Origin of the sequence: Streptomyces sp. NPDC058198 (genome assembly GCF_042882605.1) — a bacterium.
GTDB lineage: Bacteria > Actinomycetota > Actinomycetes > Streptomycetales > Streptomycetaceae > Streptomyces.
In genome coordinates this window covers 1,348,493-1,406,163 of the sequence record NZ_JBHVVP010000001.1, presented here as the reverse complement: position 1 = coordinate 1,406,163, position 57,671 = coordinate 1,348,493, and the positions used below count along the sequence as shown (strand labels likewise).

The 57,671-nt window shown below is 71.3% G+C and carries 42 protein-coding genes and 1 pseudogene (1 of these 43 cut by a window edge); 30 read left to right on the top strand and 13 right to left on the bottom strand.

From position 1 onward, the window contains the following. Positions 1-147, top strand: the 3' portion of a protein-coding gene (locus ACFVWW_RS06235; RefSeq protein ID WP_386876222.1) for a hypothetical protein. 432 nt of this gene lie to the left of the window's left edge; 147 of the gene's 579 nt are visible here — the last part of the coding sequence; the start codon falls outside the window, past its left edge; it ends in the stop codon at positions 145-147. A gap of 16 nt (positions 148-163) precedes the next feature. Here ACFVWW_RS06235 and ACFVWW_RS06230 read toward each other — a convergent pair whose 3' ends face one another. Further along, complete coding sequence (locus tag ACFVWW_RS06230) at positions 164-1,111, bottom strand: methionyl-tRNA formyltransferase (protein ID WP_386876220.1); 948 nt, start codon at positions 1,109-1,111, stop codon at positions 164-166. Between the two features lie 249 nt (positions 1,112-1,360). Between ACFVWW_RS06230 and ACFVWW_RS06225 the strand changes: the two genes are divergently transcribed. From ACFVWW_RS06225 to ACFVWW_RS06210, 4 genes are all read left to right on the top strand, one after another. Then, complete coding sequence (locus tag ACFVWW_RS06225) at positions 1,361-2,713, top strand: lysine N(6)-hydroxylase/L-ornithine N(5)-oxygenase family protein (protein WP_386876218.1); 1,353 nt, start codon at positions 1,361-1,363, stop codon at positions 2,711-2,713. A 122-nt stretch (positions 2,714-2,835) separates the two neighbouring features. Continuing rightward, the gene (locus ACFVWW_RS06220; protein ID WP_386876216.1) at positions 2,836-3,879 is read left to right on the top strand and encodes an iron-siderophore ABC transporter substrate-binding protein; all 1,044 of its coding nucleotides are present in this window, start codon (positions 2,836-2,838) and stop codon (positions 3,877-3,879) included. A 214-nt stretch (positions 3,880-4,093) separates the two neighbouring features. After that, positions 4,094-18,325, top strand: coding sequence for an amino acid adenylation domain-containing protein (locus tag ACFVWW_RS06215; RefSeq protein WP_386876214.1), 14,232 nt, complete (start codon positions 4,094-4,096; stop codon positions 18,323-18,325). After that, positions 18,322-18,531 carry an MbtH family protein gene (locus ACFVWW_RS06210; protein WP_386876212.1) on the top strand — a complete coding sequence of 70 codons (210 nt, stop codon included), beginning with the start codon at positions 18,322-18,324 and terminating at the stop codon, positions 18,529-18,531. Before ACFVWW_RS06215 ends, ACFVWW_RS06210 begins: the two co-directional genes overlap by 4 nt. 153 nt (positions 18,532-18,684) lie before the next feature. On the opposite strand, the gene ACFVWW_RS06205 is transcribed toward ACFVWW_RS06210, so the two are convergent. After that, entirely contained in the window at positions 18,685-20,535 is a 1,851-nt protein-coding gene (locus tag ACFVWW_RS06205; RefSeq protein WP_384337419.1) for an ABC transporter ATP-binding protein, read from the bottom strand. Then, positions 20,532-22,229, bottom strand: a complete 1,698-nt coding sequence (locus ACFVWW_RS06200) for an ABC transporter ATP-binding protein (protein ID WP_384190967.1) — start codon at positions 22,227-22,229, stop codon at positions 20,532-20,534. The genes ACFVWW_RS06205 and ACFVWW_RS06200 overlap by 4 nt, the downstream gene beginning before the upstream one ends. 265 nt (positions 22,230-22,494) lie before the next feature. Here ACFVWW_RS06200 and ACFVWW_RS06195 point away from each other — a divergent pair, with 265 nt between their 5' ends. The 4 genes from ACFVWW_RS06195 (at position 22,495) to ACFVWW_RS06180 (ending at position 26,218) form a co-directional block, all read left to right on the top strand. Beyond that, complete coding sequence (locus ACFVWW_RS06195; protein WP_386876210.1) at positions 22,495-23,562, top strand: FecCD family ABC transporter permease; 1,068 nt, start codon at positions 22,495-22,497, stop codon at positions 23,560-23,562. Next, a complete protein-coding gene (locus tag ACFVWW_RS06190; protein ID WP_386876208.1) occupies positions 23,559-24,662 on the top strand; it encodes a FecCD family ABC transporter permease in 1,104 nt (367 codons plus the stop codon). Before ACFVWW_RS06195 ends, ACFVWW_RS06190 begins: the two co-directional genes overlap by 4 nt. Continuing rightward, positions 24,659-25,537 (top strand): ABC transporter ATP-binding protein, encoded by an 879-nt coding sequence (locus tag ACFVWW_RS06185; protein WP_384190959.1) that lies wholly within the window; start codon positions 24,659-24,661, stop codon positions 25,535-25,537. Before ACFVWW_RS06190 ends, ACFVWW_RS06185 begins: the two co-directional genes overlap by 4 nt. A 225-nt stretch (positions 25,538-25,762) precedes the next feature. Continuing rightward, positions 25,763-26,218, top strand: a complete 456-nt coding sequence (locus tag ACFVWW_RS06180; RefSeq protein ID WP_389679259.1) for a GNAT family N-acetyltransferase — start codon at positions 25,763-25,765, stop codon at positions 26,216-26,218. Positions 26,219-26,305: 87 nt separating this feature from the next. Here ACFVWW_RS06180 and ACFVWW_RS06175 read toward each other — a convergent pair whose 3' ends face one another. The 5 genes from ACFVWW_RS06175 to ACFVWW_RS06155 all read right to left on the bottom strand — a co-directional run bounded on the left by ACFVWW_RS06175 (position 26,306) and on the right by ACFVWW_RS06155 (position 30,191). Further along, a complete protein-coding gene (locus ACFVWW_RS06175; RefSeq protein WP_384335351.1) occupies positions 26,306-26,572 on the bottom strand; it encodes a hypothetical protein in 267 nt (88 codons plus the stop codon). Further along, entirely contained in the window at positions 26,569-27,504 is a 936-nt protein-coding gene (argB, locus tag ACFVWW_RS06170) for an acetylglutamate kinase (RefSeq protein ID WP_386876204.1), read from the bottom strand. The genes ACFVWW_RS06175 and argB overlap by 4 nt, the downstream gene beginning before the upstream one ends. A 26-nt stretch (positions 27,505-27,530) precedes the next feature. Next, positions 27,531-28,706, bottom strand: coding sequence for a bifunctional glutamate N-acetyltransferase/amino-acid acetyltransferase ArgJ (gene argJ / locus ACFVWW_RS06165; protein ID WP_386876203.1), 1,176 nt, complete (start codon positions 28,704-28,706; stop codon positions 27,531-27,533). Then, positions 28,703-29,737: an N-acetyl-gamma-glutamyl-phosphate reductase gene (argC, locus tag ACFVWW_RS06160; protein ID WP_386876201.1), complete on the bottom strand. Its 1,035-nt coding sequence runs from the start codon at positions 29,735-29,737 to the stop codon at positions 28,703-28,705. Before argC ends, argJ begins: the two co-directional genes overlap by 4 nt. A gap of 61 nt (positions 29,738-29,798) precedes the next feature. After that, entirely contained in the window at positions 29,799-30,191 is a 393-nt protein-coding gene (locus tag ACFVWW_RS06155) for a hypothetical protein (protein WP_386876199.1), read from the bottom strand. A gap of 336 nt (positions 30,192-30,527) precedes the next feature. On the opposite strand from ACFVWW_RS06155, the gene ACFVWW_RS06150 reads away from it, so the two are divergent. Next, positions 30,528-30,881: a VOC family protein gene (locus ACFVWW_RS06150; protein WP_384181216.1), complete on the top strand. Its 354-nt coding sequence runs from the start codon at positions 30,528-30,530 to the stop codon at positions 30,879-30,881. Positions 30,882-30,904: 23 nt separating this feature from the next. Here ACFVWW_RS06150 and ACFVWW_RS06145 read toward each other — a convergent pair. Together ACFVWW_RS06145 and ACFVWW_RS06140 are read right to left on the bottom strand one after the other, a co-directional pair. After that, positions 30,905-31,126 (bottom strand): annotated as a pseudogene (locus ACFVWW_RS06145) (ATP-binding protein); the annotation flags it as partial. 180 nt (positions 31,127-31,306) lie between these two features. Then, a complete protein-coding gene (locus ACFVWW_RS06140) occupies positions 31,307-32,461 on the bottom strand; it encodes a helix-turn-helix domain-containing protein (RefSeq protein ID WP_384335336.1) in 1,155 nt (384 codons plus the stop codon). A gap of 324 nt (positions 32,462-32,785) precedes the next feature. Between ACFVWW_RS06140 and ACFVWW_RS06135 the strand changes: the two genes are divergently transcribed. From ACFVWW_RS06135 to ACFVWW_RS06085, 11 genes are all read left to right on the top strand, one after another. Further along, positions 32,786-33,310 (top strand): GNAT family N-acetyltransferase, encoded by a 525-nt coding sequence (locus ACFVWW_RS06135; protein WP_386876774.1) that lies wholly within the window; start codon positions 32,786-32,788, stop codon positions 33,308-33,310. Between the two features lie 30 nt (positions 33,311-33,340). Further along, a complete protein-coding gene (locus ACFVWW_RS06130) occupies positions 33,341-33,607 on the top strand; it encodes an acyl carrier protein (protein WP_386876772.1) in 267 nt (88 codons plus the stop codon). Then, positions 33,604-34,812 carry an enoyl-[acyl-carrier-protein] reductase FabV gene (gene fabV / locus ACFVWW_RS06125; protein WP_386876197.1) on the top strand — a complete coding sequence of 403 codons (1,209 nt, stop codon included), beginning with the start codon at positions 33,604-33,606 and terminating at the stop codon, positions 34,810-34,812. The genes ACFVWW_RS06130 and fabV overlap by 4 nt, the downstream gene beginning before the upstream one ends. Before the next feature lie 89 nt (positions 34,813-34,901). Then, positions 34,902-36,194, top strand: a complete 1,293-nt coding sequence (pcaC, locus tag ACFVWW_RS06120; RefSeq protein ID WP_384181224.1) for a 4-carboxymuconolactone decarboxylase — start codon at positions 34,902-34,904, stop codon at positions 36,192-36,194. Positions 36,195-36,251: 57 nt separating this feature from the next. Beyond that, entirely contained in the window at positions 36,252-36,884 is a 633-nt protein-coding gene (locus ACFVWW_RS06115; protein WP_384181226.1) for an MBL fold metallo-hydrolase, read from the top strand. A 156-nt stretch (positions 36,885-37,040) separates the two neighbouring features. After that, the gene (locus ACFVWW_RS06110) at positions 37,041-37,820 is read left to right on the top strand and encodes an exodeoxyribonuclease III (RefSeq protein ID WP_384335330.1); all 780 of its coding nucleotides are present in this window, start codon (positions 37,041-37,043) and stop codon (positions 37,818-37,820) included. Positions 37,821-37,914: 94 nt separating this feature from the next. Then, a complete protein-coding gene (locus ACFVWW_RS06105) occupies positions 37,915-38,355 on the top strand; it encodes a DUF6278 family protein (RefSeq protein ID WP_384181230.1) in 441 nt (146 codons plus the stop codon). A 200-nt stretch (positions 38,356-38,555) separates the two neighbouring features. Further along, a complete protein-coding gene (locus ACFVWW_RS06100; RefSeq protein ID WP_384181232.1) occupies positions 38,556-39,299 on the top strand; it encodes an amino acid ABC transporter ATP-binding protein in 744 nt (247 codons plus the stop codon). A 13-nt stretch (positions 39,300-39,312) separates the two neighbouring features. Next, on the top strand, positions 39,313-40,245 hold the full coding sequence (locus tag ACFVWW_RS06095; RefSeq protein WP_386876194.1) for a glutamate ABC transporter substrate-binding protein: 933 nt from the start codon (positions 39,313-39,315) through the stop codon (positions 40,243-40,245). A gap of 10 nt (positions 40,246-40,255) precedes the next feature. After that, complete coding sequence (locus ACFVWW_RS06090) at positions 40,256-40,900, top strand: amino acid ABC transporter permease (RefSeq protein WP_384181235.1); 645 nt, start codon at positions 40,256-40,258, stop codon at positions 40,898-40,900. Next, positions 40,897-41,754 (top strand): amino acid ABC transporter permease, encoded by an 858-nt coding sequence (locus ACFVWW_RS06085; protein ID WP_384335327.1) that lies wholly within the window; start codon positions 40,897-40,899, stop codon positions 41,752-41,754. The genes ACFVWW_RS06090 and ACFVWW_RS06085 overlap by 4 nt, the downstream gene beginning before the upstream one ends. Before the next feature lie 155 nt (positions 41,755-41,909). Here the strand turns inward: ACFVWW_RS06085 and ACFVWW_RS06080 are convergent, their stop codons facing one another. Next, the gene (locus ACFVWW_RS06080) at positions 41,910-42,647 is read right to left on the bottom strand and encodes a hypothetical protein (protein ID WP_384181240.1); all 738 of its coding nucleotides are present in this window, start codon (positions 42,645-42,647) and stop codon (positions 41,910-41,912) included. A 145-nt stretch (positions 42,648-42,792) separates the two neighbouring features. Here ACFVWW_RS06080 and ggt point away from each other — a divergent pair, with 145 nt between their 5' ends. The 9 genes from ggt to ACFVWW_RS06035 all read left to right on the top strand — a co-directional run bounded on the left by ggt (position 42,793) and on the right by ACFVWW_RS06035 (position 55,189). Beyond that, entirely contained in the window at positions 42,793-44,610 is a 1,818-nt protein-coding gene (ggt, locus tag ACFVWW_RS06075) for a gamma-glutamyltransferase (RefSeq protein ID WP_386876191.1), read from the top strand. 223 nt (positions 44,611-44,833) lie between these two features. Continuing rightward, positions 44,834-45,217 carry a PPOX class F420-dependent oxidoreductase gene (locus ACFVWW_RS06070; protein WP_384181244.1) on the top strand — a complete coding sequence of 128 codons (384 nt, stop codon included), beginning with the start codon at positions 44,834-44,836 and terminating at the stop codon, positions 45,215-45,217. Positions 45,218-45,345: 128 nt separating this feature from the next. After that, positions 45,346-46,893 carry a hypothetical protein gene (locus ACFVWW_RS06065; protein WP_386876189.1) on the top strand — a complete coding sequence of 516 codons (1,548 nt, stop codon included), beginning with the start codon at positions 45,346-45,348 and terminating at the stop codon, positions 46,891-46,893. A 187-nt stretch (positions 46,894-47,080) separates the two neighbouring features. Then, the gene (locus ACFVWW_RS06060; RefSeq protein WP_384181248.1) at positions 47,081-47,923 is read left to right on the top strand and encodes a nitrilase-related carbon-nitrogen hydrolase; all 843 of its coding nucleotides are present in this window, start codon (positions 47,081-47,083) and stop codon (positions 47,921-47,923) included. Between the two features lie 5 nt (positions 47,924-47,928). Further along, positions 47,929-49,215 carry an aspartate aminotransferase family protein gene (locus tag ACFVWW_RS06055; protein ID WP_384181478.1) on the top strand — a complete coding sequence of 429 codons (1,287 nt, stop codon included), beginning with the start codon at positions 47,929-47,931 and terminating at the stop codon, positions 49,213-49,215. Positions 49,216-49,462: 247 nt separating this feature from the next. Beyond that, on the top strand, positions 49,463-50,866 hold the full coding sequence (hydA, locus tag ACFVWW_RS06050) for a dihydropyrimidinase (protein WP_384181250.1): 1,404 nt from the start codon (positions 49,463-49,465) through the stop codon (positions 50,864-50,866). Positions 50,867-50,886: 20 nt separating this feature from the next. Next, a complete protein-coding gene (locus tag ACFVWW_RS06045) occupies positions 50,887-51,888 on the top strand; it encodes a TIGR03842 family LLM class F420-dependent oxidoreductase (RefSeq protein WP_384181252.1) in 1,002 nt (333 codons plus the stop codon). Positions 51,889-52,046: 158 nt separating this feature from the next. Further along, positions 52,047-53,594, top strand: a complete 1,548-nt coding sequence (locus ACFVWW_RS06040; protein ID WP_384181254.1) for an NCS1 family nucleobase:cation symporter-1 — start codon at positions 52,047-52,049, stop codon at positions 53,592-53,594. A gap of 428 nt (positions 53,595-54,022) precedes the next feature. Further along, positions 54,023-55,189 carry a Cmx/CmrA family chloramphenicol efflux MFS transporter gene (locus ACFVWW_RS06035; protein ID WP_384335312.1) on the top strand — a complete coding sequence of 389 codons (1,167 nt, stop codon included), beginning with the start codon at positions 54,023-54,025 and terminating at the stop codon, positions 55,187-55,189. On the opposite strand, the gene ACFVWW_RS06030 is transcribed toward ACFVWW_RS06035, so the two are convergent. Continuing rightward, the gene (locus tag ACFVWW_RS06030; protein ID WP_384335309.1) at positions 55,165-56,202 is read right to left on the bottom strand and encodes a cytochrome D1 domain-containing protein; all 1,038 of its coding nucleotides are present in this window, start codon (positions 56,200-56,202) and stop codon (positions 55,165-55,167) included. The two genes, ACFVWW_RS06035 and ACFVWW_RS06030, sit on opposite strands and share 25 nt — an antisense overlap. A gap of 65 nt (positions 56,203-56,267) precedes the next feature. After that, the gene (locus ACFVWW_RS06025; RefSeq protein ID WP_384181260.1) at positions 56,268-57,575 is read right to left on the bottom strand and encodes a Dyp-type peroxidase; all 1,308 of its coding nucleotides are present in this window, start codon (positions 57,573-57,575) and stop codon (positions 56,268-56,270) included. Between the last annotated feature and the right edge of the window lie 96 nt (positions 57,576-57,671).

Genomic DNA, 57,671 nt, shown 5'->3' with positions numbered 1-57,671 from the left:
GTCGGCTGGAACTTCGGCATCCCGGGCCACGACTGGGCCGGCACCAGCCACCGGCAGCAGGACCCCCGGCCCAGCCAGGACGTCGTCGTCGACCTCACCGAGCCCGGATTCCCCCGGGTGTACGTCGTCTCCACCACGACCCCGTGAGTGAACGGACCGGTCGTCAGGGACGGCTGGTGAGGTAGCCGCCCATCGAGGTGAAGTACTCGGTCGCGGGCAGCTCGTGGCCGTCCTCCGTCCGTACGCGGGTGATGGCCAGGCCGTGGTTGCGGCCGGTGCGGGCGTCAGCGCCGGCGACGATCACCACGCCGTCGCCCTCGCGGTAGAAGACGCGGCCGGGAGTGCCTCCGTAGCGACCCTCCGAAACGACCGCGGCCAGGACCTCCAGGCGCTTGCCCTTGTGGAAGGTGAAGGCGCTCGGATACGGCGCGGACTGAGCACGGATCAGGCGCTCCAGGACATCGGCCGGCCAGTCCCAGTTGATCCGGATGTCCGCCTCGGACCGCTTGTGGAAGAAGCTGGCCCGGGAACGGTCCTGCTTGGTGAACTCGGTCTGTCCGGAGGCGATCAGGTCCAGGGCGCCGACCGTCACGGGGGCGATGAGGTCGACGGTCTTGTGGAACAGGTCGGTCGCGGTGTCCGTGGGCTCCACCGCCACCGCGCGCTGGTCCACGATGTCGCCCGCGTCGAGCACCTCGTCCATCATGTGGGCCGTGACGCCGACTTCCCGCTCTCCGTTGATGAGGGCCCAGATCAGCGGCGAGAAGCCGGCGTACTTCGGCAGCAGCGAGTCGTGGATGTTCAGCGTGCCGAAACGAGGAAGGCCGTAGATGTGCGGCGGGATCCACGTGCGCCAGTTGTTGGCCACGATGATGTCCGGGCCGGCTTCCTTGAGCCGCTGGAACAGCTCCTCGTCGTCCGGCCTGTTGCGGATGACGACGGGGACGCCGTGCTCTTCGGCCAGGTCGGCGACCGAGTCGCTCCAGATCTTCTCGTAGGCGTGCTCGCTCTTGGGGTGCGTCACGACCATCACCACGTCGTGCTCGGAGTCCAGGAGTGCTTGCAGGGTGCGATGTCCCCAGGTCTGGTAACCGAACATGACGACCCGCATGGGGTTCCTCCTCAGAAGAGCGAATGATCGTAACAAGTAAAGCAAGGCTTACCTAAGGATGCAACGGGCCCCGATTTCAGGCCCGTTCGGCACCAAGCCTTGCCACTCGCCCGATTCGTCCCGTCGACAGGCCGACCCAGGTCAGGTTAGCTTTACCTAAGTTCGGCTCCGGCGTTCACGGCGGGCTCGGCGTCTCGTTTCTTTTCATCCACGCCTGACAGGCGGCTGTCCCGCACGAATGGGAGTGACATGTCACAGGTTCTTCCTGGCGACGCACCTCTGATCCACGACCTCATAGGAATCGGCTTCGGACCGTCCAATGTGGCCATGGCCATCGCGCTCAGCGAGTACAACGCGGGCGTCGGGAGGCAGGAGGCGGTGACTGCTCACTTCTTCGAGTGCCAGCCGAGCTTCGGCTGGCACCGGGGCATGCTGATCGACGACGCGACGATGCAGGTGTCCTTCCTCAAGGACCTGGTGACGCTCCGCAATCCGTCCAGTGAGTACACGTTCCTGCGGTACCTGCAGAGCAAGGGCCGGCTGATCGACTTCGTCAACCACAAGAACCTTTTCCCGCTCCGCGTCGAGTTCCACGACTACTTCGAGTGGGCCGCGGAGAAGGTCGACGACATGGTCTCGTACGGCCATGAGGTCATCGCCGTCGCCCCCGTCGTACGCGACGGAGTGGTGGAGTACCTCGACGTGACGGCCCGTTCGGGGGCGGAGACGGTGGTCCACCGTGCCCGAAACCTCGTCATCGGCACGGGTCTGCGCCCCCTCGTGCCGGAGGGGGTCGAGCGGACCGACCGTGTCTGGCACAACTCCGACCTGCTCGCGAAGGTGGCCAGCCTGGAGGGCGCCGACCCCACCCGCTTCATCGTGGTCGGCGCCGGCCAGAGCGCGGCCGAGAACGTGGCGTACCTGCACCGCCGCTTCCCGGGGGCCGAGGTCTGCGCCGTCTTCTCCCGTTACGGCTACAGCCCCGCCGACGACAGCAGCTTCGCCAACCGCATCTTCGATCCCGAGGCGGTCGACGAGTACTTCACGGCCCCCGACGACATCAAGCGCAGGCTGATGGACTACCACGGCAACACCAACTACTCCGTCGTGGACATCGACCTGATCGACGACCTGTACCGGCAGGCGTACCAGGAGAAGGTCCTCGGCACCGAGCGGCTGCGCTTCCTCAACGTCTCACGGCTGACCGCCGTCGAGGAGTCCCAGGACCGCGTCCGCGCCACCGTCACCTCCCTGGTCACCGGCGAGGAGGGGGTACTGGACGCCGACGTCGTGGTCCTCGCCACCGGCTACAGCCAGGCCGACCCCCTCGGTCTCCTCGGCGAGGTCGCGGAAAGCTGCCACCGCGACGACCAGGGCCGGGTACGCGTCGAGCGGGACTACCGCATCACGACGGACCCCGAACTGCGCTGCGGTATCTACCTCCAGGGCGGCACCGAGCACACCCACGGCATCACGTCGTCGCTGCTCTCCAACACCGCGATCAGGGTCGGCGAGATCCTGGGCTCGATCCTCGACCGTGGCCTGGAGCCCGCCCAGGGCCGGTCCCGGCCGGTCGCCGACGGCATCGGCTCGGTCCGCTGAGGACCTCTTCGTCCCCGAATTTCCTCCTTGGCAAAGCCTCTCAACCGTCACGCCCGCCTTGTGGCGCCGCTGTACGCGGCAGGCGTGGCACGCACCGTGCAATCCCCGTGAAAGGAACATCCGTGTCCACTGGTACGCGCCTCACTCCGACGCGTTTCGTCAGATACATCCCCCGTGTGGCCGTCGCCGCCGTCGCCGCGCTCGCTCTGTCCGCCTGCGCGGGCGGCGCCGACAAGGCCGAGTCGAAGCCCTCGGGTGAGGCGAACACCACGTCGGCCGCCTTCCCGGTGACGGTGGAGCACAAGTACGGCAGCACGACGATCGAGGCGGAGCCGAAGAGGGTGGTCACCCTGGGCCTGTCGGACCAGGACGCCGTTCTGGGGCTCGGTCTCAAGCCGGTCGGAGCGGTGGACTGGTTCAAGGAGCAGCCGTACGGCAAGTGGCCGTGGACGAAGGACAAGTGGGGGTCCACGAAGCCGGAGATCGTCGGTGAGCGTGACGAGTACAACATCGAGAAGATCGCGGCGCTGAAGCCGGACCTCGTCATCGCGCAGTACTCGGGGATGAAGAAGGAGCAGTACGACACGCTCTCGAAGTTCACCAAGGTCGTCGCCCAGCCCAAGGGCCTGCCCGACTACGGGGCGTCCTGGCAGGTGATGACCCGGCAGATCGGCAAGTCGCTCGGCAAGGCCGCAGAGAGCGAGAAGCTGATCGCCGGCATCGACGCGCGCTTCAAGGCCGTGCGGGACAAGAACCCCGAGTTCGCCGAGAAGACCCTCGCCGTCGCCGACAGCTTCGAGGCGGGCAAGTACTCGGCTTTCACGAAGACCGACCCGAAGGCGATCTTCTTCTCCGAGCTCGGTTTCAAGCTGAAGCCCGAGATCGACACGTTGGCGAAGCCGGGCTGGAACGTCGCCGAACTGAGCGCCGAGAAGCTGAACGTACTCGACGTCGACCGTCTCGTCTGGGTCACCTCCAGCACGGAGGCCAACGACCGCATCAAGGGCGAGCCGCTCTACCAGAAGCTGAAGGTTCACGAGGAGAAGCGCGACCTGTTCGTGCCCTACCAGGACCCGGACATCGGCGCGGCCTTCTCCTTCAACACCGTCCTTTCGATCCCGTACGCCATCGACGAGGTCGAGCCGCTGATCGCGGCCATCAAGTAACGACCGCGCACCAGGTCGTAGGCGCCGGTCCAACGGGATCCCGTCCGTCCGCCGGCAGGGGCGGGCGGACGGGATCCGCCGTCTGCGCCCAGTTGCTCCTCAGCGCCGCCCACGTCCCGCCGACCGCCCGTACGGCGGTCCGCCCCGCGCGGCCGGGAGCGGGGCCCGGGACGAACCTCACTGACGTACCACCAGGGAAAGGCCCTTTCGAACGATGTTTGACGTCGAGTCGGACCGGACGTCCGCTTCCGGCATACCCGTCACGGGCGGGCAATCCGGCATCTGGCTTGCCCAGCAGATCGACCCGGACAGCTCCGCCTACAACATCGTGTTCGCTCTGGACCTGCGAGGCGACATCGACCTCGGCCGTCTGGCCGCCTCCGTGCGGCAGGCCGTCGGGGAAGCCGAAAGCCTGCACGTGCGGGTCAGCGCCGGGGACGGTGGACCGCGGCAGACGCCCGCTCCTGTTCCCTTCGACGTCCCCGTCGTCGACCTGCGAGGTGCCTCCGATCCCGAGCGGGCCGCCGCCGACTGGATGGACGCCGCGCACGATCGGCCGGCCGATCCGGCCCGGGGCTCCCTCTTCGGCCAGGCCCTGCTGCGCCTGGCCGACGACCACGTCACGTGGTATCAGAGCTACCACCACATCGTCACCGACGGCATGGGCGTCGCGCTCATCACGCGCCGGGCGGGGGAGATCTACACCGCCCCCGACCAGCCCCCCGCACCCCGTGACTGGCGGATCTCCCGCTTGGTGGCGGCCGACGCGGCCTACCGTGCCTCGGACCGCCACCAGGAGGACCGCGCCTACTGGCTGGCCCGCATGGCCGGCCGTCCCGAGCCCGTACGCCTCGTGGAGCGCGCCCCGGCGCTCATGACGCGGCGGCTGCGACGCACGTCCGAGCTGTCCGCCGCGGACACCCGCTCGCTGTATGCCGCCGCCGAGCGGGCCGGCACGCGTGCCTCCCGCCTGCTGATCGCGGCCGTGGCCGCCTATCTGCACCGGGTCAGCGGTGAACAGGACCTGGTCCTCGGCCTGCCGGTCGCCGCCCGCCAGGACTCCGTGTCGGCGGGTATCCCCGGCATGGTGTCCAACATCGTCCCGCTGCGGCTGTCCGTCCGCCCGGGCACGACCGGCGCCGAGCTCCTGGCCGACATCCGCGACGCGGTCACCGAGGCGGTCGGCCACGGGCGCTACCGCGCCGAGGACCTGGCCAGGGAACTGGGCCTGGCCGACGGCGTGCCCGAACTCGTCGGCCCGACGGTCAACGTCCTGCCCCGCTCCGAAGACCTGCGGTTCTCCGACCACGCGATCGAACTCGACCCGGTCTGGGTCGGCCCGGTCAGCGACCTGGCCCTCAGCTTCGTCGAGATCCAGGGAGGGCAGGGCATCCGCGTCCACATCGACGCGGACGCCGACGTGTGCGACGAGGAGACCCTGCGCGCCCACGAGCGCCGCTTCCTGGCGCTGTTGGCCGACCTGGCCGAGGATCTGGACCGCCCCGTCGGCCGCATCGAGCTGACCTCCGGTGCGGAGCGCGCCCTGCTCCTCGACGAGTTCGGCGTGTCACCGCGCGAGGCCGCCGAGCTCTCCTGGCCCGCCGCGTTCGAGCGTCAGGTCCGCCGCACCCCGGACGCCGTCGCCCTCGTCTGCGAGGACCGGGAGCTGACGTACGCCGAACTGAACGCGGCGGCCAACCGGCTGGCCCGCCTCCTCGCCGCCCGTGGCGTGGGCGCCGAGGATGTCGTCGCCGTGGCCGTGCCGCGTTCCCCCGAACTCGTGGTGTCCCTGCTCGCGGTCATGAAGGCGGGGGCCGCCTATCTGCCGCTGGACGTCGACCATCCGCAGGACCGCGTCGTCTACATGCTGGATGACGCCGGGGCGCGCACCCTCCTCACCACCCGCGAGTTGTCCGACGTCCTGCCGAAGGGCGCGGGCGTCGGCCACCTGCTGCTCGACGCCCCGTCCGTGGTCTCCGAGTGCGCCCTCCTCGATGCCTCGGACCTGGGTGCGCCCATCGCTCCGGGCCAGGCCGCGTACGTCATCTACACCTCGGGCTCCACCGGCCGGCCCAAGGGCGTCGTCGTCTCCCATGACGGCGTCGGCAGCCTCATCGCCACCGCCACCGACCGCATCGGCATCACGTCCGACAGCCGCGTCGTCCAGTTCGCTTCCTGCGGGTTCGATGTGACGGTCTGGGACCTGATCATGTCGCTGTGCGTGGGCGGCCGCGTCATTGTCGTCCCCACGGAGCGGCGCGTCGCCGGGCCCGCCCTCACGGACTACATCGCACGCCATCGCGCCACCCACATGATCCTGCCGCCGTCCCTCGTCTCGGCCCTGCCGCAGGACTGCGACCTGCCCGACGGCGCCGTGCTGATCGTCGGCACCGAGGCGGTGCCCAGTGAGCTGATCGCCCGCTGGTCCGGCCGGCTCCAGGTGGTCGTCGCCTACGGCCTCACCGAGGCCACCGTCAACTCCACCCTGTGGATCGCCACCCCGGACAGGACCGGACCCGCGCCGATCGGCGAGCCCGACCCCAACACCCGTGCCTACGTGCTCGACTCCGCGCTCCGCCCCGTGCCGGTCGGTGCCGCGGGGGAGCTGTACATCGCCGGACGCGGCCTCGCCCGCGGCTACCTGGGGAGGCCGGGGCTCACCTCCGAGCGCTTTGTCGCCGATCCGTACGCCGCCGAGCCCGGCGCGCGGATGTACCGCACGGGCGACCGTGTCCGCTGGGCCGCCGACGGCAACCTGGAGTTCCTGGGACGCAGCGACGGCCAGATCAAGATACGCGGCCACCGCATCGAGCCCGGCGAGATCGAGAGTGCCTTCATGGCCTGCCCGGGCATCGCCCAGGCCGCCGTCCTCGTCCGCGAGGATCACCGGAGCGCCAAGCGGCTCGTCGCCTACCTCGTGGCCGAGGCCGGTACGGACCCGGACGCCTCCGTGACACGGGCGCGCGCCCGGATCGCCGAAGCGCTGCCCGACCACATGGTTCCCTCCGCCGTCGTACGCCTTGACGGGCCCCTGCCGCTGACGCCCAACGGCAAGCTCGACAGCCGCGCCCTGCCCGAGCCCCGGTGGACCGCGACGGCCGGCGGCGACGCGCCCACCACCCCCGCCGAGACCGCGCTCGCCGGGCTCTTCGCCGAGGTGCTCGGCCTGCCGTCGGCCGGCGTCCACGACAGCTTCTTCGAGCTGGGCGGCGACAGCATCGTCGCGATCCAGCTGGTCAACCGCGCCCGCGAGACCGGGCTCGCGATCACCCCACGCGACGTGTTCCGGCAGCGGACCGTGGCGGCGCTCGCCAGGACGGCGGTCCTGGCCGGCGTGGCGGCGCCGGCGGCGGGCGGGCCGGCCGCACGGGTGGTGCGCCTCGACGAGGACGCCCTGCCTGTCTCCCCACTCCAGGAAGGCTTCTTCTTCCACGCGGAGTTCGACCAGGAGGCCGGCGACGTCTATGTCGTCCAGGAACTCCTCGACCTCGCGGGCACCGTTGACCCGGACCGGCTGCGTCAGTCGCTCCAACTGCTGCTCGACCGGCATCCGCTGCTGCGCGCCTCGTTCCGCCAGCTCCCGGGCGGCGAGGTCGTCCAGCGGATCGCCGGCCACGCGACTCTTCCCTGGCGCCAGGCGGACACCGCCCACACCGCGCTGGAGGACCTGCTGCGGCAGGACCGTGCCGAGCGGTTCGACCTCGCCCGGCCGCCGTTGCTGCGGGCCACCCTGATCCGGGACGGGCAGCGCCGGCGACTCCTGCTCACCCTGCACCACATCGTCGCCGACGGCTGGTCGGTCTCCGTCCTGCTGCGCGAACTCACCGCTGCCCACCGGGGGGAGGCCCTGCCCGAGCCGCCCGCCCCGCAGCCGTACCTCTCCTGGCTGGCCTGCCGGGACCGCGACGCCGCCCGTGACGCGTGGCGGCAGGCGCTGGCCGGTCTGGACGGCCCCAGCCGGCTGCCCGCCGCCTTCGCCACGGGGGAGGACCGGGCCGCACCGGTCGCCGGGCCCGAGCACGTGGAGGTCCGGCTGCCCGAGTCGCTCACCGCTGACCTGACCGCCCTCGCCCGCAGCCATGGCCTCACCCTCAGCACCGTCGTGCACGGCGCCTGGGCGCTGCTGCTCGGTGGCCTGACCGGCAGCCAGGACGTGGTGTTCGGCACCACCGTCTCGGGACGCACCACCGAGGTCGAGGGCCTGGACTCGGCCGTGGGCCTGTTCATCAACACGGTGCCGGCCCGGGTCACCCTGCACGCGGGCGAGTCACTCGCCGAGCTGCTGCGGCGCGTCCAGGACGAGCACGCGGCCCTCCTGGACCACCAGCACCTCGGGCTCGCCGAGATCCAGCGGATCACGGGCGGTGGGGAACTCTTCGACACGCTCGTGGTGTTTGAGAACTTCCCGTCCGGTGAGCTGTCCGCCGAACAGGACGAGGAGGCGCTGCGCGTCACCGGCGCGGAGGTGTTCGACGCCGTGCACTACCCGCTCGCGCTGGTCGTGGAGCCCGGCGCCCATCTGTCGCTGCGGTTCAAGTACGACGCGGCCCGGCTCGACCAGCTGTCCGTGGCGGTGATCGCCCGCCGGTTCGAGACACTGCTGCGGACTCTCAGGTCCGACCCCGCCCGCCCGGTCGCCCGGGTCGGGATGCTGTCCGACCGGGAGCAGGAGCGCCTCACCGCGCTGAACGCGACGGCACACCCGCTGCCCGACGAGGCTGCCACCCTCGCCTCGCTCTTCGCCGCCCAGGTGGCACGGACCCCGCACGCCCCGGCCGTCGTCTTCGAGGACACCACCCTGACCTACGCCGAACTGGACCGGCGCGCCGAGGCACTTGCCCGGCGGCTGCGGGCACGTGGCGCGGGCCCGGAGCGGTTCGTCGCGGTCGCGGTGCCCCGTTCCGCGGAGCTGATGGTCGCGCTGCTCGGCGTGCACAAGGCGGGCGCCGCCTACCTGCCCGTGGATCTCGACTACCCCGCCGACCGGGTGGCGTTCATGCTCGCCGACTCGGGGGCCCGTACGGTCGTGACCACCAGCCACTCGGCCGGGCGACTGCCCGACGTCCCGGGTCTCGAACACGTCGTCGTGGACCACGACGAGGAGGTCCCCGACACGCCCGGTGCGCACGCGGGACCTGACCACCCCGCCTACCTGATCTACACCTCAGGCTCCACCGGGCGCCCCAAGGGCGTCGCTGTCACCCACCGGGCGATCGTCAACCGTCTCGCCTGGATGCAGGGTGAGTACGGCCTCACCGCCGACGACCGGGTCCTCCAGAAGACCCCGTCCAGCTTCGACGTGTCCGTCTGGGAGTTCTTCTGGGCCCTGGTCGAGGGCGCGACCGTCGTCCTCGCCCGGCCCGACGGCCATCGCGACCCGGCCTATCTGGCCGAGCTGATCCACGCCCGGCGGATCACGACGACGCACTTCGTGCCGTCGATGCTGGCCGTGTTCGTCCGGGTGCTGGACGCCGCCGACGCCCCGGACTGGTCGGCGAGTCTGCGCCGGGTGTTCTGCAGCGGCGAGGCCCTCACCGGACCGGACGCGCGCCGCTGGCGGGAGCTGACCTCCCGCCACGGCCACGGCCCCGTACCGCTGCACAACCTGTACGGCCCCACCGAGGCGGCGGTCGACACGACGTACTTCCCGTACGAGGGCGGCGCCGAGCTCGCCGTTCCCATCGGCCGCCCCGTGTGGAACACCCGGTTGTACGTGCTTGACGCCTTCCTGCGCCCCGTCCCGGACGGCGTGCCGGGCGAACTGTATCTGGCCGGCGTCCAGTTGGCCCGTGGCTACCACGACCGGCACGGCCTGACCGCCGAGCGGTTCGTCGCCGACCCGTTCGGCGAGCCGGGCGCGCGCATGTACCGGACCGGCGATCTGGTCCGGCGCCGCGCCGACGGCGCCGTCGAGTACCTGGGCCGTACCGACCGGCAGGTGAAGATCCGCGGCAACCGCGTCGAGCTGGGCGAGATCGAGGCCGCCCTGGCCGCCCTGCCGGGTGTCGCCCGCGCCGCCGTGATCGTCCGTGACGGGGTGCTTCTGGGCTACGCCGTTCCCGGTCCCGGCGCCGCGCTGGACGGCGAAGCCCTCCACGCGGCGCTCGCCGAGGCATTGCCCGCGGTGATGGTGCCGACGGCTGTCGTGGCCGTCGACGAGCTGCCGCTGACGCCCAGCGGCAAGCTCGACCAGAACGCCCTGCCCTCGCCGTCCGTCGCCCCCAGGGCCGGTGGACGAGCACCCCGCGATGAGCGGGAACGCGCCCTGTGCGAGATCTTCACGGACCTTCTCGGCATGCCCGGGATCGGCGCCGACGACGACTTCTTCGTGCTCGGCGGTGACAGCCTCACGTCGATCGCCGTCGCCACCCGGGCCCGCGAAAGGGGACTGACCATCAGCCCGCGCGATGTATTCGAGCACCGCACGCCCGCCGCGCTCGCCGCCGCGGCCGCGGCCGCAGAGCCGGCTTCGGCGGACCCGAGCGGTCCCGAGGCGCCCACCGGCGGGGTGACCGTGTCCACCGCCGAAGCCGGGCAGGCCGCCGCCGCTCTCCAGGCCGTGCTTGCTCAGCAGCAGCGGTCCGGGGCAGCGGTCGACCCGGCCCTGAGGGCGCTGCTGGACCAGCTGACCGCCGGCGTGCCGGCGGAGCCCCCGGCCCCCGCCCCGCTGGGCGGACTGGAGCTGTCCCCGGAGGAGAACGCCCGCGTCGAGGCGGTCGCCGGGCTGCCGGTCGCCGACATCTGGCCGCTCTCCCCGCTCCAGGAGGGCATGTACTTCCACGCCACCTACGACGCGGGGGACGCGCTCGACGTCTACCTGTCGCAGGAGACTCTGGACTTCGGCCACCGCCTGGACGCCGCCCGGCTGCGTGCCGCCTGCCGGGCGCTCCTGGAGCGCAACGCCGGCCTGCGCGCCGGGTTCACCAGCGACGGCCTGCCCCGGCCCGTGCAGTTCATCGTGGACGGTGCCGAGATCCCCCTGGTGGAGACCGACCTGTCCGGACTGCCCCCGCAGGAGCGGCGCGCCCGGGTGGACGAGTTGCTGGCCGCCGACCGCCGAAAGCGCTTCGACCTGTCGGCGCCGCCCCTGTGCCGCCTCCAGCTGATCCGGCTGGAGGACGGCCGCGACCGGCTCGTCGTCACCCACCACCTCATCCTGTGGGACGGCTGGTCCGCGTGGCTGTTCCTGGAGGAGCTGTTCACGCTGTACGAGCGGGACGGCGACACCACGGGTCTGCCCGCCGCGGGCTCGTACCGCGACTACCTGGCGTGGCTGGATGAGCAGGACACGACCAGGGCCGTCGGCGCGTGGCGCGCCTCGCTCGCCGGTTTCGACGAGCCGACCCTCGTCGCCCCGACCGGCCGCGACGAGGGCCCGGTCATCCCGGCCGACTTCGACGCGGTGCTGACCCGGGAGACCAGCGACCGGCTGCGCGCTCTGGCCCGGCGGCACGGCCTCACCCTGAACACGGTGCTCAACGCCGCCTGGGGCCTGGTCCTCTCCGCGATGACCGGCCGCCGCGACGTCGTCTTCGGCACGGCGGTCGCCGGACGGCCCGCGGACGTACCGGACGCCGCCGGCATCATCGGCATGTTCCTCAACACCATCCCGGCACGGGTCGAGTTCGCTCCGGACGAGCCGCTGCTCGACCTGCTGCGGCGCATGCAGTCCGAGCGGGCCGCGGTCATGCCGTACGAGTACGTCGGACTCGGCACGCTCCAGCAGGAGACCGGCCACCGTCGGCTGTTCGACACGCTCTTCGTGCTCCGCTCCGCCGACGGCGAGGGCCGCGCGGCGGCGCTCCGGCAGCGGCACGGCATCACCGACGTGTCGAACGTGGACGGCACCCACTTCCCGCTCACTCTGATCGTCACCCCGGAGACCCGGCTGCGAGTGACCCTGGCGGCCCGGCCCGACCTGTTCGGCGCGGAGGCCGCGACCACGATCCTCGGGCGGTTCACCACCGTCCTCGAGCGGCTCGGGGAGAGCCTCGCCGCCCCGGACGCCGCCTCGACCCGTACGGTCGGCGTGGACCTGCTGCTGCCGCCGGAGCGCGCCGCGCTGACGGCCGAGTGGGCCGGCAGCCGGGAGCCCGTGCCGAACGAGACCATCGCCGACATGCTGACGGCCCAGGTCGCCCGTACCCCGGACGCGGTGGCGCTGGTCTTCGGCGAGCGGGCCCTCACGTACGCCGAACTGGACGCGCACATCAACCGGATCGCCCGCCTGTTCCTCGCCCGGGGCGCGGGACCGGAGAAGGTCGTGGCGCTGGCGTTGCCCCGGTCCATCGACATGGTGGCCGCGCTGTTCGCCGTCCTGCGGACCGGGGCCGCGTACCTGCCGCTGGACCTGGACCACCCGGCCGACCGGCTGCGGCTGATGGCCGAGGACACCGGACCCCTGTGCCTCGTCTCCACCACGGCCGTCGCCCCGGCACTGCGCGGTGGCGCCGGTGCGGTGGCGCCCGAACTCCTCCTGGACGACGAGGCCGTGGCCGCCGAGTTGGCCGCCCTGCCCGGTGGGGAGATCACGGACGCCGAGCGGCCCGCGTTCGCCCACGACGTGCCGGACCGACTGGAATACCCGGCGTACGTCATCTACACCTCCGGCTCCACCGGCCGCCCCAAGGGCGTCGTCACTCCCTACCGGGGGCTGACCAACATGCAGCTCAACCACCAGAAGGAGATCTTCGACCCGGCCATCGGCTCGGCCGGCGGGCGGCGGCTGCGCATCGCGCACACCGTGTCCTTCGCCTTCGACATGTCCTGGGAGGAACTGCTGTGGCTCGTCGAGGGCCACGAGGTCCACGTCTGTGACGAGGAGCTGCGCCGCGACGCCGAGGCGCTGGTCGCCTACTGCGACCGGCACCGGGTCGACGTGGTCAACGTGACCCCCACATACGCCCAGCTCCTCATCGAGGAGGGCCTCCTCGACCGGGACGAGACGGTCGGGAAGCACCGCCCGGCCCTCGTCCTCCTCGGCGGCGAGGCCGTGTCCGACACCGTATGGACGAAGCTGCGCCGCACCGAGGGGACCTACGGGTACAACCTGTACGGGCCGACCGAGTACACCATCAACACCCTCGGCGGCTCGACGACGGACAGCGCGACCCCCACGGTCGGCATGCCCATCCGCAACACCCGCGCCTATGTCCTGGACGCGATGCTGCGCCCGGTGCCGCCGGGCTGCCCCGGCGAGCTGTACATCGCAGGCACCGGTCTGGCCCGCGGCTACCACGAGCGTCCCGCGCTGAGCGCCGAGCGGTTCGTCGCGGACCCGTTCGGGGAGCCGGGTGAGCGGATGTACCGCACGGGTGACCTCGTACGGCAGCGGCCCGACGGCCTGCTCGACTTCCTGGGCCGTACCGACGACCAGGTGAAGATCCGCGGCTACCGGATCGAACTGGGCGAGATCTCCACCGCCTTGTCCTCGCACTCCGAGGTCGCCCACGCGGCGGTCGTCGTGAACGAGAGCACCGGGACGAAGCGCCTGGTCGGTTACTTCGCGCCGGAGGACGGCACGCAGGCGGGGGAGAACCTGATCCAGCGGCTGCGTGACCACCTGAAGGCGGGGCTGCCCGACTACATGGTCCCGTCCGCGCTCGTCGCCGTGGACACGCTGCCGCTCACCGTCAACGGCAAGCTGGACGTACGCGCCCTGCCCGCCCCGGACTTCGCCGCGACGGGCACGAGCCGCGCTCCCCGCACCCCGCGGGAAGAGACGCTGTGCGCCCTCTTCGCGGAGGTGCTCGGCCTGCCGGAGGGCAGCGTCGGCATCGACAGCGACTTCTTCGAGCTGGGCGGCCACTCGCTGCTGGCCACCCGCCTCGTCAGCCGTGCCCGCACCGCCCTTGACACCGAACTCGCGATCCGCGACCTGTTCGAGGCACCCACCGTCGCCGAACTGGTCGAGCGCGCGGCCCGCTCCGGCGGCGCCGCCCGCCCGGCGCTGACCGCCGGTGAGCGGCCCGACGTGCTGCCGCTCTCGCACGCCCAGCAGCGGCTGTGGGTCATCCAGCAGATCGAGTGTGCCTCTGCCGCCTACAACTTCCCGCTGGTCATGCGGCTGCGCGGCACCCTCGACGTCGAGGCGTGGGGGAAGGCGCTCGCCGATGTGACGGCCCGGCACGAAGCCCTGCGTACGGTGTTCGTGGAGCCCGACGGCCAGGCGATCCAGAAGGTGCTGCCCGCCGAAGAGGCGCGGCCCGTCGTGGAGTGGCTGCGCGCCACCGAGGACGAGGTGCCCGCCATCGTCGACAGGGCCGTCAACCGGCCGTTCGACCTCGCCGCCGAACTGCCGTTGCGCACCACGATCGTGGAGCTGACGCCGCGGGACCACGTCGTGGTCCTGCTGCTGCACCACATCACCACCGACGAGTGGTCGGACCGCCCGTTCCTCCGTGACCTCGCCACCGCCTACGCGGCCCGCGTCTCCGGTGCGGCCCCGCGGTGGGAGCCGCTGCCGGTCCAGTACGCCGACTACGCGCTGTGGCAGCAGCGCCTGCTCGGCGACCCGGCGGACGCGGCCGGCCTGGCGGCCCGGCAGCTGGAGTACTGGCGTACGACCCTGGAGGGCGCACCCGAGGAGCTGGAACTGCCCACGGACCGGCCGCGCCCGGCGCGGCCGGCCTTCTCCGGCGCCGAACTGGACATCGCGTTCGAGGCCGACGTCCACGAGGGGCTGAAGCGGCTCGCCCGCGAGACCGGCGCCAGCATGTTCATGGTGGTGCACGCCGCCGTGGCCGCCCTGCTGCATCGCCTGGGCGCCGGCACGGACATCCCCCTCGGCTCGCCCATCGCGGGGCGCGGCGACGAAGCGCTGGACGACCTGGTCGGCTTCTTCGTCAACACGCTCGTGCTGCGGACGGACCTGAGCGGCGACCCGAGCTTCATCGAACTTCTGGCCCGGGTCCGGGAGACGGACCTGGCGGCGTTCTCGCACGCGGACGTGCCGTTCGAGTCGGTGGTGGAGAAGCTCAACCCGACGCGCTCGCTGTCCCGGAACCCGCTGTTCCAGGTGATGGTCGGCTACCACGCCCGCACGGGCGACGCACTGGAACTGCCCGGACTCCACGCCGACTACGTGCCGTTCCGCATCCGCTCGGCCAAGTTCGACCTGGTGTTCAGTTTCACCGAGCACACCTCGGCCGACGGCGCCGAGGACCACCTGAACTGCCGCCTGGAATTCGCCACGGAGCTGTTCGACCACGAGACCGCCGAACGCCTCGGTGATCGCCTCCGGGCGCTCGTCGCGGCCCTCGTCGCCGCACCCGGGCAGCCCGTCTCGCGGGCGGAGATCCTCGCGGGCGACGAACGGCAGCTGGTCCTGGGGGACTTCAACGACACGTCCCGCGAGGTCGACGAGGAGTCGTTCCCCGCTCTGTTCGCACGGCGGCTCGCCGAGCGCCCCGACGCGGTCGCCGTCGTCGACCGCGCCCGCTCCGTGACGTATACGCAGCTCGACGCCCGCGCCAACCGCGTGGCCCGGCTGCTGGCCGCACGCGGCGTGGGCGCCGGGAGCGTGGTCGGCGTGGCCGTGCCCCGCTCGGTCGACATGGTCGCCACGGTGCTCGCCGCGCTGAAGCTGGGCGCCGCGTTCCTGCCGCTCGACCTGGTCCACCCGGCCGACCGCCTGACGTACATGATCGAGGACTCACGGGCGGCGCTCGTGGTCGGCACCGAGCCGGTCGCGGGGAAGATCCCGGAGGTGGCGGGCGTACCGCTGGTGCTGCTCGACGAGCCTTCGGTCGCCGCCGAGCTGGACACGCTGCCGCAGACCGCGGTCGAGGGGGAGCGGGTCGGCCTGGACCAGGCCGCGTACGTCATCTACACGTCCGGTTCGACGGGCCGCCCCAAGGGCGTGGTCGTCCCGCACGAGGGCATCGCCAGTCTCGTCGCCACCGCGGTCGACCGGATGGGCCTGGAACGCGACAGCCGGGTCCTCCAGTTCGCGTCGATCGGCTTCGACGTCTTCGTCTTCGAGCTGTCCATGGCGCTGTGCCAGGGAGGCCGGCTCGTTCTCATCACGGAAGAGGCCCGGGTCGCCGGCCCGGCGCTCACCGACTTCCTCGCGGACCAGCGGATCACGCACATGATCCTTCCACCGTCCCTCGTGTCGGCCCTGCCGCCGGGCTGCCGGCTGCCCGCGGGCTCGACCGTCCTGGTCGGTACGGAGACGGTGCCGCCGGACCTGTTCGAGCGGTTCGGTGCGACGGCCCACCTGATCTGCGCGTACGGCCTCACCGAGGCGACGGTCAACTCCACACTGTGGTCCGCACGCGAGCACGGCGGGCGCCCCTCCGGCCGGGTGCCCATCGGGCGCCCCGACCCCAACACCCGCTGCTACGTCCTGGACGAGAACCTGCGGCCCGTCCCGCCGGGTGTCGCAGGCGAGCTGTACGTCTCCGGACGCGGCCTCGCGCGCGGCTACCTCGGCAAGGCGGGGCTGACGTCGGAGCGGTTCGTCGCCGACCCGTACGGCTCGCCCGGCAGCCGGATGTACCGCACCGGTGACCGAGCCCGCTGGCGCGCGGACGGCAACCTCGACTTCCTCGGGCGGGTCGACACCCAGGTCAAGGTCCGCGGCTTCCGCATCGAGCTGGGTGAGATCGAGGCGGCCCTCGCCGGACACCCCTCGGTCGCCCAGGCCGCCGTGGTGCCCGACCGCGACGGCGACATCGTCCGGCTCGTCGGCTACGCCGTGCCGGATGCCGGCGAGCTGGACCCGCGCGAGCTGCGCGCACATATGGCCGGTGTACTGCCCGAGTACATGGTCCCGGCGCTGGTCGTCCCCCTGGACGGCCCGCTGCCGCTGACGCCCAACGGCAAGCTGGACCGCAAGGCGCTGCCCGCGCCGGACTGGGCCGCGATGACCGGCGGCGCGCTCCCGGCCACCGGGACGCAGGCCAGGCTCGCCGCGTTGTTCTGCGAGATCCTCAAGCTGGAGAAGGTCGGCATCCACGACAACTTCTTCGCGCTCGGCGGCCACTCCATGGCGTCGATGCGGCTGTTGGGCCGTATCCGCGCCGAGTTCGGGATCGAGCTGAGCATCCGGGACATCTTCGACGCGCTGACCGTCGCCGGTCTCGACGGCAAGCTGAAGGGCGCGGCGGCGGCCCGCCCGGCACTGCGCCCGGCGGAGGACCGCCGGCACCCGCCGGTGGCGGCCCCGGTTCAGCGCTGGCAGTGGGACGCCCACCGCCGTCGCGCGGGCTTCGACCACGCGCTCGTACTGCGCTCGTCCGGCGGACTGGACGTGGACGCGCTGTCCGCCGCGCTCGCCGATGTGGCCGCTCGTCACGAGCCGCTCCGTACGGCGTTCACGGAACGGGACGGCGCGCTGTACCACCGGGTCGCCGAGCCTCCTGCCCTGAAACTGGAGGAGTGCGAGGACCTGGAGGCCCGCCTGGCGGAACTGGCGGCCGGGGCGCCGGAGCCGGTCCGTGAGGCACCGCTCGGGGCCCACCTGCTGACGGCGGCCACCGGGCGGCAGGCGCTGCTGCTGACCATGCACTACCTGGCGGTGGACGAGTGGTCGGTCGTCCCGCTCTTCCGTGACCTGACGGCGGCTTACGCGGCCCGTAGGGAGGGCCGGGCGCCCGCGTGGCAGCGGCTGCCGGTCTCGTACAGCGACTACGCCCAGTGGGCCCGCGAGGTCCTGGGCGACCTGGGCGATCCGGACAGCCTGGGCGGCCGGCAGCTCGCCTACTGGCGCGAGACGTTGAAGGACGTGCCGGCCGAATTGGCTCTCCCGGCGGACGGCGCGCGCCCGTCCTCGCCCGGCGCGGACCAGGTGGGCTTCGTCCTGGACGAGGAGACGCACGCGGCCGTGGACGACCTGGCCCGGGCGACCGGCACCAGCATGTTCATGGTTCTGCACTCCGCCCTGGCGGCGCTGCTCACCGCCCACGGCGCGGGCACGGACCTGCCCATCGGTACGATGGTCGCCGGCCGTACGGACGACCAACTGGCCGATCTGGTGGGCTGCTTCTTCAACACGGTCGTACTGCGCACCGACGTGGCGGGCGACCCGACGTTCGCGGAGCTGCTGTCCCGCGTGCGGGAGACCACGCTCAGCGCCCTCGACCGGCAGGACGTCCCGTTCGAGGAGGTCGTACGGACGACCGGGCTGCCGCCGGAGGGCCCGCAGGTGATGGTGATCCACCATGAACAGGCGGACCTGGAGCGACTGGAGGGTGGCATCGGCTCCCTCGACGCCGTACCGACCGGTTCGACCCGGGCCCGGCTGACCCTCAGTTTCTACGAGCCGCGCGGTGACGGGCCCGTCCACTGCGGCCTGATCCACGCCACCGACCTGCTCGGCGCTGCCACGGCACGGCGGCTCGCCGACGAACTCCAGAGGCTGCTGCGCACCGTGGCAGCCGAACCGGAACAGCCGCTCTCGGAGCTGTTCGCCGCCCTGTCCACAAGGAGTGACAACGCATGACCACCAACCCGTTCGAGGACCCGCAGGGCCGCTTCCTGGTCCTGGTCAACGACGAGAACCAGCATTCGCTGTGGCCGTCCTTCGCCGAGGTTCCCGCCGGATGGCGGACCGTCTTCGGCGAGGACACGCGCGAGGCATGCCTCGCGTACGTCGAAGAGCACTGGACGGACCTGCGCCCGGCGAGCCTCGTCACCCGGCAGGGCTGACCCCCCATCAAGACGCCGCCGCCCATGGAGAACCCTCTCCATGGGCGGCGGCGTTCTGCGCGTGGGCGGTCTCCGTAACCCTTCGTCAGCCTGTGAAACGAGGCGACCGGGTCCGATCCGGCGGGGCCTAGGCGGCGGGCCCCGTGCCGAGGGTTACTCCGGCACCGACGGTTCCCGGCGGCTGTCGGACCACGCCGACCAGAGTTCGGCGTAGCGGCCGCCCGCCGCGACGAGTTCGTCGTGCGTGCCCGTCTCGACGACGCGGCCCTCGTTCAGGACGACGACGCGGTCCGCGGTCGCCGCTTGGGGGAGGCGGTGGGCCACCATCACGCCCGTACGGCCCTCCAGCGCGCGCAGAGCGGCGGTTTCCAGCACCCGGGCGCCCGCGCTGCCGGCGTCGGCGGTGGCCTCGTCCAGGATCGCGATGGGTGGGTCGGCGAGTACGAGACGGGCGAGGGCCAGTTGCTGGGCCTGGGTCACCGTGAGGCGGTGGCCGCCCTCGCCCACGACCGTGGCCAGGCCGTCGGGCAGCGTCTCGGCCCAGCCCAGCGCGTCGACACGGGCCAGCGCGGCGCGCAACTCCTCGTGCGTCGCCCCGGGGCGGGCCAGTCGCAGGTCCTCGGACAGCGGGCCCGCGAAGACATGGACCTCCTGGCTGATCAGGGTGACCGCCTGCCGGACCCCGGCCGGCCCCAACTCCCGGGAGTCCACGCCGCCCAGGGAGATCGCACCTGTCACCGGAGCGTGGACGCCCGCGATCAGCTTCGCCAGCGTGGTCTTTCCGGCGCCGCTGGCGCCGACCAGGGCCAGCCGTTCGCCGTCCCGCACCTCCAGGTCCACCGCGCTGAGCACCGGATGGCCGTCCACGTACGCGTGACCGAGGTCCAGCACCTTGACCGAGCCGTCCACCGGCGCGGCGGTCCGCCCGTCGGGCTCCCGTTCGGCCGGGAGGCTCGACACGCCGACGAGACGGGCGAGGCTCGCCCCGGCGGACTGCGCGTCGTCGATGAGGAAGAGCGCGGCGTTGATCGGGTTGAACAGGCCGTGGAAGTAGAGCGCGGCGGCGGTCGCCGTACCGATGCTCACCGAGCCGTTGTCGACCAGCAGGAATCCGGTGACAAGGATCGACGTCATGCCGATGAACTCGGCGATGTTCAGGCGGGAGAAGAAGCCCGAGACGAGGCGCATGCCCCGCGCCGCCAGGTCGACGGCCGCCTGCGACCGCTGCTCCACCAGCTCCGCGTGACGTCCGTTCAGACGGAACGCCCGTACCGTGCGCACCCCGCCGACGCTGTCGAGCAGCTGGTGCTGCAGAGCGCCGGTCGCCACCCGGTGCGCGGCGTAGATGCTCGCGGCGCGCGGGATGTACCAACGCACCGTGAGGACATGGACCGGGACGGACACCAGCACGGCGAGCAGGAAGCGCCAGTCGAGAAGGGCGAGCCCCCCGAGGGTCAGCACGATGGTGAGGAAGGCACCGACGAACTCCGGCAGGGCCTGCCGTACCGCCTTCGCGATCAGGGTGACGTCACCCGTCACCCGGGAGGTCAGGTCGCCGGAACCGGCCTGCTCGACCCGTTCGAGCGGCAGTCGCAGTGCCCGCGCGATGAACCGTTCCCGCAGGTCCGCGAGGACCGTCTCGCCTAGCCTGGCGACAAGGGACTTGCCGAGGGCGGTCGCGACGGCCCTGGCGACGGCGACCGTCAGGAGGAGCAGCATCGGCACGGTCAGCGCGGCCGCGCCGCGCTCGTCCACGACCAGGTCCACGATGTGGCCGAGCAGCGGCGCGGTCATCAGCCCGGTGCCCGTGCCGAGGACCAGTACGGTCACCGCGCCCACCGTCAGCAGCCGGTGACGGCGTAGCAGTCCGCGGACGACGGCGAGGGTCCGGGCGCCGTCGGCGGTGGGCAGGAGCTCGCGTTCGGGCGTGCCGGTTCCGCTCATCGTCCGTCCATCGTTCTTCTCGTCCGGGTTCCGCGGGTCGCTGTTCTGCGCGGTCGTCATGCCAGCACCGCCGAGCGGTACGTCTCGTGGGCGCCGACCAACTCGGGGTGGCTGCCCCGGGCGGTCACCCGGCCGTTGTCGAGCATGACCACGACGTCGGTTCCGGCGAGCAGGGCGGGGCTGGTGGTGACCAGGACCGTGGTGCGGCTCCGGCGCAGGTCCCGCAGCCGGGCCGCGATGCGGGCCTCGGTGACCGTGTCGACGGCGGTGGTCGGGTCGTGGACGACGAGGACCGGCGGGTCGGCGGCCAGGGCCCGGGCGAGCGCGACCCGCTGGCGCTGGCCGCCGGACAGCGACCGGCCCCGTTCGGTGAGGACGGTGTCCACGCCCTCGGGCAGGGCCCGGGCGACATCGTCCGCCGCCGAGGCGGCCAGCGCCGGGCCTATCTCCGCCCTCGCGGTGTCCGCTCCGGCCCGTACGTTGGCGAGGAGGCTGTCCTCGAACAGGTCGGCATCGTGGTGGGCGACCAGGATCATGCGGCGGATGTCGCCGGGGTCGAGGTCGGTCAGTGGTACGCCGTCGAGCTCGACGGTGCCCTCGGCGGGGTCGAGTTCGCGGCCCAGGCAGAGCAGCAGGTCGTTCGCGGCGGCCGGGTCACGGGTGACCACACCGACGAGGCTGCCGGGGGCGATGTCCAGGTCGACGCCGCGCAGCGCGCCCTGGGTGACGCCGCGCAGCCGCAGCCGCCCGAGGACCGGCTCGGGAAGCGTGGCCTTCCCCGCCACGACGGCGGGAGGCGAGGCGAGGATCTCGGCGACCCGGCCGGCCGAGGCGCGCCCCTGGGCGAACTCGCCGTTGACGTAGGTGAGGAGCTGGAAAGGACCGAGGAGGTACTGGGCGAGGCCGACGGCCGCCACCAGCTCACCCACGCTGATGGTGCCTCGCATCGCCAGATGAGCGCCGACGAGCCCGATGACCGCGATGAAGATGCCCGTCAGGGCAAGGATCGCGCCGTCGTGCCAGGCCCGGCTGCCGGCCGCCCGGAGGGCAGCGGACAGAGAGCTCCGGCTCGTCTCCCGGTACCGGGAGACCGCGGCCGATTCGGCGCCGATCCCCTTCAGCACGCGCAGGCCGCTGACCAGGTCGGCGGCGACCCCGGACGCGTGCGCCGCGTGCTCCTGCTCGGCCTCGCTGCGCCGTTCGAGCGGGCGGCTGATGAGATGGCCGATCCACAGCAGGGGCGGGACGCCGAGGAGGACGAGCAGGCCCAGTGGCACGGAGATACGGAGCAGTGCCACCGCGCTGACGGCCAGCCCGGCGACCGCGGACAGCGCGTACGGCAGTGCGGAGACGACGGAACCGACGCGTCGGGCGTCGCCGGTCGCGACGGCGGTCAGCGCGCCGGGCAGCCGTCCGGAGTCGGCTCCGCCCCGCGGATCGAGCACCCGGTCGGCGAGGTCCTGCCGGATCCGGTGCGCGGCGCCTTCGCCCGCTCCTTCGGTGAGCCGTGCGGAGTTCCGGTAGCACGTGGACAGTACGAGGAAGAGACCGGCGAGCACCAGCAGCCAGCGCAGGAGGGCGCCGGAGGAGCCGGTCGCCACCGCCTCGTCGATGACCAGGCCGATGACCACCGGGACGAGGGCCTCGCACGCTTGGTGCGCGGTGCCGAGGAGTGATGCTCCGACGACTCGGCGGCGCTGGTCGGCAAGCGCTCTCCGGAGGACATGGCCCCCCGATGGTCCTCCAGCGGACATGCGGCGGCCTCCACAAGAACGGGGCTGGATAAGTTAGGTAAGCCTACCTTAATGACGACCCGTGCCAAGGCCGCGCGGGGGGCCTTGGCGGCGCCGTCGTGCGGGCGCCGGCGCGGGCCTGACCGCCGCGTTGACCCCGTCGCGGCTGTACGGTTAGGCTCACCTAAGTTTCATCGTTCGTACGTCATGTCGCTTGCGGCACACCATTGTTCAACGCTTCGCGCGACTCGCGGGGCACTCGGAAGCGCCGCCAGGGGAGTGGTCCTTGTCTGTCGAAGCCCGGGCGGCGTCCGGAAGCGAGACCGCCGGTCCCGTCGTGCCCACGGCGCGGCCGTCGTCGGTGGCCCTGCGCGGTCTCGGGCTTCTCGTGACGCTCGGCGCGCTCGTCCTCGTCTCACTGATCAGTGTCTGGGTGGGCACCAGAGGGATTCCGTTCGCCTCGACATGGGACCTCCTGTGGCGTCCTGACGCGTCGGAAGCCTCCGTCATCATCCACGACTACCGGATCCCCCGTACCGTCCTCGGCCTCCTCGTCGGAGTGGCCCTCGGGCTGTCCGGCGCCCTGATGCAGGCCCTGACACGCAATCCGCTCGCCGACCCCGGACTGCTCGGGGTGAACCTGGGCGCCTCCACGGGCGTCGTCGTGGCCATCGCCTTCATGGGAGTGGCCGCGCCTCTCGGCTATGTGTGGTTCGCCCTCGCCGGGGCGGCCGCGGCGTCGATGGTTGTCCATCTCCTGGGTTCCTCCGGGCGCAAACTGGCCACCCCCGACCGGCTCGTCGTCGCGGGAGCGGCCGTGACCGCCGTGCTGTACGCCTTCAACTGGGGTGTGCTGCTCTTCGATCCGGAGGCGTTCGACCAGTTCCGCTTCTGGACCGTGGGCTCTCTCGCGGGCCGGTACTACGACATCGTGTTCCTCGTCCTGCCGTTCGTCGCCGTCGGTACGATCGTCGCTTTCCTCCTTGCCCCGTCCCTCAACGCCCTGGCGATGGGCGACCAGATGGGGCGTGCCCTGGGCGTGAACGTCGGCCGCACCCGCGTGCTGTCGGCGGTCGCCGTGATGCTGCTGTGCGGCGCCGCCACCGCCGCCGTCGGGCCGATCAGCTTCGTGGGCCTGGCCGTTCCGCACGTCGCTCGGTTCCTCTCCGGAACCGACCAGCGCTGGGTGCTCGCGTACTCGATGCTGCTCGCACCGGTCCTGCTCGTCGGCTCGGACGTGCTGGGGCGTGTGCTCGGCGCTCCGGGCGAGGTACAGGTCGGCATCGTCACCGCGTTCATCGGCGCGCCCTTGTTCATCGCGCTGTGCCGCCGTCGAAAGCTGGTCATGCTGTGAGTGCCGTGGACGAGGCGAAAACCTCCGGGCCCGGATCCGCCGGCACCCCCGCCCCCCGCGTCATCAGCGGCCGGGTCGTCCGCACCGGAGCGGGCGGTGTCTCGCTACGCGTGCAGGGCCGGGTGTTCGCCGTGACCGCCCTGCTGCTCGTCGCGCTGATCGTCGTCATGGGGGTCACCCTGACCACCGGCGACTTTCCTCTCTCCGTCGGGGAGGTCCTCCGGGCCCTGACCGGTAACGGATCCGACGCCGCCGACTTCGTCGTCAACACCCTGCGCATGCCGCGCATCCTGAGCGCGGTGTTCGTCGGCGCGGCCCTCGCGGTGAGCGGGGCGATCCTGCAGAGCCTCACCCGCAACTCCCTCGGCAGCCCCGACATCATCGGCTTCACCAACGGCTCCGCCGTGGGCGCGCTCGTCGTCATCATCGTGCTGCACGGCAGCATGACCCAGATCGCGTTCGGCGCGCTGGTCGGGGGTCTCGTCACGGCCCTCGCCGTCAACCTCCTCATGGTCGGCCGCGGGTTGCAGGGTTTCCGGCTGGTCGTCATCGGCATCGGCGTCAGCGCCCTGCTGCTCGCCGTCAACTCGTACCTGGTCACCCGGGCGACCTTCCAGGAGGCCCTGGAGGCCCAGGCGTGGCTGATCGGCAGCCTGGGGAACCGACTGTGGACGCACGCGAACGCCATCGGTCTCGCCCTCGCCGTGCTGCTGCCGCCGGCCTTCCTCCTCTCCCGCCGCCTCACCATGGTGGAGATGGGCGACACCACCGCCATGGCGCTCGGCGTCGACGTGCGGCGCACCCGCACGGTCCTCCTTGTGATCAGCGTCGCCCTCGCCGCGTTCGCCACCGCCGTCACCGGCCCCATCTGGTTCATCGCCCTGGCCGCGCCCCAGGTGTGCCGCAGGCTCACCCGGTCGTCCGGCCCCGCGCTGCTGCCGTCCGCCCTCATGGGCGCCTTTCTGCTCGCCCTGAGCGACCTCGTCGTGCAGCGGGTCTTCGCACCCGCGCTTCTTCCGGTGGGCACGGCGACCGGCGCCATCGGCGGGCTGTACCTCATCTGGCTGCTGATCACCGAATCACGAAAGAGCCGCGCATGACCGGAACGAACTCCCCGCAGCCCCGGCTGCGTGCCGAGGACCTCACGCTGTCCTACGACCAGCGGACCGTGGCCACGTCCCTGAGCGTCGACATCCCCGACCACTCCTTCACGGTGATCATCGGGCCGAACGCCTGCGGCAAGTCGACGCTGCTCACGGCGCTGGCCCGGATGCTCAAGCCCAAGGCCGGGCAGGTCTACCTCGACGGCGCCGCCATCGCCTCGTACCGCTCCCGTGAGGTCGCCCGCCGCCTCGGCCTGCTCCCGCAGTCGTCCAGCGCGCCGGGCGGCATCACGGCCGGCGACCTCGTGGCCCGTGGCCGGTACCCGCACCAGCGGCTGCTGAAGCAGTGGTCCGCCGAGGACGAGGCCGCTGTCGTCGAAGCGATGCGGCAGACCGACGTACTCGACCTTGCCGACCGCCCCGTGGACGACCTCTCCGGCGGCCAGCGGCAGCGCGTCTGGCTGTCCATGGTGCTGGCGCAGCAGACCTCCATCCTGCTGCTGGATGAACCGACCACCTACCTCGACATCGCCCATCAGGTCGAGGTGCTCGACCTGTGCGCCGAACTCCACGCCCGCAAGGGCCACACCGTCGTCGCGGTCCTGCACGACCTCAACCAGGCGTGCCGCTACGCCACTCACCTCATCGTGATGCGGCCCGGCGGAGTCATCGCCGCCCAGGGAGACCCGGCGACCGTCATGACCGCCGAGCTCGTCGAGGACGTGTTCGGCCTGCCCTGCCGGATCATCGGCGACCCCGAGACCGGCACCCCGCTGATGGTCCCGGCCGCCCCCAGGCGGTACGAGCCGGATGCCGGCGCGGCCGGCATCCCGGACTCGGCCACCGACGCCGTGCTGGCCGAAAGCTCCTAGGCCCTGTCCGGTCGATCTTCGTGGATCAGCCGACTTGGCGACACTCTTAGGTAAGGCTAACCTAACCTTGATGGTGTTTCATCGAGGTGACACGGCGTACCAAGAGGGCGTCTTGCACGGTAGAACCGAGGAAGGTACGTCTTGATCACGGCCAGGCCGCGCCACGCAAGGCAGTTGTCCGACGCGCTCCACCCCAGGTGTCAACCTTCCGCCGCGGTCCGCCCGGTGCGTCCCGCCCGCCCCCGGGACGCCGTGGCGCTTGCCGCTCTTTCCGCGCCGTTCGTCCGCTCGGGCGCGCTGCGTGCCCGGCCGTTCCAGGTCTACGCCTGGCACGCCACCGACTTCCTGGTGGCCGAGGCGCCGGACGGAACGCTGGACGGCTGCCTGGCGCTTCGTGTCCACCCCGAGCCGACGCACGACGGGCGGGTGACCGGCGTGCTGTACAACTTCTGCGTCTCGCACGGCAGACAGGGCAGCGGGCTGGGCGCACAGCTCCTGACCGCCGCCCTTACCGAGGGGAGATCGCGGGCAGTTGACACGTTGTTCACCGCGACCACCGGAAGCGGCCGCCTCTTCCTCCACCACGGCTTCACCCAGGTCTCCCCTCGCCTTGCCCCGGAGACCTGGGCGCGGTCGCTGGATCCGCGGCGCGGTGCCAAGGTCCTCGCCCGCGTCCTGTGACCATGGCCCGGCGCACGGCCGGCACCACGACGGGGAGGGCCCGAGCCGGATGGCTCGGGCCCTCCCCGTTGTGACGATGTGCCCGGGTCAGGTGCCCAGGATGCCGGGCAGATCCTTCACCAGCGCAGCTATCTCCTCCTCCGTGACCGTCAGAGGAGGAGCCAGCCGTACGGTCGACGTGCCCGCGGTGTTGACCGCGATCCCGCCGGTGAAGTCCGTGTACGCGCGGCCCGATTCGTCCCACACCGTGCTGACCGCACCCCGGACCAGCGCCAGCGGGGGAGTGCCGTATGTGTCCATCATGACCGCACTCCAGCGGTGCGCGAGTGGTTCGGCGCTGTCGTCGGCGCTCATGTGCGGTCCTCCTTGGCCTCGGCCTCCTTGGCCTCGGCCTCCCCGTCCGGGACGACCGTCGTGCCCGGGCCCTCCTCGGCCTCGGCGAAGACGCCGTGCAGCAAGGCGTGCGGCACCCGGCCGTCCAGTACTTGGGCTTTGCGGACACCCGCGCGTACCGCCCGCAGGCAGCCCTCCATCTTCGGGAGCATGCCGCTCGCGAGCCCCGGGAGCAGCGCGTCCAGTTCACCGGCCGTGAGCCGGCCGATCACCTCGGTGCTGTGCGGCCAGTCCGCGTACAGCCCCTCGACGTCGGTCAGCACCACCAGTCGCTCCGCGCCGAGCGCGGCGGCGAGCGCCGACGCCGCGAGATCGGCGTTGACGTTGTAGACCTCCCCGTCCGCGCCCCGGGCGATGGGTGAGACGACGGGGATACGGCCCGCGTCGAGCAGTGTGCGCAGGGCGCCGGGGTCCACGCTCACGACCTCGCCGACGAGTCCGATGTCCACCGTCCGCCCGTTCACCCGTGCCGGGCGTCGTACGGCTGTCATGGTGTGCGCGTCCTCGCCCGACATGCCCACGGCGTAGGGGCCGTGGGCGTTGAGGGCGCCGACCAGATCCCGCTGGACCTGGCCGGTCAGCACCATGCGGGCCACGTCCATGGTCTCGGGTGTGGTCACGCGCAGCCCCGCCTCGAAACGGACCTCCAGGCCGAGGCGGTCGAGCATCGCGCTGATCTGGGGTCCGCCCCCATGAACGACGACGGGCCGCAGACCCGCTTGCCGCAGCTCCACGACGTCCTGCGCGAACGTCCGCTGGAGCGCGGTGTCCACCATGGCGTTACCGCCGAATTTGATGACCACGATGCGGCCCTGGAGGTCCTTGAGCCACGGCGGATCCGCGGTGACCAGGCCGGCGGTCGTGCCGTACCGGCCGAGGGGGAGTGATCTCATCCGCGTCGTCCCCTGCCCCTGCCCGTTCATGAGCTGTACGCGCTGTTCTCATGGACGTACGCAGCGCTGAGGTCATTGGTCCAGATCGACGCCGAGCTGTCGCCGGCGCGCAGATCCACCGTGACCGTGATCCGGCGGCCGGACAGGTCGGCCTTGTCCCTGGACTCGCCCGCCGCGCCGTCCCGGCACACCCAGACATCGTTGATCGCCACGTCCAGCTGGTCGGGATCGAAGACGGCCGACGTGGTGCCGATCGCCGACAGCACCCGGCCCCAGTTCGGATCCTCCCCGTTCAGCGCGCACTTGAGGAGGTTGTTCCGTGCCACGGACCGGCCCACCTCGACGGCGTCCTCCTGCGAGGCGGCGCCGACGACCGCCACCTCGATCTCCTTGGTCGCGCCCTCGGCGTCCGCCACCAGCTGCTGTGCCAGATCCAGGCACACCGCGTGCAGGGCCTCGGCGAAGTCCGCGGGATCGGGGGCGACTCCCGAGGCGCCGGACGCGAGCAGCAGCACCGTGTCGTTGGTGGACATACAGCCGTCGGAGTCCACCCGGTCGAAGGTGGTGCGCACCGCCTCACGGAGCGTCGATTCGAGAGCGGACGCGCTGACATCGGCATCCGTGGTGAGGACGACCAGCATGGTGGCGAGCCCGGGGGCGAGCATGCCCGCGCCCTTCGCCATCCCGCCCACCGTCCAGCCTCCCCCAGCCTCCGTCCGGGGGGATCCCCCGGAGACCACGGCGGTCTTGTGCACCGAGTCCGTCGTCTTGATGGCGACGGCCGCGTCCTCCCCGCCCTCGGCCGACAGCTGGTCCGCGGCGGTGTCGATGCCCACCGTGACCCTGTCCATCGGCAGGTGGACGCCGATGAGGCCGGTGGAGCACACCGCGACGTCGTACGGGTCCACATCCAGGGCCTGTGCCGTCCGCTCGGCCATCAGCAGCGCGTCAGCGGCGCCCGCCCGCCCCGTACAGGCGTTGGCGCCACCGGAGTTGAGGACCACAGCCGCTATGCGGCCGTCGGCCGGGGCGCGTCGGGACCAGCGTACGGGCGCGGCCTGTACGCGGTTGGAGGTGAAGACGCCGGCGGCGGCCTGCGACGGCCCTCGGTTCACCACAAGAGCCAGGTCGCGATCACCGAATTCCTTGAGGCCGGCGGCCACACCGCCGGCAAGGAATCCACGGGCAGCGGTCACACTCACGGAGCCACTCCATTCGTGGGCAGGCCCAGCCGTTCCGGCAGGCCGAGGGCGACATTCATGCTCTGCACCGCGCCACCCGCGGTGCCCTTCGTCAGGTTGTCGATGGCGCTCACGCAGATCAGCCGGCCGCAGTCCGGGTCCACGGCGACCTGCACCAGGGCCGTGTTGGACCCGACCACGGCGGCGGTCGAAGGCCACTGTCCGGGCGGCAGCAGCCGTACGAACGGCTCGTCGGCGTAGGCGGCTTCGTAGGCCGCGCGCACCTCGTCCTCCCCGGCTGCGGCCGCGTCCTGGCGGAGGCGGGCCGAGCAGGTGGCGAGGATGCCCCGGGGCATGGGAGCCAGGGTCGGCGTGAAGGAGACCGTCACGCGCTCGCCCGCCACCCGGGAGAGGTTCTGCGTCAGCTCGGGCGTGTGCCGGTGGCCGCCCCCTACTCCGTACGGGCTCATGGAGCCCATCACCTCGGCGCCGAGCAACTGCTGCCTGAGCGCCCGTCCGGCCCCTGATGTGCCGCTGGCAGCGACGATCACCGCCTCCGGCTCCACCAGGCGGGCGCCGTAGGCGGGGAACAACGCCAACGTGACCGCGGTCGGATAGCAACCGGGTACGGCGATCCGGTGAGCCCCCGACAACTCCGCTCGCGCGCCGGGCAGTTCGGGAAGGCCGTACGGCCATGTGCCCGCGTGCTCCGATCCGTAGAAGCGCTTCCACTCGGCGGCGTCCCGCAGCCGGAAGTCCGCGGCGCAGTCCACGATCAGGGTGTCCCCGAGGGCGCCGGCGAGCGGCGCCGATTCGCCGTGGGGGAGGGCGAGAAACACGACGTCGTGCCCGCGCAGGACTTCGGCCGAGGTCGGCTCCAGCGTATGGCCGGCGAACGCGGCCAGATGCGGATGCGTGTCTCCGACGCGGCGGCCCGCGTTGCTGTGGGCCGTAACGGCGCCGATCTCCACGCCGGGATGGGTGGCCAGGAGGCGCAGCAGTTCACCGCCGGCGTAGCCACTGGCCCCGGCCACCGCGACCCGTACGGTCATCTTCGTTCCGTCTCTTCTTGTCTGGAGGAGCTGGTGCATGGGGGGAGGCGGAAGCGGGTTTTCACGCGTTCCGCGTTGACTTGTGGATCAGCAGGTCGCGCAGCAGCGCGTCCGTCGTGCAGACCACACCGCTCCTGGCCGCCCACCGCAGCGCCATGGCGTTGTGGCGCCCGTTCGCCAGCGGATGTTCGCCCGGGCGTGGAGCCGGCGGGGCGATGATGGCCGCGGCATCGGGCTCGTCGCCGATTCCGGAACCCCAGACGTCCCCCATGAGCCCGCGCTGACCGGGCAGCTGGGCGGCCGGCTCGGCACTGAAGACCACCGGCATGCCGTGGTTCTGCATGTCGTGGACGAGAAGCGCCGCCCTGCTGGGGTCGATGGCCCAGGGGGCGCTCGACGCGGGGAGTGCGGAGCGGTCGGGTAGCGGATACGACGCGATGACGGGCAAGCCCATGACTATCCCTCCCCGGACGGCGAACACGCACCCCACGCACCGAATAAACTTAGCTAAGCCTAGCCTAACTTGCAGGGCGTCCGGTCGCGTCGCCTCCAGTGGGCGAGGGTGCGCAACTGTTCTTTCGGCACGCCGAGTTGTTCGCGGGCGAAGGATGTGAGGGCGCTCGGCCGGTCCACGGTCGGCGCGCGGCCGCGATTCGCAGGGCCGCACGGACGGCCAGGTCGCGTAATCTGCCCGAATGGGCCGCGGCGGCAGGGCCGACGACGACACCACCCGACGCCGGCTTCCGCGAGGTGGGCGCTCGTCGATCCGGACAGTGAACAGGGGAACCACATGCACGCCAAACGCATCATGGCCAACCTCCGGGTGGCTGACGTCGACGCGGCGAGAAGCTTCTACACCGACTACCTCGGGCTGAGCACCGAGGAGTTCAACATGGGGTGGGTGGCCCGCTACACCTCCCCCGAAACCGGGGCGAACATCCAGCTCGTCACGCGCGACGCCACCTCATCCGAGGACTCGGCCGTCTCCGTGCTCACGGACGACGTCGACTCCGCCTACGCGGAGGCGCAGGAACTGGGGCTCGAGATCGTGCGCCCGCTGACGACGGAAGCCTGGGGCGTGCGCCGTTTCCTCGTCCGGGCACCGGACGGCAACGTCATCAACATCGTGAACCACCGGGACTGAGCCCGCACCAGAGCCCCGAGCGGGTCCGCCCACACCTGCTTCCCCCAGGGGAGCGCGTCGGTGCCCCAGTCCTCCGCCAGCTCCGCCACGATCGCGAGGCCGCGCCCACTCTCCTCGTCGGCGCCCAGACCCCAGACGGCGAGCGCGGCGCGCACCAGGCGGCGGGCTGTCGCGGCGCTCTCCGGCTCGCGCGGGAGGGTCTCGCTGTACCCGGGACACCCGATCGGGCGCGGGAAGGTGGCCATGGTCACCGGACACGCTCCCCCGGCCCGCGTCCCCGGTTCGGGGCTCTGCGTGGTCGGCACGGACAGACGGCAAGGCATGCGAAGGGGGTCATGCCCTCAACCGTGACGACACCGCCTCGGCAACTTCAATGGCAGTCTGACGAGTCATCAGCTCGAAGTATCAAAAGCCCAGTTCCGTGGTCAGAGTGGTAGACGCACGAGATCGGCAAGTTGACGTGTCTGGTCGGTGAGCGTGCGCCGCCGCGCGATCGTGTCGGCGAGCGTGTCACGGGCGTAGGGCTGTTCGGCGATCCATTCGGGGGCCTCGGCCGCGACCTCCCCCAGCACTTCGAGCGCGCGGCCGTGCTGACGCGTCATCGTGTACGCCTTCGCCACATCGAGCCTGTGACGGTGGTACTCGGACCCCGTACCGCCCTTCAGCCGAGGGGCGATCTCCAGCACCTCGTCAGGCCGGTCCATCACGACCCCCTGTTCGGCGGCCTTGTAGGCGACCGTGGCTGGCCCCCAGGTGGCGATCCGCACGTCCCCGTGCCGGAGCGGCCCCGTGGCGACCGCCGCCGACCGGGCGAGGCGCAGCATGTCGGCGGCCTCCCCTCCCCGGTTGTCCCGGAGAGCTGCCGCATGTCCCTGAATCAGCAGCCACCCCCAAGCGGCGATCTCTTCGGCAGTCGCCCGGGACATACGGGGTTCGGCGTTGTCCGCCCACTTCACCGCCAGGTCGCGAGCGGCGTCGAACCGTCCTTGCCTCACCAGCAGCCATGACCAGGTGGTGACGACGCTTGCGGCCCGGAGACGGTCCGGCGCTTCGTCAAGGGCACGGCGTAGCGCGGTCTCGGCGGCGGCGAACTGGCGGGCGCCCGTCAGGGTCGATCCCGCGATCTGGAGAAGCTGGGCACGGGCCGCCCGTGCGGCTGGGGCGTCCCCGAGGGCTTCAGCATCCCGCAGGAGCGGTACCAGGAGGTCCACGGCCTCACGCATGCGCTTGCCGAAGTGGGCCTCCCTGACGGCCTCCAGGCCGTTCATGACACCGAGGGTCGTCGGTTCCTCGTCGGGCTGCTCGGCGGGGCGCTCCACTGCGCGCTGAAGGGCTTGCCACGGCTCGGGCGCGGGGCGGGGCTCGGCGGGCGTACGCGCCACCAGTGCGGTGGTGGGTACCCGAAGGGCGGCAGCCAGCTTGCGAGCGGTCTCCATGCGCGTGTCGGCGAGCACGCCCTGTTCCAGCTTCGCGATCAGTGAGCGGCTGACCTTCGATGCTCGCGCCAGTTCGCGCTGCGAGAGTCCGCGCCGCTCGCGGATCTCGCGCAGCCGGTCCCCGAGGCCGTGTTCGTCGGACATAGGCCCTCCTTCGGTGCTCCCTCCCGACGGTACCCAGCTAGCGTGGTTCTGCGGTAACAACCGGATGACCGGCCCCGAAGGGGGTCGGGCGCGCTGCGGCTTCGTGCCGTTCAGCCGGCGGGCAGTTCATGCCGCCCCTTCACGGCCATGCCCCGCAGAAGGCCCGCCATGACAGGTGCGATCCCCTGTTCGCCTCTCTCGCCCACGCGCGCACGGCGATCGGGCCATTCCACCGTCGGGGACCGCCAAGGCGCCCTGCGGTCGCTGGGGCACGCGGAAGACGCTCTGGCGAAGGTGTCCACGGACGAGTCCCGACCGTCCTGGGTGGCGTTCTACGGCCCTGCGGAGCTGCTGGCCGTCAACTGCCATTGGATCCGACAGACGTTGATCGGCGTGCACGCGGAACTGCACGCCGACCGGATGGCGGACGACGACTTCCGGCAGAAGTTCCCCTGGTTCGTGGATCACTGGGGAGGCAACCCCGGCTTCTCCTGCGTGATCGCGTACGACGGCGCCGACGTGGTGGGGTTCGCGTACGGCGCCCCTGGCGCGGGGGGTCGGGAGTGGTGGCGCGAGCACCTGGACCCGGCGCCGGAGAAAGGCCGCACGTTCCACTTCTCCGAGCTGATGGTGCGTGAGCGGTGGCGGAAGACGGGCGCGGCCGAGCGCCTTCACCGAGCGCTGATGAACGCCAGGAACGAAGATCTCGCGGTGCTCCTGGTGGACGTGACGCACCCGAAGGTGGAAGCCCTGTACGAGTCCTGGGGGTACAGGAGGGTCGGGGAGGACCAGCCGTTCCCGGACTCCCCGGTGTACGCCGTGATGCTCGTGGCTCTGCCGTTGGCCTGAGCGGAGCGGTTGCACGCACAGACCACGGCCGTGCCGGCGGACGTCGTGGCGCGGACCACCGGCCGGCCGCGCGAGGCGTGCGAGCCGGGGGCGGCTGTACGCGAACGGGATCTCGGCGTGGACAGTCTCTCGCTACTCGAAGTGGTGGAAACCCTCCAAGGGCGGTTGGGCATTACTGTCCCGGACGAGGTGACCGCCCGTATCCGCACGGTTGCAGACTTGCAGGATGCGGTGGGCTCCCTCGCCGCCGCCCCATCCCCATCCCCGTCTACGACCTCCGAGGACACAGGCTCATGAGCGAACGCGTCATCATCCCCCGCAACCGCGGTTTCCTGTCCATCGATTCCCACCCGGCGGGCTGCGAGCGCGTGGTGGAGGACATGTGGCAGGCCGTCCCCTCCTCCCCGACGGCCGCACCGGATCGTGCTCCCGTGGCGCTCGTGCTCGGATCGTCCGCCGGGTACGGGCTGGCCGCGACCATCGCCGGTCTGGCGCGGGCCGGTATCCGGGGTATCGGTGTGTGCTTCGAGAAGGCACCGGGACGGCGCACCGGTACGGCCGGCTGGTATCGCACGGCCGCCACCGCGGACCTCGCCCGGCGCCACGGCCGCGACATGGTCTTCCTCAACGGCGACGCGTTCTCCGACGCCATGAAGGATCAGGTCGCCGGCCTTCTTCAGCAGCGCTTCGGCGGACGGCTGGACTACCTCATCTACTCGCTGGCCGCACCCCGCCGTACCGACCCCGACACAGGCGTCACCTACGCCTCGGTGCTCAAGCCCATCGGCGCGGCGCACCGGACGAAGACGCTCGTCTTCGACGACAACGTGCCCGAGGTACGGGAGGTGGAATCCCCGGCGGCCGAGGGCGACGACACCGCCCAGACGGTCGCCGTGATGGGCGGCACCGACTGGGAGCGCTGGATCGACCACCTCGCCGCCCGCGAGCTGCTCGCGGACGGCTTCAAGACGGCCGCGCTCTCCTACATCGGTTCCTCGCTGACCGGCGCGATCTACCGCCAGGGCACCATCGGCGTCGCGAAGGCCCACCTCGAAGAAACGGCGCGCACGCTGGACGAGCGACTGGGCAAGCTCGTCGGCGGCCGGGCGGTGACCTCCGTCAACGGGGCCGCCGTCACCCAGTCCTCGACCGCCATCCCCGGCATCGCCCTGTATGTCGGACTGCTGCGCGGAGTCGTCGGCGACGCGATGGTGCCGCCCGTCGGCCAGCTCACCGAGCTGTGGGACCAGCTCACCGGGGTCCGCCCGCTCGACCTGGACGACGAAGGCCGCGTACGCCTGGACACCTGGGAGCTCGATCCCGGCGTCCAGGCCGCCATCACCGATCGGTGGAACGCGGCGACCACCGGCACCATCTCCGCGCTCGCCGACCTCGACTGGTTCCGCGCCGAAGTCCTGCGCCTGTACGGCTTCGCCGTGCCCCACGTCGACTACACGGCGCCGGTCGAGACCGACATCCCCTGGCCCGACCCCGCTTCATGACCCCCCCCAGAACGCGGTGCGGCGGGTCCGTTTGTGCGATTCCCGACCCCTCTCCCGTGAGAAATTGTGAGATATGGGAGCGTGAGCGGGTGAGTGAGACGATGACTAAGACCCTGCAATACCGCATGGACGGACCCGAGGACGCTCCCGTCCTGATCCTGGGTCCTTCCCTCGGCACCACCTGGCACATGTGGGATCGGCAGGTACCCGAGCTGGCCCGCCAGTGGCGGGTGTTCCGCTTCGACCTGCCCGGCCACGGCGGCGCCCCCGCGCACCCGGCCACCAGCGTTCCCGAGCTGGTGGAACGCCTGCTGGCGACGCTCGACGGGCTCGGGGTGCAGCGCTTCGGCTATGTGGGCTGCTCCATCGCCGGTGCCATCGGCGCGGAGCTGGCGCTGCGCCGCCCCGACCGGATCGCCTCGCTCGCCCTGGTGGCCGCCTCGCCCCGGTTCGGCACGGCCGACGAGTTCCGCCAGCGCGGGGTGATCGTCCGCGCCAACGGTCTGGATCCGATGGCCCGTACGGCGCCCGAGCGCTGGTTCACGCCCGGCTTCGCCGCCGCCCAGCCGGCCATCGTCGAATGGGCCGTCCAGATGGTCCGTACCACCGACCCCGGCTGCTACATCGCCGCCTGCGAGGCGCTCGCCGCCTTCGACATCCGGGCGGAGCTGGGCCGGATCGCCGTGCCGACCCTGGTCCTGGTCGGCGCCGAGGACCAGGTCACCGGGCCGGCCGAGGCACGCACCCTGGTGGCGGGGATCCCGGACGCCCGGCTCGCGCTGGTCCCCGGCGCCTCCCATCTGGCGCCCGTCGAGCAGCCCGCCGCCGTCACGGATCTGCTCGCCCATCACTTCTCCACCGCCTGGTACAACCCGTCCGACACCTCCACCGGCCTGACCGTGCTGCCCGACCGGATGACGTCGCCCTCGCTGTCCGCGACGGTCGGCCCGGTCGCCGAGATCGCCCCCGCCGCCGAGCAGCCGGAGGCCGTGTCCGCCGGGCGGCCCGATCCGTACGAAGCGGGGATGCGGGTACGCCGTCAGGTGCTCGGGAACGCCCATGTCGACCGCGCCATGGACGCCGGCGACTTCGACGGCGACTTCCAGGAGCTGATCACCCGCTACGCCTGGGGCGAGGTGTGGACCAGGGAGGGCCTGGACCGCCGCACCCGCAGCGCCGTGACGCTGACCGCGCTGGTCGCGGGCGGGCATCTGGAGGAGCTGGCCTTCCACACCCGGGCCGCTCTGCGCAACGGCCTCACCCCCGCGGAGATCAAGGAAGTGCTGATCCAGACGGCCGTCTACTGCGGCGTCCCGGCGGCGAACTCGGCGTTCCGGGTGGCCCGGGCCGTGATCCAAGAGGAGACGACGCCCGAGACGTAGCACCATGGCGGGGAAGGCAATGCACAGGAGTACAGCGCTCGAGAAGGGTGGTCCGCGGTGAAGCTCACCAAGAAGACACACGCCTGCGTCCGGCTGGAGAGGGACGGGCGCACGCTCGTCATCGACCCGGGCACCTTCAGTGAGGAGGACGCCGCGGTCGGCGCGGACGCCATCCTTGTCACGCACGAGCACATGGACCACTTCGACGAGGGCCGGCTGCGGGCCGGTCTGGAGGCTAACCCGGCGGCCGAGCTGTGGACGCTGCGCAGCGTCGCCGAGCAGGTCTCCGCGGCCTTCCCCGGCCGGGTCCACACGGTCGGTCACGGCGACACCTTCTCCGCGGCCGGTTTCGACGTCCAGGTGCACGGCGAGCTGCATGCCGTGATCCACCCGGAGATCCCGCGGATCACCAATGTCGGCTATCTCGTGGACGGCTCGCTCTTCCACCCGGGTGACGCGCTGACGGTCCCGGACCATCCGGTCGAGACGCTGATGCTGCCGGTGCAGGCGCCGTGGAACAAGATCTCCGAGGTGATCGACTACGTACGCGAGGTCAAGCCGCGGCGTGCCTTCGACATCCACGACGCGCTGCTCGCGGATCTGGCCCGCCCCGTCTACGACGCCCAGATCGGCTCCCTGGGCGGCGCCGACCACGGCAGGCTCGCCCCGGGCGAGTCCACCGAGGTGTGACAGGCGCGGGGTATGACCGGCGCGGGTGCGATCAGGCCCGGGGTGTGACAGGCCCGGGGTGTGACAGGCGCGGAGTGCGGTCAGGCCCGAGCCGTGACCGGCCCGCCGCATGCCGTCGGCCGGTGACTGTCAGACCCCGCCGATAGGCTGTTCCGCATGCGCATCGCGACCTGGAACGTCAATTCGATCACCGCTCGGCTGCCCCGTCTGCTGGCCTGGCTGGAGAGCAGCGGCACGGACGTGCTGTGCGTCCAGGAGACCAAGTGCAGTGAGGAGCAGTTCCCGGCCGACCAGCTGCGTGAGCTGGGCTACGAGTCCGCGGTCCACGCCACCGGCAGGTGGAACGGAGTGGCGCTGGTCTCCCGGGCCGGCCTGGAGGACGTCGTCAAGGGCCTTCCCGGCGGCCCGGAGTACGAGGGCGTGCGGGAGCCGCGGGCGATCTCCGCGACCTGCGGCCCGGTCCGCCTCTGGTCGGTCTATGTGCCCAACGGCCGGGAGGTCGGCCATGACCACTACGCGTACAAGCTGCGCTGGCTGGAGGCGCTGCGCGACGCGGTCGCCGAGGACGCGGCGGGCCCGCGTCCCTTCGCCGTCCTCGGGGACTTCAATGTCGCCCCGGCCGACGAGGACGTCTGGGACGTGTCGCTCTTCGAGGGGGCCACGCACGTCACCCCGGCGGAGCGCGCCGCGCTCGCCGCGCTGCGCGCGGAGGGGCTCTCCGACCTGCTGCCCCGCCCGCTCAAGTACGACCGCCCGTACACCTACTGGGACTACCGCGAGCTGGGCTTCCCCAAGAACAAGGGCATGCGCATCGACCTGGTCTACGGCAACGCCGCCTTCGCCGGCGCGGTCAAGGACAGCTATGTCGACCGCGAGGAGCGCAAGGGCAAGGGCGCTTCCGACCACGCCCCGGTCGTGGTCGATCTCGACATCTGAGACGGCTCTGAGCCCCGGCCTCCGGTTCCCGGCCTGCGGGCGTCCCCCGCGCGCCCTATGGTGCCCCGGCAGGGGGAGTGGGAGGCTGAGTGGTATGAACATCCCTTTCTTGGACAACTGGCGCAAGCGGAACGGCGGCGATCAGGGGACATCGCTCGCCGACGCCGTCGGCGGCGAGCCGGAGGGCGTGGCCGAGCTGCTCTCCGAATGCGAGCTGCTGCGTGTCCGGGCAGGGCAGGACGGTCTCCAACTGGACGACTCCCCGGCCTCGTTGGAGGCGCTCGACCAGCTGCCGCCGCGCTGGCGCGACGATCCGGAGGAGCTGCCCTGGCTGGGCAATGACGCGGGCCTGTATCTGGGCACCGTCATCGTCCGTACGGTGCCGGGCGCGGCCTGGCACATCTGGCCGGGCGGGCATCCCGTGGTGCGCCTCGTCTCCGGACGGGAGATCCAGGTGGTCGAGGCCGGTCTCGACTGGGCGGCCACCGGAGCGCCCGAACTGTCCCAGGTGTACGCGGAGGCGGCCGAGGCCTGACGGCGGATCCGGCCGAGGCGGCCACGGCCTGACGGGGGAGGCCCGACGCCACCCCGCGCCGCCGTCCGGCGCCGTGGCCCCGAACACCCCTCGCAGTAAATACGGCTTATGCCTCATACGTCGTGTCGAGCGCGAAGTCCCTTGTCCGGCTGGATAGTTTGCGCTGACCTCGACACAGCCGAGAGTGGGTGGGGCACCATATGGCCGTCGATCCGTTGATCGAGCTGCGGGACGTCAATAAGTACTACGGGCAGCTGCATGTCCTCCAGGACATCGATCTCACGGTCGCCCGCGGAGAAGTGGTCGTGGTCATCGGCCCGTCAGGCTCGGGCAAGTCGACGCTCTGCCGGGCCATGAACCGGCTGGAGACGATCGAGTCGGGCCGTATCACCATCGAGGGGAAGCCCCTTCCGGAAGAGGGCCGCGGACTCGCCCGGCTCCGGGCCGAAGTGGGCATGGTCTTCCAGTCGTTCAATCTCTTCGCGCACCGGACCGTGCTGGACAATGTCTCCCTCGCGCAGATCAAGGTCCGTAAGCGCAAGCGGGACGACGCCGACCGGCGCTCCCGGGAACTGCTCGACCGCGTGGGACTCGCCTCGCAGGCCGACAAGTTCCCCGCCCAGCTCTCCGGCGGCCAGCAGCAGCGCGTCGCCATCGCCCGCGCGCTCGCCATGGACCCGAAAGCCCTTCTCTTCGACGAGCCGACCTCGGCGCTCGACCCGGAGATGATCAACGAGGTGCTGGAAGTCATGCGGCAGCTCGCCCGCGAGGGCATGACCATGGTCGTCGTCACGCACGAGATGGGCTTCGCGCGCTCCGCCGCGAACCGGGTGGTCTTCATGGCCGACGGCCGCATCGTCGAGGACCGCACCCCGGAGGACTTCTTCACCGCCCCGGAGAGCGACCGGGCCAAGGACTTCCTCTCCAAGATCCTCAAGCACTGAGGGGGTGCGGTCCATGAAGCGTGCAACCTCCGCCGGCCGCGTGCCGTACCGCGGCAGAACCCTTACGGCGCTGGTCCTCGTCCTGCTCGCCGTCGGCTGCGGAAAGCCGGGCAGCCCGCCCGTGAAGGGCCCGCGGCCCGACGCGCTGCCCCACTACCAGGTGGACAAGAGCTTCCGGCTGCCCGGCTCGGTCACCTGGGCCAGGGCCGAGCGGCGCGGGTATCTGGTCGTCGGTGCCAAGGAGGACCAGCCGTACATGGGGGAGAAGGACCCCGCCACGGGCGTCTACTCCGGCTTCGACATCGAGATCGCCAGGATGATGTCGGCGTTCCTCGGCTTCGAGCCGAAGACCATCCGCTTCCGCACGATCGCCTCGGCCAACCGCGAAACCGCCCTGCAGAACGGGCAGGTCGACTTCTACGTCGGCACCTACACCATCAACGACAACCGCAAGAAGCTCGTCGGCTTCGCCGGCCCGTACTATCTGGGCGGCCAGTCCCTTCTCGTACGGGCCACCGAGACGGACATCCACGGGCCGCGGGACCTTGACGGCAAGCGCGTCTGCTCGGCCGCCGGCTCCACCTCGTACCAGCGGATGCAGCACGACTACCCGCGCGTCGAACTCGTCGGCTACGACACGTACTCCGTCTGCGTGGACAATCTGCTGACCTTCCAGGTCGCCGCCGTCACCACCGACGACACCATCCTCCAGGGGTACGCGGCCAAGGTGCCCGATGAACTCAAGGTGGTCGGCGAGCCCTTCTCGAAGGAGCCGTACGGCATCGGGGTCCACCGGAGCGACAACGCCCTGCGGTTCGCCCTCGACGACGCCATCGCGGCCAACGAGAAGAACGGCAACTGGCAGAAGGCGTACGACGCGACGCTCGGCCTCTCCAGCCGCAAGGCCACTCCGCCCCCGCCCATCGACCGCTACCCGGCGAGCTGAGGCCCGCGCCATGGACGTACTCACCCAGAACTTCTCCGTCTACGGGCAGGGCTTCCTCGGCACGGTCGAGCTGACGGTCTACGCCTCACTGCTCGCGCTGGCGCTCGGCTTCGTCATGGCCTCGTTCCGGGTCTCGCCCGTCCGCTCCCTGCGGGCCCTGGGCACCGTATGGGTCACCGTGCTGCGCAACACCCCGCTGACACTGCTCTTCTTCGCGGTCGTGCTCGGCCTGCCGCGCTTCGGGCTGGTGCTCCCCTTCCAGCTCTTCGCGGTCCTCGCGCTCGGCTGCTACACCTCCGCGTTCATCTGCGAGGTGCTGCGCTCGGGCATCAACACCGTGCCCACGGGCCAGGGCGAGGCGGCCCGCAGCCTCGGGATGAGCTTCGGCCAGACCCTGGGCACGGTCGTCCTGCCCCAGGCGTTCCGCACGGTCATCCCCCCGATCGGCTCCACCCTGATCGCCCTCGCCAAGAACTCGGCCATCGCGGGGGCGTTCAGCGTCACCGAGCTGCTCGGCACCTACAAGATCCTCAGCGAGATGGGCTTCGACATCATCTGGATCTTCATCTGGATCGCCGTCGGCTACTTGATCATCACGCTGTCGATCAGCGCGCTCTTCCATGTCCTGGAGAAGCGCTGGGGAGTCGCCCGATGAGCCAACCGACCGCCCTGTACGACCTGCCGGGGCCCAGGACCCGCCGGCGGCACCGCCTCTACGGTGTCGTGTCGACGGCCGTGATCGTCGCGCTGGCCGGCTGGGTGCTCCATCTGCTCTTCGACACCCACCAGTTCACGGCCACCAAGTGGGCGCCCTTCACGTACCAGGGCATCCAGGAGCTGCTGCTGCGCGGCCTCGGCAACACCTTGCGGGCCTTCGGGTACGCGGCGGCGCTCTCGCTCGCGCTCGGCGCGGTCCTCGCCGCAGGCAGGCTCTCGGACCACCGGGCGGTCCGGCTGCCGGCCACGGTGCTGGTGGAGTTCTTCCGGGCGATGCCCGTGCTGGTGATGATCTTCTTCATCTTCGTGGCGCTCAAGGTGCAGGCGCTGCCCGCCCTGGTGGCCGGACTGACGCTCTACAACGGCTCCGTGCTCGCCGAGGTGTTCCGTACCGGAGTCAACTCGGTGGAGCCCGGCCAGCGGGAGGCAGCGTACGCGCTGGGCATGCGCAAGACGCAGGTCATGACGTACGTACTGGCGCCGCAGGCGGTCCGCGCCATGCTGCCCACGATCATCAGCCAGTTGGTGGTCGCCCTGAAGGACACCTCACTCGGCTATCTGATCACGTATGAGGAGTTTCTCCACGCGGGCAAGCTCATCGCCTCGAATCTCGACTACGATTTGCCGTTCATCCCTGTGGTGATGGTGATTTCGCCGATCTACATCGGGATGTGCATGCTGCTCTCCTGGTTCGCCAACTGGATGGCCAGGCGTCAGCGGCGCAATCCGAGAACAGAGGCCGTGGGCGTCGCCCCGGCCGATCCAGGGACGCTGCTGCCGCGCGGGCAGTAGCTCAGGGGCAATGGTCCGCCCGGCGGCAGCCGGAGATCACCTCTCGTGCGGCGGTACCGACGGATACGACAGGTCGGCCGCCGACGGGGAGAAGGTCAGCTGCGCGCCGGTCGGGCTGTGCTCGACGGGGAGCGGGTCGCCGGCGCGGGACGTGGTCAGTCCTTCGCCCGGTGGGACGTGCGGGCGGCGGGGACGGGCTCCATCGCCGCCCGGGTCACATCGGCGACCAGCTCCACCACATCGGGTCCGTACGCCTGCGAGTTGACCACCTTCAGCAGCAGACAGAACGAGCCGCCGTGCTTACGGGCCAGCTTCTCGTGGTGGCGGGCCAGATAGCGCGAGGCCGCCTGGCTGGTGATGGCCCGCTGCCCGCAGAAGAGGAAGACCGGTCTCGACTCCTGTCCGGCGGTCAGCCGCGCCAGCAGGACGTACTCGGCAGCGCCCGGTTCGAGCCGGTAGCGCTCGGAGCCGATCTGGAAGGCACCGCGGTCCGGGCCCGGCTCGGCGTCCGTATTGATCACGACGCCGGGCAGCAGCGAGTGGAGATGGGCGGCCATCCGGCGGTTGGCGGCCGGGCCGCCGACGCAGAACTCCGTACGCTCCCCGAAGCCCTGCCGCGCGGTGTCGTGCTGGACTATCTGGGCGTGCGCGCCGCAGTCCTTGATCAGGGCGGCCAGCTCCAGCAGGGCGAAGACGTCGTAGCGCTGGACCGCGTCGCCGCCCGCCTCGCGATTGACGACCAGCAGACATTCGGAGTGGCCGGGCAGCCCGAAGAACGCCTGCTTCCTGCGGAGCTTGCGCCGCCAGAGGTACGTACGGGCGAGCCAGCCCAGGGCGGCGCCGATACCCGCGGCGACCACGCCGAGCACGATGTTGCGTATGTCGTCATTCATGGGCGGGCATCGTAGCGGTGGCGCCCCGGTCGCGTCGCGGGCCACTTCGTGGACAATGCGAGGAAGGACCGGTGTTCGAGACGATCCTGGCGGGGCAGGTGCGGTGAAGCTACGCTGCGCGGACTGTTTTCCACTGGAGGTACGGATGGGTCGCCCCGCTGCTCGGAATGTGTCGGCCGTGGTCGTTGCCGCGGCCATGCTCTCGGTCGGGGCCGCCGCGCCGCCCCTGGTGTCGCACGCGGCTCCGCCGGCGAAGGCGCCGGTGAAGACGCCGGTGGCGACGGGGTACGGAGGCGCGGTCGCGAGCGTCGACGCGGACGCCTCGGCCGCCGGGATCGAGGTGCTCAAGGACGGTGGCAACGCCGTGGACGCCGCTGTGGCCACCGCCGCCGCGCTCGGCGTCACCGAGCCGTACTCCGCGGGCATCGGCGGTGGCGGCTACTTCGTCTACTACGACGCCAAGTCCCGTACGGTGCACACCGTCGACGGCCGCGAGACCGCGCCGAAGTCCGCGGACAGCTCGCTCTTCCTGGAGGACGGCAAGCCGCTCCCGTTCGCGGACGCGGTGACCAGCGGCCTCAGCGTCGGTACGCCGGGAACCCCCGCGACCTGGGACACCGCCCTGGACGCCTGGGGCAGCCGGTCCCTGGGCCGGCTGCTGAAGCCCGCCGAGCGGCTGGCGAAGCAGGGCTTCACCGTCGACGACACCTTCCGCACCCAGACGCAGTCCAACCAGGCGCGGTTCGCGGACTTCCCGGCCAGCGCCGAACTCTTCCTGCCCGGCGGCGAGCTGCCGGTCGTCGGATCGGTCTTCAAGAACGCCGATCTGGCGCGTACGTACGAGGAGTTGGGGCGCAAGGGAACCCGCGCGCTCTACCAGGGCGAGCTGGCCCGCGACATCGTCCGTACGGTACGCAAGCCTCCCGTCGACCCGGACGCGAGCCGGGTCGTCCGGCCCGGTGATCTGACCACCGGGGACCTGGCCGCGTACCGCACGAAGCGCCAGGCGCCCACGAAGGTCTCCTACCGCGGCCTCGATGTGTACGGCATGGCGCCGTCGTCGTCGGGCGGCACCAGCGTCGGCGAGGCCCTCAACATCCTGGAGGGCACGGACCTTTCGCGGGCCACCCAGGCGCAGTACCTGCACCGCTTCATCGAGGCGAGCCGTATAGCCTTCGCCGACCGGGGCCGCTGGCTCGGTGACCCGGCCTTCGAGGACGTACCGACGAAGGGCCTGCTCTCGCAGCGCTTCGCGGACTCGCGCGGCTGCCTGATCAAGGACGACGCGGTCCTCAAGAGCCCGCTCGCGCCCGGTGACCCGAGCGATCCCACGCCGTGCGCGACCGGCGGCACCGCCGCGCCGACGACGTTCGAGGGCGAGAACACCACGCACCTCACGGCGGCCGACAAGTGGGGCAATGTGGTCGCCTACACGCTGACCATCGAGTCCACGGGCGGCAGTGCGATCACCGTGCCGGGACGGGGCTTCCTGCTCAACAACGAGCTGACGGACTTCTCCTTCGCCCCGGCGAACCCGGCGGTCCACGACCCGAACCTGCCGGGCCCCGGCAAGCGGCCGCGCTCCTCCATCTCCCCGACGATCGTGCTGGATTCGCACGACCGGCCGGTGCTCGCGGTCGGCTCGCCGGGCGGCTCGACCATCATCACGACGGTGCTTCAGACGCTGACGGGCCGGCTCGACCGCGGGCTGCCGCTGGTCGAGGCCATCGCGGCGCCCCGGGCCAGCCAGCGCAACACGGCGGCGACGGAGCTCGAACCCGGCCTGTGGAACAGCCCGGTGCGCCAGGAGCTGGAGGCGCTCGGGCACACCTTCACCCAGAACCCGGAGATCGGCGCGGCGACCGGTGTGCAGCGGCTGCCGGACGGCCGCTGGGTGGCCGCGGCGGAGAAGGTCCGCAGGGGCGGCGGCTCGGCGATGGTGGTGCGTCCGGCCGGCAAGTAGCAGAGCCGACGGCGTACGTCTTCCGGGTCCTGTCCGGCCGGTTCCCCCGGTCCGGACAGGGCCCGGAGCCGTGTCCGGATGGCCGCAGCGTCGCGGCCGCGTCAGAGCAGCGTCAGGATCCGCAGACCCGCGCGCTCGTGCCCGTCCGAGGCCGGGAGATATTCATCTGGCGGGAGTTGCTGATCCACGCCGCGCGTCCCGGGAACCGCGTAGTCTCCCGTCCGTGACGACCTTGGACGAAATCGGCCGCAGCCGCTATGTCAGCTTCACCACCTTCCGCAAGGACGGTACGGGTGTCGCCACCCCCGTCTGGCATGCCGTGGAGGGGGGCGAGCTTTTCATCTGGACCAAAACCGACACCTGGAAGGTCAAGCGGCTCCGCAACAACAGCCGCGTCCTCGTGGCGGCTTGCGACATACGCGGGCGGATTCCCGAGGGGGCGCCGACCCTGGAGGGCACCGCGCGGCTGCTCGACGAGCCCGCGACGGACGCCGTGCGCAAGCTGCTGTCCCGCAAATACACCTGGCAGCTCTGGGCGGTCTACTGGCCGGCGAGGATCGCCCGGCGCGGCAAGCGTCCGCAGACCGGCATCGCCGTCACCTTCTGATCCGGTGGCCGGGTGAGTGCCGCACCCTCCCGGAAAACCGCGCGTAGCCGTCCCGTAACACGACTGAGGTCGAATGCCTGCGGACCGGAGGGCTTTCTCCGGCACGGCAGGGCAGGGACGGGGCAGCGATGGCGGTGCATCAACTCCCGGCGGAGATAGAGTCGTTCGCCCGCTATTTGCGGGATCTGACGTCGCTCCTCGACCCGGACGGCGGCTGGTACGGAGTCTTCCTCCACCGTGACCCCGAGGGCCTGCGCGCCTGCTTCGACGGGGCCGAGATCCCGCCCTGGGATGTCGTGGACGCACTGCTCCAGGACTTCGCGGCGGGCCGCGACGAGCAGGCGGTGGCGGGCGAGACCCTGCGGGCGAGACGACTGCACGCGGCGTCCGCGGCCGTGCACGACCGGCGGCCCGGCGGGAGCGAGGCGCTGTCGGAGCGGTTGCGGCTGATGCTGCGCGAGCAGATGCACGCGGCGGGCCGCGCCGAGGAGTTGCTCCGGCTGCTCCGTACGACCCCGGAAGGCTCGCCCGAGGCGGAACAGCTCAGCCACGACCTGGCCTGGATCCGCGACGACCACGCGCGCGCGTCCGCGCGCTGCGCCGAACTCCGCGCCAGGCTCTCGTCCTTGGCCACCCCGGGCCGCGCCACCACCGCCGCGCGTCCGCTGGCCCCGGAAGGCTGGTTCCGCGCGCAGGACCCGCAGCCGGAGGAACCCTCGGTCTTCGGCAGCGGACCGCGAAGGACCGGGCAGCGGGACCGCGACGACGGGGCGGCGGACGCGTACGGCGCCGGTTCCGGCGCGGCGCCCCGCCACCGGGATCCTGACGGGCCCTCCGCCCCCGGCGCCCCGCAATGGGCGGACCGGGGCCGGCCCGACGACGGACCGGCCGCCCAGGACCGTGACGAACCGGCGGCCCAGGACCGTGACGAACCGGCGGCCGGTCCGCGGGAGAAGAAGCCCGCGCCCCGGCGCAAGCCGCGCGGCGCCCGGTTCGCCGGGCTCGACGTCGAAGATTCCGACGAGGACGTGCCCGCGCCCGTGCTGCCCGTGCCTTCTCCCACCGCTTCCGCCACGCCGCGCGGCGCCCGCTTCGGCGGAGCGCCCGCCGCGCCCGCCCAGGAGGTGGCGCCCACGCACTCGCCGGAGGACCGGCGGGCCGCCGCCGAAACGGTCGACGCGCTGATCCGGCTGCGCGCCGACGGGCGCAGCGGCGAGGCGCATGTCGTGCTCTGCGAGGCGGCGGGGAGGCCCCCCGAGCAGCTGCCCCTGCTCGCCGCCGAGCTGCACCGCGCCGGGCTCGGTGCCGACTGGGCCGAGCTTCTGTGGGAGGCGGCCTTCCTGCCGCCCGCGCAGCTCGCCGCGGCGGCCGGGGCGCTCGCCGTGGCCGGCAGGGACGACGACTGCGGACAGCTGCTGCGACAGGGTGTCTCCCGGCCCGCCGAGGAGATCACCGACGCCGTACTCGCGCTCGGCGAGGCCGGCCGCGCTCATGAGGCGCAGGCCCTGCTGAGCGCCTTCGTGCAGGTCCGTACGCCCCAGGACGCGGCGCTCGTCGCCGCGCCCGACCCGCGCCGCCTCGTCCCGCAGCTGCTCGACGCGGCGCGCGCCGTCTCGACGGCCCGCGAGCGCGACCTCGTCCACGCCCTGCGCGTGGCGGGAATCCCGGGCCCCTGAGGCCGGCCGTCTGATCGTTCTTGATGAGAGTCGCACGTTGTCGACCGCTCGGGTGTGAAACTTGATCGACTCTGCGGGTTAACGACGATGGTCTTGCCCCCGTGTGTGACGGGGCTTACGTTCTCCTCCAACGCATCGTATCTACGTGCGTAGAAGTTCATCGTCGCCCCCGCCGAAGGAGCAGCTCGTGGCCGGAGTCGTACGCGCCGCACTCGTACAGGCGACCTGGACCGGTGATACCGAGTCCATGATCGCCAAGCATGAGGAGCACGCCCGCGAGGCGGCCAGGCAAGGCGCGCAGATCATCGGGTTCCAGGAAGTGTTCAACGCGCCCTACTTCTGCCAGGTGCAGGAGCCGGAGCACTACCGGTGGGCCGAGCCCGTGCCGGACGGCCCCACCGTCAGCAGAATGCAGGATCTCGCCCGGGAGACCGGGATGGTGATCGTGGTCCCGGTCTTCGAGGTCGAGCAGTCCGGGTTCTACTACAACACCGCCGCCGTGATCGACGCCGACGGTTCGTATCTCGGCAAGTACCGCAAGCACCACATTCCGCAGGTCAAGGGCTTCTGGGAGAAGTACTACTTCAAGCCGGGGAACGCCGGCTGGCCTGTCTTCGACACCGCCGTGGGCCGGGTCGGGGTCTACATCTGCTACGACCGCCACTTCCCCGAGGGCTGGCGCCAGCTCGGGCTGAACGGCGCCCAGCTGGTCTACAACCCCTCCGCCACCTCCCGCGGTCTGTCCGGCTACCTGTGGCAGCTGGAACAGCCTGCCGCCGCCGTCGCCAACGAGTACTTCATCGCCGCGATCAACCGCGTCGGCCAGGAGGAGTACGGCGACAACGACTTCTACGGGACGAGCTACTTCGTCGACCCGCGCGGCCAGTTCGTCGGCGAGACCGCCAGCGACAAGGTGGAGGAACTGCTCGTACGCGACCTGGACTTCGGCGTGATCGACGAGGTGCGGCAGCAGTGGGCGTTCTACCGGGACCGCCGCCCCGACGCGTACGAGGGGCTGGTGCAGCCGTGACCCATCTGGCCGCGACCGATCTGTACGGCCGTCACCGCGCCGTCCTCCCCGACTGGCTGGCGCTCTACTACGACCGGCCGATCGAGATCACCCACGGCGAGGGCCGCCATGTCTGGGACGCGGAGGGCAACCGCTATCTGGACTTCTTCGGCGGCATCCTCACCACCATGACCGCCCATGCCCTGCCCGAGGTCACCAAGGCGGTGAGCGAGCAGGCCGGGCGGATCATCCACTCCTCCACGCTCTATCTCAACCGCCCGATGGTGGACTTCGCCGAGCGGATCGCCACCCTGTCCGGCATCCCGGACGCCCGGGTCTTCTTCACCACCTCGGGCACCGAGGCCAATGACACGGCGCTGCTGCTGGCGACCGCGTACCGCGGGTCGAACCAGATCCTGGCGATGCGCAACAGCTACCACGGCCGGTCCTTCTCCACGGTCTCGATCACCGGCAACCGCAGCTGGTCGCCGACCGGTCTCTCGCCGCTCCAGACGCTGTACGTACACGGCGGCGTCCGCACCCGCGGACCGTACGCCGGCCTCACCGACGCGCAGTTCATCGAGGCGTGCGTCGCCGATCTGGAGGATCTGCTCGGCCACACCCGCGCGCCCGCCGCGCTGATCGCGGAGCCGGTCCAGGGCGTCGGCGGCTTCACCGCCCCGCCGGACGGGCTGTACGCCGCGTTCCGTGAGGTCCTCGACCGGCACGGCATCCTGTGGATCAGCGACGAGGTGCAGACCGGCTGGGGCCGTACCGGCGAACACTTCTGGGGCTGGCAGGCGCACGCCGGGAACGGCCCGCCCGACATCCTCACCTTCGCCAAGGGCATCGGGAACGGCATGTCCATCGGCGGGGTCGTCGCCCGCGCCGACATCATGAACTGCCTTGACGCCAACTCCATTTCCACCTTCGGCGGCAGTCCCGTCACGATGGCGGCCGGTCTCGCCAACCTCTCGTACCTGCTGGAGCACGACCTCCAGGGCAACGCCCGCCGGGTCGGCGGACTGCTGACCGAGCGGCTGCGGGCGATCGGCGCCGGCATCGACTCCGTACGCGAAGTGCGCGGCCGGGGGCTGATGATCGGCATCGAGCTGGTGAAGCCGGGCACGGACGAGGCGGCGCCCGCGACGGCGTCCGCCGTGCTGGAAGCGGCGCGCGAGGGCGGACTGCTGATCGGCAAGGGCGGCGGCCACAACACCAGCGTGCTGCGGATCGCCCCGCCGCTCTCCCTGACCGTCGCCGAGGCGGAAGAAGGCGCCGCGATCCTCGAACGGGCCCTGCGCAGCGCCTAGTGCCCCTCCCGGAAAGGTTTGCCCCGTCGCGACGCCCAGCACGCACGCTCGCCGCGTTGGCCAAAGACCCGAGTAGCTCCGCTACAAGGGCCTCCGGCCGCCTTGCGATCGCACGCACCGGACGCCGCTCCGATGGGCAAACATTTCCGGTCGCGGCACTAGCTACCGCCGCAGCCCAGTCGACCTCGCTGCTCCGTAGCCCCCGTGGCTCAGCAGCCGACCGTATGAAAGGGAACGCCACCCACCCATGAGCACCCGCACCCTGATCCGCGGCGGACTCGTCATCACCGCCGCCGACGAGACCCATGCCGATGTCCTGATAGAGGACAGCCGGATCGTCGCCCTCGCCGCGCACGGCTCCGACGTGGCCGGGGGCTGGACCGCCGACCGTACGATCGACGCCACCGGCAAATACGTCATCCCGGGCGGAGTCGACGCCCACACCCATATGGAGATGCCGTTCGGCGGCACCTTCGCCGCCGACACCTTCGAGACCGGCACCCGGGCCGCCGCCTGGGGCGGCACCACCACCATCGTGGACTTCGCCATCCAGTCGCCGGGACAGGCGCTGCGCGAGGGGCTGGACGCCTGGTACGCGAAGGCCGACGGCGTCTGCGCGATCGACTACGCCTTCCACATGATCATGGCCGACGTCAATGAGAGCTCCCTCAAGGAGATGGACCTCCTCGTCCAGGAGGGCATCACCTCGTTCAAGCTCTTCATGGCCTACCCCGGGGTCTTCTACAGCGACGACGGCCAGATCCTGCGGGCCATGCAGCGTGCCTCGAACAACGGCGGGCTGATCATGATGCACGCCGAGAACGGCATCGCGATCGATGTCCTCGTCGAACAGGCCCTGGCGGCCGGCCGTACCGACCCGCGCTACCACGGGGAGGTACGGAAGACCCTGCTGGAGGCCGAGGCCACCCACCGGGCGATCCAGCTCGCGCGGGTCGCCGACGCGCCGCTGTACGTCGTGCATGTCTCGGCCGAGGAAGCCGTCGCCGAGCTGGCGGCCGCCCGCGACAAGGGACTGCCCGTCTTCGGCGAGACCTGCCCGCAGTACCTCTTCCTCTCCACCGACAACCTCGCCGAGCCGGACTTCGAGGGCGCCAAGTACGTCTGCTCCACCCCGCTGCGGCCGAAGGAGCACCAGGCCGCCCTGTGGCGCGGACTGCGCACCGACGATCTCCAGGTGGTCTCCACCGACCACTGCCCGTTCTGCTTCACCGGGCAGAAGGAGATGGGCCGCGGGGACTTCTCCAAGATCCCCAACGGGATGCCGGGGGTGGAGAACCGGATGGACCTGCTTCATCAGGCGGTGGTCGACGGGCACATCACCCGCCGCCGCTGGATCGACATCGCCTGCGCCGCCCCGGCCAGGATGTTCGGCCTCTATCCGCGCAAGGGCACCATCGCGCCGGGCGCCGACGCCGATGTCGTCATCTACGACCCGCACACCGAACAGACCGTCTCCGCCGAGACGCACCACATGGACGTCGACTACTCCGCGTACGAGGGCAAGCGGATCACCGGACGGGTGGAGACGGTGCTGTCCCGCGGTGAACTCGTCATCGACGGGCGGACGTTCACCGGCCGGGCGGGACACGGGCAGTACACCCCCCGCTCGACCTGTCAGTACCTCACCTAGGACATAGGAGCGACCAGGCCATGGACTTCGGACTCGTCCTCCAGACCGACCCGCCGGCCTCGGCGGTCGTCGGACTCATGCGGCGCGCGGAACGCAACGGCTTCCGGTACGGCTGGACCTTCGACTCGGCCGTGCTCTGGCAGGAGCCCTTCGTCATCTACAGCCGCATTCTGGAGCACACCACCAAACTGACCGTGGGGCCCATGGTCACCAACCCGGGCACCAGGACCTGGGAGGTGACCGCCTCCACCTTCGCCACCCTGAACGAGATGTACGGCAACCGCACCGTGTGCGGCATCGGGCGCGGCGACTCGGCGATGCGGGTCGCTGGCCGTAAGCCCAACACCCTGGCCCGGCTGGGCGAGGCGATCGATGTCATCCGCGACCTGGGGGAGGGCCGCGAGGCGGTCGTCGACGGGCAGTCGCTGCGGCTGCCCTGGGTGCGGGACGGAAAACTGCCCGTGTGGATGGCGGCGTACGGCCCCAAGGCGCTGGCGATGGCGGGCGAGAAGGCCGACGGCTTCATCCTCCAGCTCGCGGACCCGTTCCTCACCGAGTGGATGATCAAGGCGGTCCGTACGGCGGCGTCGGACGCCGGGCGCGACCCGGACTCCGTCACGATCTGCGTCGCGGCCCCCGCCTACGTGAGCGACGATCTCGCGCACGCGCGGGAGCAGTGCCGGTGGTTCGGCGGGATGGTCGGCAACCATGTGGCCGACCTGGTGTCCCGGTACGGGGAGGACTCGGGGCTGGTGCCCGACGCCCTGACCGACTACATCAAGCGGCGCGAGGGGTACGACTACAGCCATCACGGCCGGGCGGGCAATCCGTCCACGGACTTCGTGCCCGACGAGATCGTGGACCGGTTCTGTCTGCTGGGCCCGGTCGAGGCGCACATCGAGAAGCTGACGGCGCTGCGTGACCTGGGCGTCGACCAGTTCGCCGTCTACAACATGCACGACGCGAAGGAAGCGACGATCGACGCGTACGGCGCCGAGATCATCCCCGCGCTCCAGAGCTGACGCCGCACCCGTCCCCGCACCCGTCCCTGTCCCCGTCCCCGTCCCCGCACCCGTCCCTGTCCCCGTCCCCGCACCCGTCCCCCGTCCGAGCGGCCGCATCCCCGCACGGCCCCGTTCGACGTCCCCGACCGCCGCCCTCGAACGAAGGGTCAGCCGCCATGACCGCGACCGTACCGCCCGTCCCCTCCGGCGGGCCGATAGCCGATCCCCAGGGCCGCGTCGAACTGCCGCCCGGCGCGGTGCCGGACGACAGCCGCTTCGTCAACGACGACCTGCTGCCCGTCCCGGTCGCCCGCCGCCGCTGGACGACGTACAACTTCGCCGCGCTCTGGGTCGGCATGGCGCACAACATTCCGTCCTGGCTGCTGGCCTCCGGTCTCGTCACGCTGGGCATGGACTGGAAGCAGGCGGTCTTCACGATCGCGCTGGCCAATCTGATCGTGCTGTTCCCGATGCTGCTGACCGGGCACGCGGGGCCGAAGTACGGCATTCCGTTCCCCGTACTCGCCCGCGCCTCCTTCGGCCTGCGCGGCGCCAATCTGCCGGCGCTGATCAGGGCGGCGGTCGCCTGCGCCTGGTTCGGGATCCAGACCTGGATCGGCGGACAGGGCATCTTCGTCCTGCTCGGCAAGATCTTCGGCGGCTGGGCGGAGGCGTCGAAGATCGGCGGTCAGCCGTGGACCCTCTGGGTCTGCTTCGTCCTCTTCTGGGCGCTCGAACTCGCCATCATCTACCGGGGGATGGACACCCTGCGGCGCTTCGAGAACTGGGCGGCGCCGTTCGTCATCGTCGGCGCGCTGGTGCTGCTCGTCTGGATCACCGTCAAGGCGGGCGGTCTCGGGCCGCTGCTCGACCAGCCGTCCCAGCTCGGCTGGGGCGCGGACTTCTGGCCGGTCTTCTTCCCGTCCCTGATGGGGATGATCGCCTTCTGGTCCACGCTGTCCCTGAACATTCCCGACTTCACCCGCTTCGGCGCGGGCCAACGCGCCCAGATCTGGGGCCAGTCGCTCGGCCTGCCGACGACGATGACGCTCTTCGCGCTGCTGTCGGTGTTCGTCACCTCCGGATCGCAGGCGGTGTACGGAGCCGCCGTCTGGGATCCGGTCGCGCTCGCCGCCAAGACCGACAATGTCTTCGGGCTGCTCTTCGCGCTGGTGACCGTACTGATCGCGACGATCTCGGTGAACATCGCCGCCAACGTCGTCTCGCCCGCGTACGACCTCGCCAATCTCGCGCCCAAGATCATCAACTTCCGTACCGGCGCGCTCATCACGGGTGTGGTCGGAGTCGTGATCATGCCGTGGAAGCTCACCGCGACCCCTGAGCTGTACATCTTCACCTGGCTCGGTCTGGTGGGCGGGCTGCTCGGTACGGTCGCGGGCATCCTGATCGCGGACTACTGGATCATCCGGCGCACCGTCCTCGACCTCGGCGACCTCTACCGCCCCGGCGGCCGCTACTGGTACAGGAACGGCTGGAATCCACGGGCGGTGATCGCCTTCGTCGTCGGCGGTCTGCTGGCCGTGGGCGGATCGCACTCGGCGCCGGGCACGGGCCCGTTCCCCGAGGACGGGCTGATCCCCTTCCTGAAGCCGCTCGCGGACTACGGCTGGGCGGTCGGCCTCGCGGCTTCGCTGGTGCTGTACGTCGCCCTGACCCGCTCGGCCCGTCCGGCGGCCGGAGCCGGCGGCCCTTCGGCGGTCTGAGCGGAGCGGCGCGAGCCGGCCGCTCGCGCCGCTCCGCGGCACCGTCTCGGCCGACGGCCGCACCGTCACCATCCAGGTCCGCCGCGACGCGAAGTTCAGCGACGGCGATCGGCCGCTACTGCCGCTAAACGCGTGGACGGGGTGCGTGGCGGCCGACTAATCTGCGCACGTGTCCAGTCCCGAGGCCGCAAGACTCTAGCCACCGGTCGTCCGGTGGCTGCTTGTGATGTCGCGTAGAAGAAGCTCCGCCGCCCATCAGGCCGCGGGCGCTGTCCGTCGTGACCTCTGCCACCGGATCGCCTGAGTGCGGGCTGTTGTCGACCTCGGCCGTGCGTCACTTCCGTGACCCCGGCGGGTTCTCGCGCGGTTGTCATCCACCGCTGCCTTGCCGATTCATTCGATCCACGATGTGGTTGCGGAGCTTTGCTGTGCCATTGGCCCTTTACGTTCTCGGACTCGCGGTCTTCGCTCAGGGGACGTCCGAGTTCATGCTCTCCGGCCTCGGGCCGGACATCGCAAGTGACTTGCGTGTCTCTCTTCCCGCAGTGGGGGCACTGACCTCCGCGTTCGCGGTGGGAATGATCATCGGCGCGCCGCTGATGGCGATGATGAGCCTGCGCTGGCCGCGGCGTCGCGCGCTCCTGGTCTTCCTGGTCGTTTTCCTGCTCGTCCATATCCTCGGTGCGGTGACCACCAGCTACGCGGTCCTGCTGGTCACGCGGTTCGTCGGAGCGCTGGCCAACGCGGGGTTCCTGGCGGTGGCCCTGGTGGCCGCGACCGGTCTGGTCGAGCCGGACGCCAAGGGCCGCGCCACCTCCACCCTGCTCGGTGGCATCACTCTCGCGTGCGTGGTGGGCGTTCCCGCCGGCGCTCTGCTCGGTCAGCTCTGGGGATGGCGCTCAGCGTTCTGGGCGGTGGCCGTCCTGTCCGTGCCGGCCGTCATCGCGATCCTGCGGGCGGTACCGGCCGGTGCTCCCGACCCCTCCCGCACGAGCGCGCGAGGGCAACTGCGGTCGCTGCGCGAGCCGCGGCTTCTGGTAACCCTGCTGCTGGGTGCCCTCGTGAACGGCGCGACCTTCTGTTCGTTCACCTACCTCGCGCCCCTGCTGACCTCCGTCACCGGACTGGGCTCCGTATGGGTGCCCACGATGCTCGCGCTCTTCGGTCTGGGCTCGTTCGTCGGTGTCACCGTCGGCGGCCGCATGGCCGATGTGCGGCCCGCCCAGCTGCTGGTGACCGGCGGGGTGGTCCTGCTGGCCGGCTGGGTCGTGTTCGCGGTATCGGCCGGGAACCCGGTGGCGACGCTCGTTCTCGTCTTTGTCCAGGGGGCGCTTTCGTTCGCGGTCGGGTCCACGCTGATCTCGCAGGTGTTCTACGTGGCGACCGGGGCGCCGGCCCTGGCCGGCGGGTTCGCCACGGCCGCGTTCAACGTGGGCGCCGCGATCGGCCCCTGGCTCGGCGGGATCGCGATCGGTGCGGGACTCGGGTACCGCTCGCCGCTGTGGGTCAGCGCGCTGCTGGTGTCCCTCGCACTCGCCACCGCCGCCGCGGCCTGGGGGGCGGGTGGCCGTCAGGGGCTCACCGCGACGCCGTAGGGGCTGTTGCCGACGGTGACGGTCGCGGTGACTTTACGGGTTCCCGGATCGATGACCGACACGGTGCCCGCGCCCTGATTCGTGACGTAGAGGGCGTTCTTGGTGACCTCCAGATTGAACGGGTCGGTGCCCGGAGGGCCGACGGAAACGGTCGCCGAGACGCGAGAGCCGCCGCTGTCGAGGACGGCTACGTTGCCCGGGCCGAGGACCGCGACGTACGCGGTCCTGCCGTCCGGGCCGACCGCCACGTCGAAGGGGCCCTCGCCCACCCGTACGGTCCGTAGCGTGCCGTCGCCGGTGCCGATGACGGAGACGGTCTGCGCCGTCTCGTTCGCCACGTAGGCGGTCTTGCCGTCCTGGCTGATGGCGACGGCCACCGGTGAGCGGCCGGCGGGGAGGTCCCGGGTGACCCGGTTCGTGCCGGTGTTGATGACGGACAGCTTGGTCGAACCGGCGTTCGCGACGTAGGCCGTGGCACCGTCGCGGCTGACCGCCACGCTCACCGGGGAGACGCCGACCTTGACGGTCGCGGCCACCTTGTAGGTCGCGGTGTCGATCACGGACACGCTGTTGGAACCGCCGTTGGTGACGTACAGGCGCTTGCCGTCCGGGCTCAGGGCGACTCCCGAGGGGCCCTTGCCGACCGCCACCGTTTTGACGATCTTGTTGGTCCGGGTGTCGAGCACCGAGACCCGGGCCGACCCGTTGTCGGCGACGTACACATGCTTGCCGTCGGTGGCGACGGCGACCCCTTCGGGCGCGGTGCCCGCCGGTACGGTCGCGATGACCTTGTTGCTGCGTGCGTTGATGACCGAGAGCGTGTCGTCGAGCTGGTTGGTGACGTACACGCGGGCGCTGTCGGACGGGGCCGGGGCCTCGGCCGCGGTCGGCACCGGAGCCGCCTTCGTACACGACGCCAGCAGGATCGTGGCGCCGATCGCGAGCGCCGGCCGGAGCTTCCTCGTCTGTCGTGCGCGGATGGTGCCGGCCCGGCTTCCCAGGGGGTGATGCATCTCGCCTCCCGCGTGCGTCGCGATGGTTTGGTCTGTGTTCCGGGCGTGGTCCCCGACGGCAGGGGTCAGGCCAGGAGTCCGCGTGCGTAGTGGTCGTTCTTGTCGCGTACGCCGGGGAGGGCGAAGAAGTAGCCCCCGCCGCGCGGAGTGATGTACGGCACGAGCGTTTCGGCCTCCAGCCGTTTCTGCATGGCGATGTACGAGTTGAGTTCGCGCTGGAAGCAGACGAACGCGTGCCCCATGTCGAGCTCGGGGACGTTGGGGCTCCGGTCGTAGTCGAAGCTGCGACGCAGGATGGTGCTGCTCGCCGCGGTCTCGGGCGTCTGGGGATTGGCGAGCCGGATGTGCGAGTTCAGCGGGGTGATCAGCCCGTGCGGGTCGTTGGTGTAGATGGGGTCGAGGAGGTCCGACGCGTTCTCGGACTCCGCGTACATCGGGGCGCCGCTCGCCTTGCGCCGGCCGAAGATCCGCTCCTGCTGGGCCACGGGCACCTTCTGCCAGGCCTCGATGTGGAAGTGGACGATGCGGACCACGTGGTACGTGCCGCCGGCCGCCCAGGCGGGCTCGTCGGTGTGCGGCTGGGTCCAGACCACCTGGTTCATCTGGGCGGTGTTGGTGGTGTCCGGGTTGGCGATGCCGTCCTTGAAGCCGAACCAGTCGCGCCGGACGCCGACCGGGCGCGGTGGATTGCGCTGGCCGTCGATGCGCCAGCGCAGCTTCATCGCACCCTTGGTCCTGGTCAGGATGTCGATCAGCGCGTGCACCGTCGTGTCGCGGTGGTCCGCGCACAGCTGGATGAGCAGATCACCGTTGCTCAGCTCGGGGTCCAGATCGTCGTGCTGGAAGGGCTGCATGGCGACGAGCTGGACCGGTTTGCGCCCGCTCAGCCCGAAGCGGCCGTCGAAGAGGGACGCCCCGACTCCGACCGTCATGGTCAGATGGTTGGCCTGGATCTTCGGCCCCAGGATGCCGCTGTCGGAGGGTGCCGACGTCGCGGAGACGTCCGGCGGTGTCCCGCCCGAGGTGAGGAAGCGGGCTCGCGCGGTCAGCGTGCGGAAGAGCGTGGTGAGTTCGGCGCGGGTCGAGGCGGTCACGTCGCAGGAGAGGAAGATCGCGTCCTGCTGGGGAGGGTCAGCGATGCCGGACTGGTGGTATCCGAAGAACGGGACCGTGCCGGTGTCGGCCTTGCCCGCGTCCGGGGCTGCGGCGGGCGCCGCGGCGTGTGCCGCCTCGCTGCCGAGAAGTCCGCCGCCGACCGCTCCTGCCACACCCGCCGCGGTGCTGTGAAGGAAGGACCGGCGTGCGAAGGCGCCCGCCGGGCATTCTCCGCCGCTCCACCCTTCGTCCTGGGCCAGAGGTGTTTCCTCAGTCATGGTTCCCCTCTCGGAAGGAGCCCGGTGGCTGGGCCGGCCAACGCCTGGACCGTGCCTGATTGCTGAGGGATGAGTCCAGATAAAAATCAATATATG

Coding starts and splice junctions, on each gene's coding strand:
- ACFVWW_RS06230 (WP_386876220.1), bottom strand. CDS start 1,111: ATGCGGGTCGTCATGTTCGGTTACCAGACCTGGGGACATCGCACCCTG.
- ACFVWW_RS06225 (WP_386876218.1), top strand. CDS start 1,361: ATGTCACAGGTTCTTCCTGGCGACGCACCTCTGATCCACGACCTCATA.
- ACFVWW_RS06215 (WP_386876214.1), top strand. CDS start 4,094: ATGTTTGACGTCGAGTCGGACCGGACGTCCGCTTCCGGCATACCCGTC.
- ACFVWW_RS06210 (WP_386876212.1), top strand. CDS start 18,322: ATGACCACCAACCCGTTCGAGGACCCGCAGGGCCGCTTCCTGGTCCTG.
- ACFVWW_RS06205 (WP_384337419.1), bottom strand. CDS start 20,535: ATGACGACCGCGCAGAACAGCGACCCGCGGAACCCGGACGAGAAGAAC.
- ACFVWW_RS06200 (WP_384190967.1), bottom strand. CDS start 22,229: ATGTCCGCTGGAGGACCATCGGGGGGCCATGTCCTCCGGAGAGCGCTT.
- ACFVWW_RS06185 (WP_384190959.1), top strand. CDS start 24,659: ATGACCGGAACGAACTCCCCGCAGCCCCGGCTGCGTGCCGAGGACCTC.
- ACFVWW_RS06175 (WP_384335351.1), bottom strand. CDS start 26,572: ATGAGCGCCGACGACAGCGCCGAACCACTCGCGCACCGCTGGAGTGCG.
- argB (WP_386876204.1), bottom strand. CDS start 27,504: ATGAGATCACTCCCCCTCGGCCGGTACGGCACGACCGCCGGCCTGGTC.
- argC (WP_386876201.1), bottom strand. CDS start 29,737: ATGACCGTACGGGTCGCGGTGGCCGGGGCCAGTGGCTACGCCGGCGGT.
- ACFVWW_RS06155 (WP_386876199.1), bottom strand. CDS start 30,191: ATGGGCTTGCCCGTCATCGCGTCGTATCCGCTACCCGACCGCTCCGCA.
- ACFVWW_RS06150 (WP_384181216.1), top strand. CDS start 30,528: ATGCACGCCAAACGCATCATGGCCAACCTCCGGGTGGCTGACGTCGAC.
- ACFVWW_RS06140 (WP_384335336.1), bottom strand. CDS start 32,461: ATGTCCGACGAACACGGCCTCGGGGACCGGCTGCGCGAGATCCGCGAG.
- fabV (WP_386876197.1), top strand. CDS start 33,604: ATGAGCGAACGCGTCATCATCCCCCGCAACCGCGGTTTCCTGTCCATC.
- ACFVWW_RS06110 (WP_384335330.1), top strand. CDS start 37,041: ATGCGCATCGCGACCTGGAACGTCAATTCGATCACCGCTCGGCTGCCC.
- ACFVWW_RS06105 (WP_384181230.1), top strand. CDS start 37,915: ATGAACATCCCTTTCTTGGACAACTGGCGCAAGCGGAACGGCGGCGAT.
- ACFVWW_RS06100 (WP_384181232.1), top strand. CDS start 38,556: ATGGCCGTCGATCCGTTGATCGAGCTGCGGGACGTCAATAAGTACTAC.
- ACFVWW_RS06095 (WP_386876194.1), top strand. CDS start 39,313: ATGAAGCGTGCAACCTCCGCCGGCCGCGTGCCGTACCGCGGCAGAACC.
- ACFVWW_RS06090 (WP_384181235.1), top strand. CDS start 40,256: ATGGACGTACTCACCCAGAACTTCTCCGTCTACGGGCAGGGCTTCCTC.
- ACFVWW_RS06085 (WP_384335327.1), top strand. CDS start 40,897: ATGAGCCAACCGACCGCCCTGTACGACCTGCCGGGGCCCAGGACCCGC.
- ACFVWW_RS06080 (WP_384181240.1), bottom strand. CDS start 42,647: ATGAATGACGACATACGCAACATCGTGCTCGGCGTGGTCGCCGCGGGT.
- ggt (WP_386876191.1), top strand. CDS start 42,793: ATGGGTCGCCCCGCTGCTCGGAATGTGTCGGCCGTGGTCGTTGCCGCG.
- ACFVWW_RS06065 (WP_386876189.1), top strand. CDS start 45,346: ATGGCGGTGCATCAACTCCCGGCGGAGATAGAGTCGTTCGCCCGCTAT.
- hydA (WP_384181250.1), top strand. CDS start 49,463: ATGAGCACCCGCACCCTGATCCGCGGCGGACTCGTCATCACCGCCGCC.
- ACFVWW_RS06045 (WP_384181252.1), top strand. CDS start 50,887: ATGGACTTCGGACTCGTCCTCCAGACCGACCCGCCGGCCTCGGCGGTC.
- ACFVWW_RS06040 (WP_384181254.1), top strand. CDS start 52,047: ATGACCGCGACCGTACCGCCCGTCCCCTCCGGCGGGCCGATAGCCGAT.
- ACFVWW_RS06030 (WP_384335309.1), bottom strand. CDS start 56,202: ATGCATCACCCCCTGGGAAGCCGGGCCGGCACCATCCGCGCACGACAG.
- ACFVWW_RS06025 (WP_384181260.1), bottom strand. CDS start 57,575: ATGACTGAGGAAACACCTCTGGCCCAGGACGAAGGGTGGAGCGGCGGA.